The 56,511-nt window shown below is 71.8% G+C and carries 50 protein-coding genes and 3 pseudogenes (1 of these 53 only partly in view); 31 read left to right on the top strand and 22 right to left on the bottom strand.

Translation table 11 applies throughout. From position 1 onward, the window contains the following. Both ACZ6R6_RS42060 and ACZ6R6_RS42055 read right to left on the bottom strand, forming a co-directional pair. On the bottom strand, window positions 1-207 hold the 5' portion of the coding sequence (locus tag ACZ6R6_RS42060) for a hypothetical protein (RefSeq protein ID WP_470102523.1). The gene continues 468 nt to the left of window position 1, outside the view; the window shows 207 of its 675 coding nt (coding positions 1-207); it begins with the start codon at window positions 205-207; its stop codon lies beyond the left edge, outside the window. 241 nt (window positions 208-448) lie between these two features. Further along, entirely contained in the window at window positions 449-895 is a 447-nt protein-coding gene (locus tag ACZ6R6_RS42055) for a PIN domain-containing protein (RefSeq protein ID WP_470102522.1), read from the bottom strand. Window positions 896-1,023: 128 nt separating this feature from the next. On the opposite strand from ACZ6R6_RS42055, the gene ACZ6R6_RS42050 reads away from it, so the two are divergent. The 4 genes from ACZ6R6_RS42050 (at window position 1,024) to ACZ6R6_RS42035 (ending at window position 6,073) form a co-directional block, all read left to right on the top strand. Continuing rightward, window positions 1,024-1,821 carry a hypothetical protein gene (locus ACZ6R6_RS42050; protein ID WP_470102521.1) on the top strand — a complete coding sequence of 266 codons (798 nt, stop codon included), beginning with the start codon at window positions 1,024-1,026 and terminating at the stop codon, window positions 1,819-1,821. Between the two features lie 133 nt (window positions 1,822-1,954). Beyond that, complete coding sequence (locus ACZ6R6_RS42045) at window positions 1,955-3,055, top strand: hypothetical protein (RefSeq protein ID WP_470102520.1); 1,101 nt, start codon at window positions 1,955-1,957, stop codon at window positions 3,053-3,055. A gap of 233 nt (window positions 3,056-3,288) precedes the next feature. Next, window positions 3,289-4,758, top strand: a complete 1,470-nt coding sequence (locus tag ACZ6R6_RS42040; RefSeq protein WP_470102519.1) for a hypothetical protein — start codon at window positions 3,289-3,291, stop codon at window positions 4,756-4,758. Window positions 4,759-4,780: 22 nt separating this feature from the next. Beyond that, window positions 4,781-6,073 carry an AAA family ATPase gene (locus ACZ6R6_RS42035; RefSeq protein WP_470102518.1) on the top strand — a complete coding sequence of 431 codons (1,293 nt, stop codon included), beginning with the start codon at window positions 4,781-4,783 and terminating at the stop codon, window positions 6,071-6,073. Window positions 6,074-6,260: 187 nt separating this feature from the next. Here ACZ6R6_RS42035 and ACZ6R6_RS42030 read toward each other — a convergent pair whose 3' ends face one another. Beyond that, a complete protein-coding gene (locus tag ACZ6R6_RS42030; protein WP_470102517.1) occupies window positions 6,261-7,121 on the bottom strand; it encodes a helix-turn-helix transcriptional regulator in 861 nt (286 codons plus the stop codon). 108 nt (window positions 7,122-7,229) lie between these two features. Between ACZ6R6_RS42030 and ACZ6R6_RS42025 the strand changes: the two genes are divergently transcribed. Continuing rightward, window positions 7,230-8,591, top strand: coding sequence for an MFS transporter (locus tag ACZ6R6_RS42025; RefSeq protein ID WP_470102516.1), 1,362 nt, complete (start codon window positions 7,230-7,232; stop codon window positions 8,589-8,591). Window positions 8,592-8,628: 37 nt separating this feature from the next. Here the strand turns inward: ACZ6R6_RS42025 and ACZ6R6_RS42020 are convergent, their stop codons facing one another. Continuing rightward, window positions 8,629-9,582, bottom strand: a complete 954-nt coding sequence (locus tag ACZ6R6_RS42020) for a GNAT family N-acetyltransferase (protein ID WP_470102515.1) — start codon at window positions 9,580-9,582, stop codon at window positions 8,629-8,631. A gap of 64 nt (window positions 9,583-9,646) precedes the next feature. Further along, complete coding sequence (locus ACZ6R6_RS42015) at window positions 9,647-11,185, bottom strand: MDR family MFS transporter (protein WP_470102514.1); 1,539 nt, start codon at window positions 11,183-11,185, stop codon at window positions 9,647-9,649. A gap of 162 nt (window positions 11,186-11,347) precedes the next feature. Here ACZ6R6_RS42015 and ACZ6R6_RS42010 point away from each other — a divergent pair, with 162 nt between their 5' ends. The 3 genes from ACZ6R6_RS42010 to ACZ6R6_RS42000 all read left to right on the top strand — a co-directional run bounded on the left by ACZ6R6_RS42010 (window position 11,348) and on the right by ACZ6R6_RS42000 (window position 12,816). Further along, on the top strand, window positions 11,348-11,896 hold the full coding sequence (locus ACZ6R6_RS42010; RefSeq protein ID WP_470102513.1) for a TetR/AcrR family transcriptional regulator: 549 nt from the start codon (window positions 11,348-11,350) through the stop codon (window positions 11,894-11,896). Continuing rightward, window positions 11,893-12,159 (top strand): DUF4031 domain-containing protein, encoded by a 267-nt coding sequence (locus ACZ6R6_RS42005; protein WP_470102512.1) that lies wholly within the window; start codon window positions 11,893-11,895, stop codon window positions 12,157-12,159. The genes ACZ6R6_RS42010 and ACZ6R6_RS42005 overlap by 4 nt, the downstream gene beginning before the upstream one ends. Before the next feature lie 111 nt (window positions 12,160-12,270). Further along, window positions 12,271-12,816, top strand: a complete 546-nt coding sequence (locus tag ACZ6R6_RS42000) for a type 1 glutamine amidotransferase domain-containing protein (RefSeq protein ID WP_470102511.1) — start codon at window positions 12,271-12,273, stop codon at window positions 12,814-12,816. On the opposite strand, the gene ACZ6R6_RS41995 is transcribed toward ACZ6R6_RS42000, so the two are convergent. Further along, window positions 12,813-13,454, bottom strand: a complete 642-nt coding sequence (locus tag ACZ6R6_RS41995; protein ID WP_470102530.1) for a LysR family transcriptional regulator — start codon at window positions 13,452-13,454, stop codon at window positions 12,813-12,815. The genes ACZ6R6_RS42000 and ACZ6R6_RS41995 overlap by 4 nt on opposite strands. Before the next feature lie 510 nt (window positions 13,455-13,964). Between ACZ6R6_RS41995 and ACZ6R6_RS41990 the strand changes: the two are divergent. Together ACZ6R6_RS41990 and ACZ6R6_RS41985 are read left to right on the top strand one after the other, a co-directional pair. Beyond that, window positions 13,965-14,105 (top strand): annotated as a pseudogene (locus ACZ6R6_RS41990) (DUF4267 domain-containing protein); the annotation flags it as partial. 13 nt (window positions 14,106-14,118) lie between these two features. Next, window positions 14,119-14,472 (top strand): DUF2871 domain-containing protein, encoded by a 354-nt coding sequence (locus tag ACZ6R6_RS41985; protein ID WP_470102529.1) that lies wholly within the window; start codon window positions 14,119-14,121, stop codon window positions 14,470-14,472. A 254-nt stretch (window positions 14,473-14,726) separates the two neighbouring features. Here the strand turns inward: ACZ6R6_RS41985 and ACZ6R6_RS41980 are convergent. Beyond that, a pseudogene (locus ACZ6R6_RS41980) lies at window positions 14,727-14,888 on the bottom strand (IS3 family transposase); the annotation flags it as partial. Window positions 14,889-14,910: 22 nt separating this feature from the next. Further along, window positions 14,911-15,060, bottom strand: a pseudogene (locus tag ACZ6R6_RS41975) (transposase); the annotation flags it as partial. Between the two features lie 195 nt (window positions 15,061-15,255). Between ACZ6R6_RS41975 and ACZ6R6_RS41970 the strand changes: the two are divergent. The 7 genes from ACZ6R6_RS41970 to ACZ6R6_RS41940 all read left to right on the top strand — a co-directional run bounded on the left by ACZ6R6_RS41970 (window position 15,256) and on the right by ACZ6R6_RS41940 (window position 25,166). Beyond that, the gene (locus ACZ6R6_RS41970; protein ID WP_470102510.1) at window positions 15,256-16,803 is read left to right on the top strand and encodes a serine hydrolase domain-containing protein; all 1,548 of its coding nucleotides are present in this window, start codon (window positions 15,256-15,258) and stop codon (window positions 16,801-16,803) included. Window positions 16,804-16,876: 73 nt separating this feature from the next. Further along, a complete protein-coding gene (locus tag ACZ6R6_RS41965) occupies window positions 16,877-18,448 on the top strand; it encodes an ABC transporter substrate-binding protein (RefSeq protein WP_470102509.1) in 1,572 nt (523 codons plus the stop codon). 20 nt (window positions 18,449-18,468) lie between these two features. Further along, window positions 18,469-19,419: an ABC transporter permease gene (locus ACZ6R6_RS41960; protein WP_470102508.1), complete on the top strand. Its 951-nt coding sequence runs from the start codon at window positions 18,469-18,471 to the stop codon at window positions 19,417-19,419. Beyond that, window positions 19,416-20,270 carry an ABC transporter permease gene (locus ACZ6R6_RS41955; protein WP_470102507.1) on the top strand — a complete coding sequence of 285 codons (855 nt, stop codon included), beginning with the start codon at window positions 19,416-19,418 and terminating at the stop codon, window positions 20,268-20,270. Before ACZ6R6_RS41960 ends, ACZ6R6_RS41955 begins: the two co-directional genes overlap by 4 nt. Then, window positions 20,267-22,030 carry a dipeptide ABC transporter ATP-binding protein gene (locus tag ACZ6R6_RS41950; RefSeq protein WP_470102506.1) on the top strand — a complete coding sequence of 588 codons (1,764 nt, stop codon included), beginning with the start codon at window positions 20,267-20,269 and terminating at the stop codon, window positions 22,028-22,030. Before ACZ6R6_RS41955 ends, ACZ6R6_RS41950 begins: the two co-directional genes overlap by 4 nt. Beyond that, entirely contained in the window at window positions 22,027-23,574 is a 1,548-nt protein-coding gene (locus ACZ6R6_RS41945; protein ID WP_470102505.1) for an N-acyl-D-amino-acid deacylase family protein, read from the top strand. The genes ACZ6R6_RS41950 and ACZ6R6_RS41945 overlap by 4 nt, the downstream gene beginning before the upstream one ends. Continuing rightward, complete coding sequence (locus ACZ6R6_RS41940; protein ID WP_470102504.1) at window positions 23,571-25,166, top strand: PucR family transcriptional regulator; 1,596 nt, start codon at window positions 23,571-23,573, stop codon at window positions 25,164-25,166. Before ACZ6R6_RS41945 ends, ACZ6R6_RS41940 begins: the two co-directional genes overlap by 4 nt. 350 nt (window positions 25,167-25,516) lie before the next feature. Here ACZ6R6_RS41940 and ACZ6R6_RS41935 read toward each other — a convergent pair whose 3' ends face one another. Beyond that, window positions 25,517-26,431, bottom strand: coding sequence for a LysR family transcriptional regulator (locus ACZ6R6_RS41935; protein ID WP_470102503.1), 915 nt, complete (start codon window positions 26,429-26,431; stop codon window positions 25,517-25,519). Window positions 26,432-26,502: 71 nt separating this feature from the next. On the opposite strand from ACZ6R6_RS41935, the gene ACZ6R6_RS41930 reads away from it, so the two are divergent. Both ACZ6R6_RS41930 and ACZ6R6_RS41925 read left to right on the top strand, forming a co-directional pair. Beyond that, window positions 26,503-27,093 (top strand): short chain dehydrogenase, encoded by a 591-nt coding sequence (locus tag ACZ6R6_RS41930; protein WP_470102502.1) that lies wholly within the window; start codon window positions 26,503-26,505, stop codon window positions 27,091-27,093. A 323-nt stretch (window positions 27,094-27,416) separates the two neighbouring features. Beyond that, window positions 27,417-27,947, top strand: a complete 531-nt coding sequence (locus tag ACZ6R6_RS41925; protein ID WP_470102501.1) for an ATP-binding protein — start codon at window positions 27,417-27,419, stop codon at window positions 27,945-27,947. On the opposite strand, the gene ACZ6R6_RS41920 is transcribed toward ACZ6R6_RS41925, so the two are convergent. Genes ACZ6R6_RS41920 through ACZ6R6_RS41910 form a run of 3 tightly spaced genes read right to left on the bottom strand, consistent with a single transcriptional unit; the run spans window position 27,831 to window position 30,527 of the window. After that, window positions 27,831-29,270 (bottom strand): WS/DGAT/MGAT family O-acyltransferase, encoded by a 1,440-nt coding sequence (locus ACZ6R6_RS41920; RefSeq protein WP_470102500.1) that lies wholly within the window; start codon window positions 29,268-29,270, stop codon window positions 27,831-27,833. The genes ACZ6R6_RS41925 and ACZ6R6_RS41920 overlap by 117 nt on opposite strands. A 19-nt stretch (window positions 29,271-29,289) precedes the next feature. Further along, window positions 29,290-29,433 (bottom strand): hypothetical protein, encoded by a 144-nt coding sequence (locus ACZ6R6_RS41915; RefSeq protein WP_470102499.1) that lies wholly within the window; start codon window positions 29,431-29,433, stop codon window positions 29,290-29,292. A 29-nt stretch (window positions 29,434-29,462) separates the two neighbouring features. Further along, the gene (locus tag ACZ6R6_RS41910) at window positions 29,463-30,527 is read right to left on the bottom strand and encodes a PucR family transcriptional regulator (RefSeq protein ID WP_470102498.1); all 1,065 of its coding nucleotides are present in this window, start codon (window positions 30,525-30,527) and stop codon (window positions 29,463-29,465) included. Between the two features lie 104 nt (window positions 30,528-30,631). On the opposite strand from ACZ6R6_RS41910, the gene ACZ6R6_RS41905 reads away from it, so the two are divergent. After that, window positions 30,632-31,942, top strand: coding sequence for an aminotransferase class I/II-fold pyridoxal phosphate-dependent enzyme (locus tag ACZ6R6_RS41905; protein ID WP_470102497.1), 1,311 nt, complete (start codon window positions 30,632-30,634; stop codon window positions 31,940-31,942). A gap of 88 nt (window positions 31,943-32,030) precedes the next feature. Here the strand turns inward: ACZ6R6_RS41905 and ACZ6R6_RS41900 are convergent, their stop codons facing one another. Then, a complete protein-coding gene (locus tag ACZ6R6_RS41900) occupies window positions 32,031-33,404 on the bottom strand; it encodes an NADP-dependent succinic semialdehyde dehydrogenase (protein ID WP_470102496.1) in 1,374 nt (457 codons plus the stop codon). A gap of 159 nt (window positions 33,405-33,563) precedes the next feature. Between ACZ6R6_RS41900 and ACZ6R6_RS41895 the strand changes: the two genes are divergently transcribed. After that, window positions 33,564-33,980, top strand: a complete 417-nt coding sequence (locus ACZ6R6_RS41895; protein WP_470102495.1) for a DUF2795 domain-containing protein — start codon at window positions 33,564-33,566, stop codon at window positions 33,978-33,980. Between the two features lie 135 nt (window positions 33,981-34,115). Here the strand turns inward: ACZ6R6_RS41895 and ACZ6R6_RS41890 are convergent, their stop codons facing one another. Beyond that, window positions 34,116-35,450: an MATE family efflux transporter gene (locus tag ACZ6R6_RS41890; RefSeq protein WP_470102494.1), complete on the bottom strand. Its 1,335-nt coding sequence runs from the start codon at window positions 35,448-35,450 to the stop codon at window positions 34,116-34,118. 81 nt (window positions 35,451-35,531) lie between these two features. On the opposite strand from ACZ6R6_RS41890, the gene ACZ6R6_RS41885 reads away from it, so the two are divergent. The 4 genes from ACZ6R6_RS41885 (at window position 35,532) to ACZ6R6_RS41870 (ending at window position 40,499) form a co-directional block, all read left to right on the top strand. Further along, the gene (locus tag ACZ6R6_RS41885; RefSeq protein ID WP_470102493.1) at window positions 35,532-37,106 is read left to right on the top strand and encodes an ABC transporter substrate-binding protein; all 1,575 of its coding nucleotides are present in this window, start codon (window positions 35,532-35,534) and stop codon (window positions 37,104-37,106) included. After that, entirely contained in the window at window positions 37,091-38,032 is a 942-nt protein-coding gene (locus ACZ6R6_RS41880; protein WP_470102492.1) for an ABC transporter permease, read from the top strand. The genes ACZ6R6_RS41885 and ACZ6R6_RS41880 overlap by 16 nt, the downstream gene beginning before the upstream one ends. An 83-nt stretch (window positions 38,033-38,115) precedes the next feature. Then, window positions 38,116-38,976, top strand: a complete 861-nt coding sequence (locus tag ACZ6R6_RS41875; protein ID WP_470102491.1) for an ABC transporter permease — start codon at window positions 38,116-38,118, stop codon at window positions 38,974-38,976. Continuing rightward, window positions 38,973-40,499: an ABC transporter ATP-binding protein gene (locus ACZ6R6_RS41870; protein ID WP_470102490.1), complete on the top strand. Its 1,527-nt coding sequence runs from the start codon at window positions 38,973-38,975 to the stop codon at window positions 40,497-40,499. Before ACZ6R6_RS41875 ends, ACZ6R6_RS41870 begins: the two co-directional genes overlap by 4 nt. Before the next feature lie 61 nt (window positions 40,500-40,560). On the opposite strand, the gene ACZ6R6_RS41865 is transcribed toward ACZ6R6_RS41870, so the two are convergent. The 5 genes from ACZ6R6_RS41865 to ACZ6R6_RS41845 all read right to left on the bottom strand — a co-directional run bounded on the left by ACZ6R6_RS41865 (window position 40,561) and on the right by ACZ6R6_RS41845 (window position 47,585). Further along, window positions 40,561-40,731: a hypothetical protein gene (locus ACZ6R6_RS41865; protein WP_470102489.1), complete on the bottom strand. Its 171-nt coding sequence runs from the start codon at window positions 40,729-40,731 to the stop codon at window positions 40,561-40,563. A 109-nt stretch (window positions 40,732-40,840) separates the two neighbouring features. Next, window positions 40,841-42,796, bottom strand: a complete 1,956-nt coding sequence (locus tag ACZ6R6_RS41860; RefSeq protein WP_470102488.1) for a Xaa-Pro dipeptidyl-peptidase — start codon at window positions 42,794-42,796, stop codon at window positions 40,841-40,843. A 102-nt stretch (window positions 42,797-42,898) separates the two neighbouring features. Continuing rightward, entirely contained in the window at window positions 42,899-43,864 is a 966-nt protein-coding gene (locus ACZ6R6_RS41855) for a glycoside hydrolase family 6 protein (RefSeq protein ID WP_470102487.1), read from the bottom strand. Beyond that, window positions 43,861-45,876, bottom strand: coding sequence for a radical copper oxidase GlxA (gene glxA / locus ACZ6R6_RS41850; RefSeq protein WP_470102486.1), 2,016 nt, complete (start codon window positions 45,874-45,876; stop codon window positions 43,861-43,863). The genes ACZ6R6_RS41855 and glxA overlap by 4 nt, the downstream gene beginning before the upstream one ends. Beyond that, window positions 45,873-47,585, bottom strand: a complete 1,713-nt coding sequence (locus ACZ6R6_RS41845) for a glycosyltransferase family 2 protein (RefSeq protein WP_470102485.1) — start codon at window positions 47,583-47,585, stop codon at window positions 45,873-45,875. The genes glxA and ACZ6R6_RS41845 overlap by 4 nt, the downstream gene beginning before the upstream one ends. Before the next feature lie 315 nt (window positions 47,586-47,900). On the opposite strand from ACZ6R6_RS41845, the gene ACZ6R6_RS41840 reads away from it, so the two are divergent. After that, on the top strand, window positions 47,901-48,551 hold the full coding sequence (locus tag ACZ6R6_RS41840; RefSeq protein ID WP_470102484.1) for a nucleotidyltransferase domain-containing protein: 651 nt from the start codon (window positions 47,901-47,903) through the stop codon (window positions 48,549-48,551). 119 nt (window positions 48,552-48,670) lie between these two features. Here ACZ6R6_RS41840 and ACZ6R6_RS41835 read toward each other — a convergent pair whose 3' ends face one another. The 3 genes from ACZ6R6_RS41835 to ACZ6R6_RS41825 form a co-directional block, all read right to left on the bottom strand. Beyond that, complete coding sequence (locus ACZ6R6_RS41835; protein WP_470102483.1) at window positions 48,671-49,789, bottom strand: MBL fold metallo-hydrolase; 1,119 nt, start codon at window positions 49,787-49,789, stop codon at window positions 48,671-48,673. A gap of 121 nt (window positions 49,790-49,910) precedes the next feature. Then, window positions 49,911-50,210, bottom strand: coding sequence for an MTH1187 family thiamine-binding protein (locus ACZ6R6_RS41830; RefSeq protein WP_470102482.1), 300 nt, complete (start codon window positions 50,208-50,210; stop codon window positions 49,911-49,913). Window positions 50,211-50,350: 140 nt separating this feature from the next. Beyond that, window positions 50,351-51,076, bottom strand: coding sequence for an MOSC domain-containing protein (locus tag ACZ6R6_RS41825; protein WP_470102481.1), 726 nt, complete (start codon window positions 51,074-51,076; stop codon window positions 50,351-50,353). A 26-nt stretch (window positions 51,077-51,102) separates the two neighbouring features. Between ACZ6R6_RS41825 and ACZ6R6_RS41820 the strand changes: the two genes are divergently transcribed. The 5 genes from ACZ6R6_RS41820 to ACZ6R6_RS41800 form a co-directional block, all read left to right on the top strand. Next, window positions 51,103-51,774: an endonuclease V gene (locus ACZ6R6_RS41820; protein ID WP_306874807.1), complete on the top strand. Its 672-nt coding sequence runs from the start codon at window positions 51,103-51,105 to the stop codon at window positions 51,772-51,774. Between the two features lie 29 nt (window positions 51,775-51,803). Continuing rightward, a complete protein-coding gene (locus ACZ6R6_RS41815; RefSeq protein WP_470102480.1) occupies window positions 51,804-52,793 on the top strand; it encodes an ankyrin repeat domain-containing protein in 990 nt (329 codons plus the stop codon). 12 nt (window positions 52,794-52,805) lie between these two features. Beyond that, window positions 52,806-53,354, top strand: coding sequence for a hypothetical protein (locus tag ACZ6R6_RS41810; protein WP_470102479.1), 549 nt, complete (start codon window positions 52,806-52,808; stop codon window positions 53,352-53,354). A gap of 57 nt (window positions 53,355-53,411) precedes the next feature. After that, window positions 53,412-54,374, top strand: coding sequence for a LysR family transcriptional regulator (locus ACZ6R6_RS41805; protein WP_470102478.1), 963 nt, complete (start codon window positions 53,412-53,414; stop codon window positions 54,372-54,374). 138 nt (window positions 54,375-54,512) lie between these two features. Continuing rightward, the coding region (locus ACZ6R6_RS41800; RefSeq protein WP_470102477.1) for a M4 family metallopeptidase at window positions 54,513-56,511 on the top strand (1,999 nt) is incomplete at its 3' end.

Here is a 56,511-nt window from a genome sequence, read left to right as displayed (position 1 = left end):
GCCGGGACCGCTGTTGACTCCGGTGTTGCCTATCGGCAGGTCGAGCGGCCCGTAGTGCGGGTCGTCCCCACCGCCTGCCGTCTTTTCCTCCTGCGCCTGACCTTGCCCGCCGTCATCCGGGGAACCGTCCAGCACGCTGTTGCCGCAACCGCCCACCAGCGTCAGGGTGACGAAGACGGGGAGCAGTCTCCTGAGGCCGAGATTCACCGTTCTCTCCGTTCCAGAGAAGTGATGGCCACAGCATGACAAACAAGGATCTCGCTGGGAACACGTTGAGTAGGGGGCTACTCACATCACCCGGCCGGAGCGGTGTGCCGGTGTCGAGGAAGACCGGCGCGAAGAAGATCGCGACGGCGTGTCCGGCGGAGGCCGACGGGTGGGCCTGCCGCTGGGCCGCCGGGACCGGCCGGTTCCGCCCGGCGGCGTGCTCGCCGGGCACCACCGGCGGTCAGGCGGCCAGGTCCAGCGGGATGACCTGGCCCGCCGTACGGCGCAGGCGGCGGTTGAGGGCTCCCGGGCGGGAGACCACGACGACCAGGACGCCCCGGCCGGACAGCCAGCCGGCGGACTCGGCGAAGACGCCGTCGCCGGAGCCGATGACCACGCGCTCGAACCGGTCGGCGAGGTGGTCGAGGCGGATCACCTCGCCCAGCGCCGCGTCGGCCCCGTCCGGGCCGGAGCGGACCAGGAGTTGGATCCCGGCCAGGGCCAGGCCGACGGGGAGCATGGCGCCGTGGTTGACCGCGACGACGTATTGGTCCATCCCGCCGATGGGGACGCGTTCGCGGTAGCGGTCCATCATGGCCTGGACGTCTCTGGTGGCGGGGCGCGCGTTTCCCACGAGGTTCTCCACGTCCAGCAGGTGGACGGCCCGACCTTCCGATAGGTTGCGCACTAAATGCCCCTTTCGGCCCAGCATTACTGCGCCATGGCCTGCACTTTAATACTGGAATTCGCTGGAACTCAAGGGAGATTCGCTGGAATTCCAGGGAGACTGGTGGAACTCCTGTTACGCTCCGGGCCGTGAGTGAATCACTGGACGCGCTGGAACGGCGGATAGCCGAGCTCCGCGCCGAGGTGCGGCGGGCGGTCAAGGCGAAGGAGAACTCGCTCGCCCGGTCGCTGCGCGGCGACCTCCGCCGGGCCGAGCAGGCGTGGGACGCGGCGGTCGGCGCCGAGGAGCCCGTGCCGCCGCCCCCCGAGCCCGAGACCTCGCTGCTGCCGATCCGGGAGCAGGTGCACCAGGCGCTGGCCCTGCTCGGCGTGCCCACCGCGGCCAAGCTGATCGTGGCGGTGAACGACGCGTTCTTCTCCGGCGCGCTGCGCGGCCCCCAGCTGACCAGCCTGCGCAGGGACGAGGAGCGCTCCTTCCGCAGCGACCCCTACGCCCGGCCCTACTACCTGTGCGCCGCGCTGACCGACCGTCTCTCCCCAGCGCGGGGGCTGCTCGCCGACAGCACCTGGGCGCCCGAGCTGCGGGTGCTGGGGCCGCTGAGCCCCCGCGTCGACTTCCTCACCTCGACCATGCGCATCGCCGAGCACCTCGCCCGGCTGGCCGAGCCGCCGCCGGGGGCGCTGCGGCTGCTGTCGCGGATGGCGCACAACATCCCCGGTGCCGTCGAGGGCCCCGTCCAGGCCGACCCCGTGACCGCGCTCCGCGCGGCCCGGGCCGAGCTGGAGGTGCACCGGGCGGCCGACGCCGCGCACCGGGCCGAGGTGGCGGCGCGGGCGAGCAGGCAACTACCGGACGTGGAGCGCCTGTTCGGCGCCGCCGCGATGAACAACTTGAGCGCGATGAGCAACTTGAGAGGGGCCTGTTGATGGACAGGCGGAACACGGCGTGGACGGCCGGTCCACCGGAGACGCCCGCCGGCCGGACGGGGCGCGCCACGTGCCCCGGCCGGCTGATCGGCGGCCGGGACACGGCACGCGCCGGCGGCACCGGGGGTGGCCGGTGAACCGGCTCGACGAGCTGCGCGGGCCGGTGCCGCCCCGCGCCCACGACGCCCGGGCCATCGCGGCCCTGGCCGCCAACCCGGGCTGTGCCCGCCGGGCGCTGATGGACGCCGCCGGGGTGGACAAGGACCGCACGGCCCGGCACCTCGGCTTCCCGGCCCCCTTCGGCCAGTCCCAGTTCGCGATCACCCGCGGGAACGTGTTCGAGTCGCTGGTGAAGGAGAACGGCTGCGCCGAGCTGCTGCGGCTCCTGCGCGAGCTGCTCGGACTGCCCGTCGCCCAGGTCGGTTACCAGGACGTGGAGAGCGTCGGCTCCCACCTGCGCCACTCCCACACCCGGACACTGGTCGACCGGGCGGCGCGCGAGCACGACGGCACGGCGGTCTTCTACGACCATCCGCTGTTCAGTCTGGAGATCGCCGGACACACCTCCTACCTGGAGCCCGACGTGGTGGCCTTCCAGGTCGGCGGGCGCTTCCACATCGTGGAGATCAAGTCCTTCAGCGTGATCGACGGCCAGGCCGAGCCCGAGAAGGTCGCGGCGGCGGCCAGGCAGGCCGCGGTCTACGTGCTGGCGATGCGCACGCTCCTGGCCGACCTCGGGCACGACCCCGAGCGCGTCTCCCACGACGTGGTGCTCGTCTGCCCGGAGAACTTCGCCAACCGGCCGACCGCGACGCTGGTGGACGTGCGCAAGCAGCTCGCCGTCCTCAAACGGCAGCTCGCCCGGATGACCAGGGTCGACCGCCTGCTCGAAGGGCTCCCCGAGGGGGTCACCTTCGACCTGGCCCCCGACGGGGACGGCGTGCCCACCCGCTCGGCGGAGGAACTGGCCCAGGCACTGGCCAGGGTGCCCGCCCGCTACGCGCCCGACTGCCTGTCCACCTGCGACATGTGCATGTTCTGCCGCGACGAGGCCCGCGGCAGCGGCTCCACCGACCTGCTCGGCCGGCAGATCCGCGACCAGCTCGGCGGAGTCTGCGGCATGACGGAGGCACTGGGCCTGGCCGAGGGCACCGTCGAGCCCGCCGAGGGCCAGGAGGAGATCGCCCGCCTGCTCCGCCTGGCGGAGCGCCTGCGCGAGGAGTGCCTGCGATGAGCCGGCGGAGCGAGCGGCCCGGCGGGCACGGCGCCCGCCGGACCGGCGGAGCGAGCGGCCCGGCGGGCACGGCGCCCGCCGGACCGGCGGAGGAGGCGGCGTGAGCGAGCGAGCCGACAAACACAGCAGCGCAGCGCTCACGGAGCCGACGGAGGAGGTGACGTGAGCGCGCGGAGCGAGCGAGCCGACAAACACAGCAGCGCAGCGCTCACGGAGCCGACGGAGGAGGTGACGTGAGCGCGCTGACGGCGCTGGCGCGGCTGCGCGCCATCCGGGACGGGGCCGCCCAGCCGATCACCACGGTCCGGCACTGCCACATCGCCCCGCACCCGATGGTGTTCATCCCGCTCAAGCTCGCCGGCGAGGCCGCCGCGCCGCTGGCCGCCATGGTGGGCACCGATCCGGACCACCCCCGGCTGCTGGTGGTCCCCCAGCCCCGCAACCGGGACCTGCGCTTCGCCTTCACCGCAGAGCTGGCCGAGGTGCTCCTGCCGTACGTCGAGGGGTTCGAGAAGACCACCGAGACGGTCGAGAGGAAGGGCGGGGAGCCGTACGAGCGGTGCCTGGACGCGCCGCAGCTCCTGGTGCCCAACCGGCCGGCGGCCGCCTTCACCGGGCTGTTGGGCCGCTCCACCCGCTTCCGCAGAGCCGACGGGCCCTATCCGGTGCACCCGTCGGTGCCACTGCTGGGGCGGTGGCTGACCTACTTCGCCGACCGGTCGCGGCAGCCGGGCTCCTGCCTGCTGCTGGTGGCCACCGAGGCGCTGAGCATGCACTGGGCGACCGGGCAGAGCGGCCTGGAGGACGCCAACCTGGCGGCGCTGCTGGGGTGGATCGCCCCTCCCCCGGGGATGAGCGGCCGGCGGGCCGCCGAGGAGGCCGAGGACCCGCTGCTCTGGCCACCGGCCGGCCCCGCCACCGACCCGGGCTTCGACAACGAGGTGCTCGGCCCCGCCGTACGGGCCTACGAGGAGGCCCCGACCGACCATGCCGTGGAGCGCCTGACCCAGGCGCTGCGGACCCAGCTCGAACCGACCTGGCGGCTGATGTGGCAGGCGGCCGGCCTGCTGCGCGCGCTGCCCGAGGGCGGGCGGGTGAAGGACCGCTGGGACGCCGACCGCGGCTCGTTCACCAGGTTCGTCGAGCGGCTGGCCGAAGGCGGGCCGCCGCAGGCGCGCAGGGACGGCGCGGTCGGCGCCGCGGCACGGCTGGCGGGGCTGGAGCGGGCCCGGGCGAGCTACGACGTGCAGCGGGCCTACGACGACCCGTTGATCATGGCCGAATACCGGCTGACCGGTGAGGCGTTCGCCGGGACGGTGACGGGCGCGGACCCCGAGCACACCGAGGGCGAGGGCCGCTCGCGCAAGCTGCGGCCGCTGATCACGGTCCGGACCGACGACCCGGTACGGCTGGCCCCCGGCGCCACGGTCGGCAGCCCCGACCGGCGCGGCCACGCCGCCGAGATCGTCGAGATCGCCGGCGACGAGATCACTCTGAAGGTCACCAAGGGGATGGGCCGGGGCAGGACGCCCGCCCCCGGCGCGGTGCCCGAGCCGGGTGAGCGGGTCTCCTACACCTCGCTGACCGACGACTTCCAGACTTCGGCGGCGCTCCCCGACCCCGAGCGGACGCCGTGGACCCACGGCGGCCCGCCGGAGGAGTACGTGCCCAGCGACGACGACGCGCAGGAGGAATGGTCGTGAACGGTCAGCAGGCGGGCGCGGCATGACGCCCCAGCAGGAGGCGGCGGCCGTCGTCGAGGCGGTCCTGGCGGATCTGCCCCGCAACCGGGGTGTGGTGGTCGACTCCCCTCCCGGGGCGGGCAAGTCCACCCTGGTGGTCAGGGCCGCCGGGCACATCGCCGAGACCGGCGAGCCGCTGATGATCGTCGCCCAGACCAACGAGCAGGTCGACGACCTGGTGGAACGGCTCGCCACCGAGCACCCCGACCTCACGATCGGCCGCCTGTCGGCCGGCGGCTACGTCACCCCGGGCCGCGTCCTCGCCCACGCCAACGTCTCGGTCGCCGGCAAGCTGCCCGACCTGGGCGACCCGGCCGTGGTGGTCGCCACCGCCGACAAGTGGGCCTGGATCGGCGACCGGACCTGGCCCTGGGCGATCGTGGACGAGGCGTACCAGATGCGCTCGGACAAGCTGCTGCGCATCGCCTCGCTGTTCGAGCGGTCGCTGTTCGTGGGCGACCCGGGCCAGCTCGACCCGTTCTCGATCGTCGACGGCGACCGCTGGGCGGGCCTGTCGTGGGATCCGGTGCAGAGCGCGGTCTCGGTGCTGCTGCGGCACAATCCCGACCTGCCGGTGCACCGGCTGCCCGTCTCCTGGCGGCTGCCCGCCTCGGCGGCCCCGGTGGTCTCCGAGGCGTTCTACCCGTTCACCGGGTTCCGGGCCGGGACCGGGCACGCCGACCGGTCGCTGGAGCTCACCGTCAACGGCATGCGCACCTCCTACGACCGCGCGCTGGAGGAGGCGGCGGCCTCGGGCTGGGCGCTTTACGAGCTGCCGAGCCGTCACACCGTGCGCACCGACGCCGAGGCGGTGCAGGCGGTGGCGGTGCTGGCCGTACGGCTGCTGCAGCGGGCGCCGGTCGCCCACTCCGAGCGCGGCAGCCACCGTGTCACGGCCGACCGGATCGCCATCGGCGCCGCCCACCGCGACCAGGTCGCCGCGATCCGCGCGGCCGGGGTGCCGGAGGAGATCACGGTGGACACCGCCAACCGTCTCCAGGGGCGCGAGTACGACGTGACGATCGTGCTCCACCCCCTCTCCGGCCGCCGCGACGCCACGGCCTTCCATCTGGAGTCGGGGCGGCTGTGCGTGCTCACCTCCCGCCACCGGCACGCCTGCGTCGTGGTCGCCAGGGCGGGCATCCCCGAGCTGCTGGACGCCCACCCGTCGGCCGAGCCGGTCCAGCTCGGCGTGCCGGTGAAGTTTCCCGACGGCTGGGAGGCCAACCAGGCCGTGCTGGCCCATCTCGCCAAGCACCGGGTGGCCGCCCACTGAGCCGCCCCGCCGGAGATCGGTGCGGGCGGGCGCCGTCCGGAGCCCCGGACACGCCGCCCGCCGGGTGCGCGCGGGCGACCGCCGGACCTCCGGGCGTGCCGTTCGAACGGGCACCCTGCGAGCCGGGCACCCTGCGGGACGGGCGCGCCGTTCGGTGGGCGCGGGCCGGCACCGGCCCGATCCCCGGTCAGTGGGAGTGGGCCGGCACCGGCCCGATCTCCGGGTGCGCGGTGATCCAGACCATGCGCTCGCGGCTCTCCTCGTCCATCGGCGTGTAGACCACCATCCGCGTCTCCGGCGGCGACGGCAGCGCCAGGCTCGTCGAGACCGTGCGCACCAGCCCGACCGCGGAGTGCTGGAAGATCTTCATCCGGTTCCCCGGCCTGGCCACGTCGTGGGTGGCCCACATGGCCGCGAACTCCGGGCTGGCGGCCGACAGCCGCCGGACGAAGCCGGTCCAGGCGGGCTCCCGCAGGTGCCGGCCGAAGCCCGCGCGGAGCGTGGCGACCATCTGCGGCAGTTCCTCCTCCCGGTTGACCACCGAGGTGCAGCACTGCCTGGTGACGAAGAGCTGCCAGAGCGCGTTGCGGGTGGCGGGAGGCTGCACCGTCATGGACGGCAACAGCGCGGCGTAGGCGCGGTTCCAGGCCAGCAGGTCGTAGCGGCCGTTGTAGACGGCGGCGGGCATCGGGGCGAGCCGGTCGAGGATGATCTGGGTCTCGGGTTCCAGGACGGCGCCGGCGTCGGAGACGGACACGCTCGGCACGTCGGCGAGCCGGTAGAGGTGCTCGCGCTCGGCGTCGTCCAGCCGGAGCGTCCGGGAGATCGCGTCGAGCACCTGCACGCTGGCGTTGATCGGCCGCCCCTGCTCCAGCCAGGTGTACCAGGTGACGCCCACCCCGGCGAGCAGGGCGACCTCCTCACGCCGCAGGCCCGGGGTGCGGCGGCGCAGCCCCGGTGGCAGCCCCACCTCGGCCGGGGTGAGGCGGTCACGGCGGCTGCGCAGGAAGGAGGCCAGCTCGGCACGGCGGGCACGCGGGTGGGTCATGGTCACTCCCCCATGCTGGCCGACGGGCGGACCGGCTGCCAGGTACCGGCAGTACCAGGATCAGCAGGCTCCCGTTACCGGTATCGGCGCGCTCCCACACTCGTCCCCATGACCGCGATATCCACCAGGGCCCCGGCTCTGCGCACCCGTTGGCTGCTGACGGTGATCCTCACCGGGCAGTTCATGGCGATCCTGGACGTCTCCATCGTCAACGTCGCCTCTCCCGTGATCCGTTCCGACCTCGGCGCGTCCGGCTCGGGACTCCAGATGGTCATCTCGGGCTACACCATCGCCTACGCCATGCTGCTGATCACCGGTGCCCGGCTGGGCGGCCGGTACGGCGGGCGCCGGCTGTTCCTGTACGGCCTGGCGGGGTTCACCGCCGCCTCCCTCGCCTGCGGTCTGGCCGTCTCGACCGGGCAGCTCGTCGCCTTCCGGCTGCTTCAGGGCGCGGGGGCGGCCCTGATGATGCCCCAGGTGCTGAGCATGATCCAGGTGAACTTCGAGGGGGCCGCGCGGGCCCGCGCGCTCAGCCTCTACGCGACGGTGATCTCGGGGGCCGCCGTGGTGGGCCAGGTGCTGGGCGGCGTGCTGGTCTCCGCCGACCTGTACGGCACGGCGTGGCGGCCGGTCTTCCTGGTGAACGTGCCGATCGGGATCGGGCTGCTCGCCGTGGGCGCGAGGCTGCTGCCGGCCGACGGCCCGCTGCGCCACCGTGCCCTGGACCTGCCCGGCCTGGTCACCCTCTCGCTGGCGGTCAGCCTCCTGGTGGTGCCGCTGGTGCTGGGCCACGAGCAGGACTGGCCGTTGTGGGGCTGGGCCGCGATGGCGGCGAGCGTGGCGGCCGCGGGGCTCTTCGTGCTGGTGGAGCGGCGGGCCCCCGCGCCGCTGGTGCCCGCGCGGGTGCTGCGGGCCCCCGGGGTGGCCGTCTCCGCGCTGGCCGTCTTCGGGGCGATGGCGACCTACGGCGGGTTCCTGTTCGCCCTCGCCCTGCACCTGCAGGGAGCCCTGGGCGACAGCCCGCTCCGGGCCGGCCTGACGTTCGTCCCCGGCGCGGCGGCCTTCGCCGTGGTCAGCCTCAACTGGCGGCGGGTCCCCGAGCGGCTGCACCGCCGTATGATCATCGTCTCCTTCGGCGTGGCGGCGCTGGGCTATCTGGGGCTGTCCCTGGCGCTGAGCGGCGGCGGCCACGGCGAGCCGCTCCTGTGGGCGGCCCTGGCGGTGGTCGGGGCCGGGCTGGGCGGGGCGTTCAGCCCGGTGCTCGCGCTCGCGCTGTCCCGCGTCGCCCCCGGGGACGCCCCCGACGCCAGCGGGCTGTTCGTCATGGTGACCCAGCTCGGCCAGGTCGTGGGCGTGGCCACGTTCGGCACGCTGTACCTGAGCCTGGGCTCGGCGCCGGGCACCGGCGTGGCGCTGGCGGTCACGGCGCTGGTCACCGGGGTGTGCGCGCTGCCGCTGCTGCGGCGCTGAACCCCGGGTACGGCCCGCGCAGCCGTACCCGGACCGGTCAGACCGTCCGCCGCCAGACGTCGATGGCCAGCACCTGGCGCATGCCCACCGACAGGTACAGCTCCAGCGCGGGCGTGCTGTTGTTGGCGTCCACGTGGAGATAGGTGCCCACCCGGCCGCGCCGGGCGTCGTCCGCGAAGGCCCTGCGGAGCATGAACCGGCCGAGCCCGCGGCCCCGGAAGGCCGGCAGCACGGCCAGTTGGCGCACGTAGCCGCAGTTCTCGTCGCCGGCGAAGGCGTTGGTGCCCAGCAGCATCGCCACCGGCTCGCCGTCGATCCGGGCGACCGTCAGCTGCGACCAGTCGCCGCTGGCCGAGGAGTCCAGCTCCTCGTGCCACTTGTCGTAGTCCTTGGGGGTGAACCCGAAGTGCTCGGCGAAGCCGGCCTGCTGGACGGCGTGTCCCTGGCGGCGGACCTCGTCGGTGATCCCCTGGTGGACCGAGAGGCCGGGCGGGAGGGCGGGGTCGGGGACCGAGGTCCCGTGGTCGACCAGCAGCCGGATGAAGCTGGTCGCCGCGCTGAACCCGCGGGCGGCGGCGATGGCCCGCTTGCCGCTGTCCTCCCGGTACAGGCCGATGTCCAGCACGGCCCTGTCGTGACCGAGCCCGGCCGTGATCTGCCCGGCCCGCTCGGTCACGGTGTCCCAGAGCCCGCCGGTCAGCCCGGGGGCGTCGGGATGTACGGCCACGTCGATGTCGACGTTGTCGCTTGTGCCCTTGCGGCAGGCCCAGGCCCAGGCGACCAGGCGCCCGGCCCCGTCGTGGACGACCCAGCCGTCGGTCTCCCTGTCGAAGGAAGGATCGTTCAACTGGTCGACGACGTCGTCGAAGGTCATGTCCGCCTTGCCGATCACCTGCGTGTCGCACAGGGAGATCAGCTCGTGGATGTCGTGCGCGTCTTCGGCCCGAGGCCGCCGGGTGACGTACCCGGCGGCGGTGGCGGTTGTCTCCATGAGCACAACCTGCCCGGGGTGACTTGGGGCCGGCTGGGTCATGGCTTGGCCTCGGCGCCCGGCGTCAGTCGAGGACCGGGGCCGGGACCGGGGCCTCGGCGTCGGCGCCCTGCTCGGGGGCCCCGCGCAGCGGGATCTCCTTGATGAAGGCGGCCAGCAGCGGCACCACGACGGCGAACAGGATCGCCCACCAGAACACGCTGGAGATGGAGCCGGCCAGCGACTCCAGGAAGCCGGCCCGGACGTTGGCGGGCAGCTCGTGCAGGGCGGCGGGGTTGAACTGGCCGCCGCTGGAGGCGAGCTTGTCGCCGACGGGGCCCAGCTTGCTCTCCAGGTTGGAGGTGAGCTGGTTGTTGAAGACCGCGCCGAACAGCGAGACGCCGAACGAGCCGCCGATGGAGCGGAAGAAGGTGGAGGCGCTGCTGGAGACGCCCAGGTCCTTCTGCTCCACGCTGTTCTGCGCGATCAGCATGGTGGTCTGCATCAGGAAGCCCATGCCGAGGCCGAGCACCGCGATGAACACGCCGGTCTGCCAGGCGGGCGTGTTGACGTCCATCAGCGACAGCAGCCACATGGCGACCGCCATGATGACGCCGCCGAGGACCGGGTAGACCTTGTACTTGCCGGTCTTGGTGATGGCCTGGCCGACGAAGAGCGAGACCACCATGGCCGAGCCCATCATCGGCAGCAGCAGCAGGCCCGAGTTGGTGGCCGAGGCGCCCTGGACCGTCTGCTGGAACAGCGGCAGGAAGTTGATGGCGCCGAACATCGCGAAACCGAGCAGGAAGCCGACCAGGGAGATCAGCGTGAAGTTGCGGTTGCGGAACAGGTTGAGCGGCATGATCGGCTCGGCGGCGCGGCGCTCCACCGGGATGAACAGCGCCAGCGTGACCACGGCGAGCGCGGCCAGGCCGAGGATCTGCGGCGAGCCCCACTCGTAGTCGTTGCCGCCCCAGGTGGTGATGAGGACCAGCGCGGTGATGCCGATGGACAGCAGGGCCGCGCCGAGCCAGTCGATGCGGTGCTCGGTGCGGTATTTGGGGAGCTTCAGCTTGGCCGCCAGCAGCGCCAGCGCGATGAACCCGACGGGCAGGTTCACGTAGAAGGCCCAGCGCCAGTCGAGATGGTCGGTGATGAACCCGCCGACGAGCGGACCGGCGATCATCGCCAGTGACATCACGCCGGCCATGATCCCCTGGTACTGGCCGCGCTCGCGGGGCGGGACGAGGTCACCGATGATCGCCATCGCGTTGACCATCAGGCCGCCGGCGCCGAGGCCCTGGAGCGCGCGGAAGGCGATGAGCTGGGCCATGCCGTCGCCGGGACCGCCCAGCATCTCGGATCCGGCCATGCCGCAGAGCACGGAACCGATCATGAAGATGACGATCGAGGCGAGGAAGATGTTCTTCCTGCCGTACAGGTCGCCGATCTTCCCCCAGATGGGGGTGGAAACGGTGGTGCCGAGCACATAGGCCGTCACCACCCAGGACAGGTGGGTCAGCCCACCCAGCTCACCGACGATCCGGGGCATGGCGGTGCCGACGATCATGTTGTCGAGCATGGCCAGGACCATCGCGAGCATCAGGCCCGGTAGCACTACCATGACCTCACGCCGCCGCACTGGTGCGGCTGCGGTCTCCTTCACCTCTTGTCGCCCCCTAAGGCAATGATCTTACTTACTTGCCGACCGGCTAGTGTCGGATATGCTGGGAATGTAGGCCGATCACTTACCGGCCGTCAAGTTGATTTCGCTGCAAAGGGAACCATGAGGGAAAACGCCGATACGCGCACCCGGATCCAGGAGACCGCCCTGAAGCTCTTCGTCGAGCAGGGTTACGAGGCGACCTCGCTCCGCGAGATAGCGGAGGCCCTCGGCGTGACCAAGGCCGCCCTCTACTACCACTTCAAGAGCAAGGACGAGATCGTCACCAGCCTGGCGGAGAACCGGCTGCACGCGGTCGAGGAGCTGGCCGCCTGGGCCGCCTCCCAGCCCCGCACCGACGAGACCCGCCGGGAACTGGTCCGCCGCTACTCCGAGGACCTGCACCGGGGCCGGCACCACGAGATCATGCGCTTCTTCGAGCGCAACCAGACCGCGCTGAAACATCATCCGGTGATGGAGAAGACCCGCGGCCGGATGTTCGAGCTGTTCGCCTTCCTGGCCGACCCCGCCGATCCGACGGCCGTCCGGCTGAAGAACTCGATGGCCCTGTTCGCCCTGCACGCGGCCTGGTTCATCCTCAAGGACGACGTCTCCGACGACGAACGCAGGGCCGCCGCCCTGGAGGTCGCGCTCGAACTCCTCCAGCGGTGAGCGTGCTCATCGACCCGCCGGACTGGCCGGGTCCGCACGGCATGCTCTGGTCGCATCTGGTCAGCGACAGCTCGACCGAGGAACTGCACGCCTTCGCCGCCCTGCTGGGCGTGCCGCCCCGGGCGTTCGACCGCGACCACTACGACGTCCCCGAGACCGTCTACGACAGGGCGCTCGAACTGGGGGCGGAGGCCGTGTCATCGCGCGAGCTGCTCACCCGGCTCGTCGCCTCAGGTCTGCGCCGACGCAAGACACGTCCCTGAATCGACGACCCGCACGCATCCCGTCCCCGATGCGCGAGATTCCGCATGGATCTCGACGTGCCGGGCATGACCGCCCTCTGAAAGGCATCGTCGCACGTCAAAGGGGAAACCATGCTCAACGACAAGACGATCGCGTTCCTCGTGGCCCCGGAGGGGATCGAGCAGGTCGAGCTCACCGAGCCGTGGCAGGCCGTCAAGCAGGCGGGGGCGACACCCCGGCTGATCTCCACGCGACCGGGCGAGGTCCAGGCGTTCAACCACCTCGACAAGGCCGACCGGTTCCCGGTGGACGAGACGGTCGACGAGGTGCTGGTGGCCGACTTCGAGGGACTGGTGCTGCCCGGCGGCGTCGCCAACCCCGACTTCCTGCGGACCGTGCCGAGCGCCGTCCAGTTCGTCAAGGACTTCTTCGACACGGGCAGGCCGGTGGCGGCCATCTGCCACGCGCCCTGGACCCTGATCGAGGCCGACGTGGTGCGGGGCCGCAAGCTCACCTCCTGGCCCAGCCTCCGGACCGACCTGCGCAACGCCGGGGCGGACTGGGAGGACCGCGAGGTCGTGATCTGCACGGCGGGCCCGAACACCCTGGTGACCAGCCGCAAGCCCGACGACCTCAAGGCCTTCTGCCAGGCCGCCGTGGACGCGTTCGCGGGCTAGAGGAGTGAGTCCTGAGTCGTTTGGGCCGCGGGAACAGCCAAGCGCGTCGACGGTCGGGGGGAAAGGGTGGGGTGGTCGCCGAAGTCCTCCATCGAGGCCGCCTTCTTGACGGCCATCGGATGGTCGGCCGCGATCGCGAGCACGCGGCCCTCGGTCAGTGTGACAGGCCCGACGCTCATGTCGGGTTCACGGATGGGCGACCACATCAGTTGCATGTCAACGGCATTCTCGCGCAGCAGGGTGAAGGCGTCGGTGAAGTGGAACTCCTGGAGTTGGACGTCGCAGTCGAGGTAGTGGGCGCGGAACGCCTCGATCACCGGGCGCAGTCCGTTTCCCAGCGCGCCCATGACACCCAGCCGGAGAGTCCCGCTCGCTCCGAGTCCTGCGGCGGTCGCGCGGGCGAGGCCGGCCTGGATCAGGTCGTATCCCCGCCGGAGGTCATCGCGTAGCCGGCAGCCGATCGCGGTCAGGGCCACCGTACGGCTGGTGCGGTCGAACAGGGCGGCGCCAACGCGTCGCTCCTGTCTTTTGATCGACTGGCTGACCCGCGCCGAGGATACGTGCAACCGCTCGGCGGTCCGTCCGAAGTGCAGTTCCTCGGCCAGAGTCAGGAAGATCTCGATATCCCGCAGCTCCATGAACACCCATGTTTCGTTAAGTGTCAGGTTGCGGAACGCTACCCGATCCGGCGTTGATCCCGGTCAGGGTGGTGCCCGAGGCTGGGGGCTGCCTGAAAGCACCCTTTCGGCTTGTTTCGTAAGGGAACCAGTGAACATCACCACCACCGTCTCGCTGACCGTCGATGACGTGACCGCCTCGGGCGAGTTCTTCACCACCCACCTGGGGTTTGGGGAAGCTGCCGCGGCCCGGGGACCGTTTCCCTCGTCCGTACCGACCCCGACGGCATCGTGGTCCAGCCGGTCGAACGGGTCGCTCCGACCGAGGCATGACAGGTCGCCCTCGATCTTCAACGGCAACCCACCGGAAGCGGAACCACCATGTCCTTGAAGACCGTCAATACCGTTCTCGCCGCTCTTGGAGCCTTGTTCATCTTGTACGTCGGCGTGAGTTACGCGCTCATCCCGGAATCGACGGCCCCGAACTTCGGCCTGTCGAGCTGGCCGTAGGGGGACGGTGACGGCTTCCTCGTTCTCAAGGGGATCCGCGACGTCGTCTCCGGCCTGATCCTCCTCGTGCTGCTCGTGACGCGCCACCGGCGCGCCCTCGGCTGGGTGCTCCTGGTCGAGGCCTGCACCCCGATCGGGGACATGATGACCATCTTGGCGCACGAGGGTCAGCGGCCTGTCCTACCGCGAGATCACCAAGCTGAACGACTTCACCGGCGACACCCAGCTCGGGGTGGTGCACACGCACCTGCTCGCGCTCGGGATGATGTTCTTCCTCATCGTGCTGATACTGGAGAAGACCTTCACCCTGACCGCCGGCAAACTCTTCGACTGGTTCTTCTGGGTCTACAACGCGGGTCTGGCGCTGACCGTGCTCATGATGACCGTTCACGGCACCCAGACCGTACTCGGCGCTCGGACGAGTCCGGTGATCCCCGCTATCGCCGGACTCGGCCACATCCTGCTGACCATCGGCCTGATCCTGCTGTTCACCAACCTCGGCAAGCGACTCCCGGCCAAGATCGGCTGACCGGGATCCATGAGGCCTGCCGGCGGTCCTGGCCGGCCGGCTCGCGTGGACGGCACCCGGGTGATCATCGCTTCCAGCACACGGCGACAAGGACTTGCCGATGATCGACTCGCTGAGTTGATCTCTTCCGGGAAGGCGCCAGCGCTGAGGGCGTAGGCGGTGAGGTCTGCTGCCGAGTAGAGCCGCTTCGGGGTGGACGCGATGGTGTGGCCGGCCTGGTCGAGCAGGGGGGTGCCACGGACCTTCTTCCGCAGGCGCACCCCGGCGGTGCCGTGGGCACGCATCACCCGCTCCACCCGCTTGTGGTTCACCCGTGCCCCGCCCTCGCGCAGCTCGACGGTGATACGCGGGCTGCCGTAGGTGCCGTCGAACTCCGCGTGGATCTTCCTGGTCCGGGCGTCCGAGCGCTTCGGCACCGGCCGCGGCCTTCTCCGGTGCGGTGCCCGCCGGCTGAGCCTGACGCGCCCACAACCGCAGCGTCTCACGGCTGATGCCCAGGTCCCGGGCCACCGGGGCGACCGTCCGGGCCGGATCCGCCAGGTACAGCGCGACGGCATCGGCGTTGAACTCAGGCGGGTGGACCTGCATGGCCACCAGGAACTCCTTGGTCTCCAGATCTCCGTGATCGGGCACTCAAGGTGTCCACATCTCGGGGGAGGCCCGTCCACACGTCGGCAACGGTCGGCCGAGCGCGGCATTTGGTCGCGCAGGCCAATGTCCAGGCCATTTACTTTGGGTGTTCCGACAAACTCGGGCGCTTCACCCCCTGCCACCATGTCGGGCATGGATGTCACAGAGAGGTTGTCTGACCTGGTGCACTCGTCGGTGCGGCCAGGGGGTCCCGGGCTCGCGATCGGGGTCTACTCCGACGGAAGGCTGATCCAGCACGCAGCTGCCGGAATGGCCAGCGTGGAGTTCGAGGTGCCGATCGACACCGGGACGCGGTTCGACATCGCGTCGATGAGCAAGCAGTTCACGGCCACGGCAGCCCTGCTGCTGTGCCGCGACGGGCGGCTCTCGCTGGACGACGACATCCGCAAGCACCTGCCGGAGCTCAAGCTGTCCGTGCCGGTGACCGTGGCCCAGTGCCTGCGTCACACCGGTGGCCTGCGGGAGTGGCTGTCGCTGTCCATGCTGGCCGGCCGGTCGCTGACCCGGATAACACAGGCGCAGGCGCTGGCCTTCGTCGCCGGGCTGACCGAGGTCAACTTCGAGCCGGGCACCGACTTCTCCTACTCCAACACCGGCTACATCCTCGTGACGTCCGCCATCGAACGGATCACCGGGCAGTCGTTGCGCGCGTTCACGACCGAGCGCATGTTCGCCCCGCTGGGCATGACCGACACCCACTTCCGTGACGACAGCCAGGAGCCGCTGGCGAGGTACGCCTACGGTTATGACGTCTCGGAGCAGGGGGTGCGCCGCGCGGACACCGAGGAGTGCGCCGTCGGCGACGGCATGATCGTGACCAGCGTCGCCGACCTGGGGCCGTGGTTCGGCTTCCTCCACGACGGCCGGGTCCTCGGCGCCGACGTACGCGACGCGCTGCTCGAGCGGGACGCCACGGATGCTCCGTATGCCCTCGGCATCTACCACACGACGGTCAGCGGGCAGCCCGCGTTCGGCCATGCGGGCGGAGCGCCCGGCTACCGCTCTCAGCTGCTCCTGCTGCCCGAGCAGGGCATCGGCATCGCGGCGCTGACCAACAACACCTCGATCGACCCCGGCAGGGTCGGCTACCAGGCGCTGCGCCTGGCCGCCGGACTGCCCGACGAGGCCCGGCCCGCCCTCGTCGCGGACCAGGCGGCGGCCGAGGCACTGAGCGGGTTCTGGCACGACTCGGGCACCGAGACGACATTCCAGGTCGAGCCGGCGGACGACGGCAGGATCGCGCTGACCGGCGGCGGCCACCTCTCAGGCACGTTCGCGCTCACGAGCGACGGGACCTGGCACGGTGGGGACAACCGGCTGCAGGTGATCGACGGCGAGATCCTGGCGGGGTCGATCTACGCCCCGGGACGGGCCCGCGCCTTCCTGCCCTGTGCGGCGCCGGTCGAAGGCGCCATGCTGCCGGCGGCCGTCTACCTCAGCCCCGAGGTCGGAACCCTGGCCACGATCACCGATGAAGGTGTTCTGGAGCTCGGGCTGAGCCTGGTGGCGCCGATCGAGCCGGCCCCCGGCGGCTGCTTCTCCGCCGGCATGGTCACCCTCCGCCCGGACGGCGACGACCTCCTGATCAGTATCCCCGGCACATACCGGCTGCGGTTCGTCCGCCAGCCCGACGGCACCCGCCCGGTCGGTGTGCCGCCCGGGCTCAACCTCACGGCCTGAGCACGTACGGACTGACGCCACGGGGGCCGAAATAGCACCACTTCAGATCCCAACCCATATGAGGCGGTATTCGATGTCTGCCAAGCTCCGCACCCTTCTGGCCGGCGTGATGTGCGGCGCCCTGCTACTGTCCGGCTGCGCCACCAACGGTGGTGGTGGCGGCAAGGCGAACGCCGACACGCTCACCCTGGCCACCGCGGCCCCCCCGAACGTGCTCGACATCGCCCACGGCTTCAACGACGCGTCCACCCTGGTGCAGTTCGCCATCCTGGACACCGTGGTGACGCTCGGCGAGGACGGCTCGATCCAGCCGTCGCTGGCCGAGTCCTGGACCGAGCCGAAGCCCGGCACCTACGTCTTCAAGCTCCGCTCCGGCGTGGTGTTCTCCGACGGTTCCCCGATGACCGCCGACGACGTCGCCTACTCTCTGCGACGCCACACCGACCCCAAGGTCGCCTCCCAGGCGGCCAGCACGGTGATCTTGGTGAAGAAGGTCGAGGCCACCGGCGAGCACGAGGTGACGGTCGAACTGAAGAGCCCGAGCCCGACCTTCCTTCCCAACGCGGCGCTCGTCTGGCAGGTGGTGCCCAGGAAGCTGGCCGAGGCCCACCTCGCCGACCTCGGTACGCCGGAGGCTCCCACGCTGGGCACCGGCCCGTACAAGGTGGCCTCCTTCAGCGTCGACGGGCTCACCCTCGAACGCAACGACAAGTGGTGGCGCGGCCGAGCTCCCATGGCCAAGGTCAAGATCATCGGTATCAGCGAGCCTGAGGCTTTGCGGCTGGCGATCGCGTCGGGCTCGGTGGACGGCACCACGGATGTCCCGCCGCAGGACGCCCGCAAGTGGGAGGGCATGAAGCAGGTCAAGGTCCGCTTCTACCCCGGCATGTCGATCGCCTTCCTGGCGCTCAACGTCAAGGACAAGTACCTGTCCGACGTCCACGTCAGGCGGGCCATCGCGCACGCGGTAGACCGCGAGGCCGTCCAGCGGACCGCCGTCGGCGACAAGGCGTCGGCGGCCTCGACCATCCTGCCGCTGCCGCAGCTCCAGGCCCTGTACGGTCAGGCGTACGAGCAGGTGATCGCCTCGCTGCCCGCCTACCCGCACGATCTGGCGGCGGCCAAGGCCGAGATGGCGCGGTCGGCCTACCCCGACGGCTTCACGATCAAGGTCACCCACGCCACCGACGATCAGCGCGTCGACGCGCTCCAGTCGGTCGCGGCCGACCTCGCCAAGATCGGCATCCGGGTGGAGCTCAAGGCGATGCCGCGCGATGCCGAGCGGGCCAAGCGTTTCCGCCACGAGGGCCTCACCATGAGCCTGTCGCAGCTCGGCTACGGCACCCCCGACCCCGGCGAGACGCTACCCGACCTGCTCGGCAGCACCGCGGCCAAGCCGCAGGGCTTCAACTTCGCCCAGTACGCCAGCCCCGAGCTGGATGCCAGGATGGACCGGATGCTGGCCCTGAAGGGCGAGGAGCGCGAGCGGGCGGTGACGGAGATCCTCACCGAGACCGCGAAGCAGGTGCCCTATGTCCCGCTTTACTACGTTCACTATGGCATTGCGCTGAATGAGAAATTCACTGAGAAGACCGGCCCCTGGACGATCCAGCGAATCGCCTCCATCAAACCTGCCGGCAACTAGGCACAGAGCGGAGTAGGCAGATGGACTTCGCCAGAGTGGCGGCCAAGCGGCTGGGCGCGGTGGTGGTGCTGTTGCTGGCGCTGTCCGTGCTCACCTACGCGCTGCTCGCCCTCGCGCCGGGCGGGCCCGAGGAGGCGCTGCTGGGTGATCGGGCCTCCACGCCCGAGACGAGGGCGGCGATCCGCGCGCTGTATCACCTGGACGAGCCCTTCCCCGTGCGTTACTGGGAGTGGCTGACCGGGGCGCTGTCGGGAGACTTCGGCAGCTCCATCTACTTCCGGCAGCCGGTGTTATCGGTGATCGGCGATCGGCTGCCGGTCACCACGACGCTGGCCGGATTCGCGATCTCGCTGACTCTGGCCGTCGGCATCCCGGCGGGGCTGGCAGCCGGCTTGCGCCGCGGCGGTGTCCTGGACCAGGGCATCACCTTCAGCACCCTGGTCGCGCTGGCCTTCCCGCCGTTCGGGATCGCGCTGGTCCTGCTGTACACCTTCGGGGTGGCGCTGCAGTGGGTGCCGATCTACGGTTCCGACCAGGTCAGCAACTACGTGCTGCCGGCGACCGCGCTCGCCCTCGGCCAGGCGGCTGTGGTGATCCGGCAGACCAGGGCCGCGGCCTTGGACGTCGGCGGCCAGGACTACGTCACCTTCGCCAGGGCCAGAGGGCTGTCGCGGCTGCGGATCTGGGGCAGCTACTCGCTGCGCAACGCCGCTCTGCCGGTGCTCACCGTCGCGGGGCTGCTGACCGCGGGGAACCTGACCGGCGCGGTCTTCGTGGAGCAGGCCTTCAGCCTGCCCGGCCTCGGCAGCCTGTTGGTCCAGGCCGTCAATCAGAAGGACATCCCCTTGGTACAGGCACTGGTCATGCTCGGCGGCACCGTCGTGATCGCGGTGAACCTACTCGTCGACATCGCCTACATGGTGGTCGACCCGCGCGTCAGGCACGGAGCCTCCACGAGGGCGGAGGCGTGAGCGCCGTGGCGGCGCCGGCCGCAGGAAGCAGGCTCGCGCCCCGCCGGGTGCTGGGCCTGATCTCCCTGGTCGTGCTGGTGGTCATCGCGCTGGCGACGCTGCTCGGCCCGTGGCTGGCGCCCTACGACCCCGGCGCCCAGAACGCCGCACTCGGCGCTGTGGGACCGGGTGCCGACCATCTGCTCGGCACCGACAACCTCGGCCGCGACGTGTTCTCGCGGCTGCTGGCCGGGGCGCGCACCGCGCTGATCGGCCCGATCTTCATCGCCGCCGGGACCACCGCGCTGGGCACCACGCTGGGCCTGCTCGCCGGGTTCCGGCGGGGCTGGCTGGATGCGATCATGATGCGGCTGACCGACCTGATGTTCGCGCTGCCGGGGCTGCTCATCCTCATCGTGGTGGTGGGGGTCGCGGGCGGGTCGTACGTCACGGCGGTGGTCGCGCTCATCGTGCTCGGCGCCCCCGTCGACATCAGGGTGATCCGCAGCCTCGCGCTCAGCCAGCGGGAACTGGCCTACGTCGACGCCGCGCGCACGATGGGCCTGTCCGACCGGCGGATCATGTTCCGCCACGTGCTGCCCAACCTGGCGCCGACGGTGACCTCCAACCTGCTGCTCAGCTTCGTCTTCGCGCTGATCGCCCTGTCGGGCCTGTCCTTCCTGGGGATCGGGCTGCCGGCCGGCACCCCGGACTGGGGGCTGATGATCCAGGAGAACCGGACGATCCTCGACCTCAACCCGTGGGCTGCGGTGGCGCCCACCCTGCTCATCACGGTCACGGCGGTGGCGGCCACGATCCTGGGCGACAAGATCTTCGAGCGCCTCAGCGCCGGGAAGGAGCTCACCGCATGAGCGACGAACTGCTCAGGGTCAGCGGGCTCACCGTCAGCCTCGCAGACCGCCGGATCGTCGACGACGTCGATCTGGCGGTCGGCTCCGGCGAGACCGTGGGCCTGGTCGGCGAGTCAGGCAGCGGGAAGTCGCTGACCGCGCGGGCGGTCGCCGGCCTCCTGCCGCCGACGCTGGCCGCAGGCGGTTCGGTACGGATCTCCGGGACCGAACTGATCGGCGCCTCGGAACGGGCGCTTCGCAAGGTCCGCGGCCGGCGGATCGGGCTGCTCATGCAGGACCCGTTCGCGATGCTCAACCCGCTGCTGACCGCCGGCGCCCATATCGCCGAGTCGTTGCCGCGCGGAGCCAGGCGCGACAGGCAGGAGGTCGTCCGCCGCCTCGCCGAGGTCGGCATCACCAACCCCGATGTGGCGCACCGTTACCCCTTTCAGCTTTCCGGCGGCATGCGGCAGCGGGTCGCCATCGCCGCCGCCCTCGCGGGAGATCCGGAGCTGCTCATCGCCGATGAGCCCACCACGGCGCTCGACGCGACCATCCAGCATGAGATCATGCAGCTCCTGGCCCGCATCCAGGAGTCCCGTGGCATGGCCGTCCTCCTGATCACCCACGACCTGCGGGTGGCCTTCCAGCTCTGCGACCGGGTGCAGGTCATGTACGCCGGTCGAGTCCTCGAATCAGGGGCGAGCAAAGCTCTGGCCACCGGTCCCGGACATCCCTACACCCTCGGCCTGATCAGCGCCCTGCCGGCCGTGGAACGCACCGCCGTCCGGTTGGAGGGCATTCCGGGCTCGGTCCCCAGGGCCGCCGACGTCGCCTGCCAGTGCGCCTTCGCCGACCGGTGCGGTCAACGGCAGGACGACTGCCTCACCGAACGGCCGCCGCTGCGACCGCTGGACTCCGGCCAGCTGACGGCCTGCAGGTACGACGTGGTCCCTGCCGGGTCGGTCCCCGCGCCCGCCCCCGCGACCGTGCCCTCCGCACGCGAGGCGTCCTCCGGCGGCCCGCTGCTGCTGGTCGAAGGCCTGCGCAAAAGGTACGGCCAGGCCGTCGCGCTGGACGGCGTGGATCTGCGGATCGAACCGGGAGAGCGTCTCGGGCTGGTCGGCGAGTCAGGCTCCGGCAAGACGACGCTGGCCCGCTGCCTGCTCGGCCTGGTCGACCCCAGCGGCGGCAGCATCCAGCTCGGCGGCATGGACACCACGCGGCTGCGACGCCTGCCCGCCGCGCGGCAGCGTGCGGTGCGGCCCCTGGTGCAGTGCGTCTTTCAGGACCCGTCCACCTCGCTCAACCCGGCCATGACGGTCGGCGCGGCCCTGGCAGAGGCAGCCGCCCTGGCCGAGGAGCAGGACCGGCGCCCGGTCGGCGAGATGCTGGAGCTGGTCGGCCTGCCGAGCGGTTACGCCAAGCTGCGGCCGCATCGGCTGTCGGGCGGGGAGAAGCAGCGGGTGGCCATCGCCCGAGCCCTCGCGGTCGGCCCGGCGCTGCTGATCTGCGACGAGCCGACCGCCTCGCTGGATGTGTCGGTGCAGGCCCACATCCTTGAGCTGCTGCGTACCGTCAACTCGGAACTGGGGACGGCGCTGCTGTTCGTCACACACGACCTGGCCGTTGTCCGGCAGGTCACTGACCGCATCATGGTGCTGCTGCACGGCAAGGTGGTCGAGACCGGTGTCACCGCGTCCGTTCTGGACTCGCCCGGCCATGATTACACCCGCCAGCTCGTCGCCTCGGTGCCGACCTTCACGAGGAGCGACGCATGAACGACCTGATCCTGACCGGCGGCCAGGTCCACGACGGATTCGGAAACCCGCCCATCACCGCCGACGTCGCCGTCTCGGCAGGCCGGGTGACCGCCGTCGGCACCGGGCTCGGGCCGGCCAGGCGGACGGTCGACGTGGACGGGCTGGTCGTGGCGCCCGGGTTCGTGGATCCGCACAGCCACTCCGACAGCGTGCCGTTCCTGCCGGACGCCCAGCCGTTCAAGCTGTTCCAGGGAGTGACCACGGAGATCGTCGGCAACTGCGGCTTCTCCATGGGGCCTGCCGACCCGGCCACGGCGGGGCTGGCCCCGGTCAGCCTCGGGGGGCAGACGTTCGCGACGTTCGCCGAGTATCTGGATGCCGCTGCGGCGGCGGGGCCGAGCAACCACCTCGCCGCGATGGTCGGGCACAACACGGTGCGGCTGATGGTCGCGGGCATGGATCGGGAGTTGCCACCTGGTGGGCTGGACACGATGCGCGCGCATGTGGAAGAGGCGTTCAGGGCGGGAGCCTGCGGGTTCTCCAGCGGACTGGAGTATGTGCCCGGCGCCTACGGCGACAGGGCGGAGCTGGTCGCCCTCGCGCTGGTCGCCCGCCGGTACGGCGGGGTCTACGCCACCCACAGCCGCAGTGAGAGCGAGGGCCTGGCCGACGCGCTCGACGAGGCGATCGAGGTGGCCAGGTCCGCCGGCATCAGGTTGCAGGTGTCGCATTGCAAGGCGTCCGGGCGTGCCGTACACGGGTCCGCAAAGATGATCCTGGACAAGCTCGCCCAGGCCAGGCGCCAAGGCGTGGACGTCCGCGGTGACCAGTACCCCTACCAGGCGTTCGGCACCGGCCTGGCCGCGATGCTGCCTCCCGAGGCCTGCGAGGGCGGGATCGACGCGATGCGCGCCAGGCTGGCCGACCCCGCCACCAGGGCCGCGCTGCTGGCCACGGCCGAGGGGCCGTCAGGGGCCGGCGTCGGGCTGTGGCGCGAGCTCCACCCCGAGGACCTGCAGATCCTGGAGCACACCGACCCGGCGGTGGCCGGCCGGACCCTGGCCCAGGTGCTGAACGGGCGCGAACCCTGGGACGCGCTGTGCGACCTGCTGATCGCCGACCCCCACGCGACCACCGTGTGCCATACCATGCACGAGGACGACGTGCTCGCGATCATGGCGGACCCGCTGGTGGCCATCGGATCGGACAGCGGCCTGCCGTTCGGGACGAACCACCCGCGCACCTTCGGCACCTTCCCCAGGTTCCTCGGCGACTACGTCCGCGACCAGGGCGTGGTGGGGCAGGCCGAGGCCATCCGCAAGGTCACCTCCGCCACCGCCACCCAGTTCGGCCTGACCGACCGGGGCTGGCTCGGGCCGGGCGCCGCGGCCGACCTGGTGGTCCTCGACGAGGCCGCGATCGGCCACGCCGGCACCTACGAGCAGCCGGACGTCCGTCCGACCGGGATGGTGCACGTCCTCCTCGAGGGCGAACCCGTGATCGTCGACGGCGAGTTCACCGGGGTGCGGCGTGGTCGGATGCTCCGGTCAGGGCGCCGATGAGCATCCCGGCAGGCATCACGCTGGGTGTGCTCCTGGACAGCCTGGGAACCGACCTGGTGCGCCCGCTGACGTTGCCGTGCGGCAGGAACGTGCCGATCGGTTCGCCCAGCATCCACGACCCGGATCAGGCAGGGGCGAGGCTGGTCGACGGGGTGTTGCTGGTCCCCGGCAGACCCACGGTCAAGCTGCTGGACTGGGCAGCCGAGCACCAGGTCGCGGCCGTGGTGCTGCGGGCGGGGACGGCCGATCCGGAGCCGCTGGTGGCGGCGGCCGCGCGCGCCGGCGTGGCCCTGCTGTGCTGTTCCGAAGAGGTCGGCTGGGGACAGTTGTACACCCTGATCAGCACCCTTCAGGCGATCACCGGCTCGGTGCCGGAGCCTGAGAGGCGGCACCCGGCCGACCTGTTCGCGCTGGCCAACGACATCGCCGTGCGTGCCGGTGGAGCGGTGGCCATCGAGGACCTGTCGATGCGGGTGCTCGCCTACTCCACCATCCCCGGGCAGGAGGTGGATGACATGCGGCGCGACGGGATTCTCGGCCGCCGGGTGCCTGACCATCCCACGCACGTGGAGGAGTACACCACCGTGCTCCGTTCAGAGACCGCGGTCTGGAGCTACGAGCCGCGTGAGTACCGGCCGAGGCTGGCCATCGCGGTGCGCGACCGCGGTGAGGCGCTCGGCAGCATCTGGGTGCTGCTGGGAGACCAGCCGCTCGCCCCGGACGCCGAGAAGGTGCTGACCGAGGGCGCCCGCCTGGCCGCGCCGCATCTGGCCCGCTTCAATCTGGCGACGAACAACGAGCGGCGGCTGCGGGCTGAACGGCTGAGCCGGCTGCTCAAGGGCGTGGGATCCACCAAGGAACTGGCCGACTCCCTCGGCCTGGTGGCCGACGCCCCCGCGACCGTGGTGGTGGTCGGCAGGGCGGGCGACTCACCCGCCGACCGGCCACGCGGGGCGTCGGCCGAGTCGGCCGCCGCGTACGTCGGCGACCTGCTGCGGGCAGGGCTGTCGGCCTACCGGTTACGGGCGGCAGCGGGTCCACAGGACGCGCACGCGGTGGCTGTGGTCGGCGCCGCAGGGGACACCCCGGTACTGGAGTCGATCATCGCGACCGTCCTGGCCCGTGCCGGCGAGCAGTTCGGTGGCGAGTGGCGTGCCGGGTTCAGCCGGCTCCTGCACGACCTGTCCGATGCGCCCGCCGGGCTGAACCAGGCGCGACAGGCCCTCGACGTGGTTTGCGGCCCCTTCGGGAAGGGGCTCATCGGCCGGCACGAGACGGTGGCCGCGCCCCTGTTCCTCCTCGACGTGTTCCGTGCCATGCGGTTCCTGCCGGCGCTGGAGGCGGAGCCGCTGTCGACGGTGCTCGACCACGATGCCAGATACGGCACCGACTACGTCAGAACGCTGCGCTGCTGGATAGCCGCCAACTACGACGTCCCGCGCGCCGCCGAAGCGCTGATGCTGCACTCCAACACCCTTCGCCACCGGCTGCGGCGGCTGGCGGAGGTAATCGACCTCGACGACTCCGACCTGCGGCTGGCGCTCGCCCTGCAGCTGCGGTTTCAGGAGATCAGCACAGAGTCGGCCGAGTGACTTGGGGGGCACGGCCAACGGGGAACGGGCTGGTCGGCGCGAGACTTCTCGGCATGATCGGGCGTTCGCCGGTGGAGATCCGGCTGCTGCGTACGGTACCCGAGCTGCAAGGAGCGGATGCGTTGTCGCGTACGGTCTGGGGAGCGAGCACGGCGATGCGCCGTTCTCTCCGGACATGATGCGCGCGCCGGCGCACACCGGCGGCTACGGGGCGGGGGCGTTCACCGGCGGACGCGCGTACGGCGGTTTCGGCACGACGATCCCCTGAAACCATCATCGCCCCGGGCCAGTAGGGATGTACGCCTTCATTCAGGGACATCGCACCAGGGGCCTGTACGGACTTCGGATCTTCAGTCGGACGCGCCGTCAGGGGCCGGCGGGCCGTCGAAAACGCCGCTGGAGAACCCCACGTGGAGAGCGGCGGCGATGACCGGATGGGATTCGGTCCCGGCGCGGATCACGACTTCGACCGTGCGGCCCTTGCCGGGCAGGGGGATCAGGGCGATGCCGGGCGGTGGGGTACGGCACAGCATCATCGGCAGGATCGTCACCCCCCGACCCACGGCCACCAGCGCCAGCGCGGAGCGCAGGTCACGGTAGCTGTGCTCGACGACCGGGGTGAATCCGGCGCTCTGGCAGGCGTGCATCATGACGTCGCGGCAGGCACTCGGCGCGGGCGTGGTGATCCACGAGTGGCGCCGGAGGTCGGCGAGCCCGTCGATCCCGCGCAGGTCCTCCGGCACGGCCAGGACGAGCGGGTCGTCGAACAGCTCGTGTGCGGTCAGACCGTCGGGTAGCGGCATACCGAGATGGGGATATCGGTATGTCAGGACCAGGTCGAGGTCCCGCTGTCTGAGCAGGGGCAGCGATTCCTCGGGCTCGGCCTCGATGATCCGGGGCCGCAGCCGCGGATGTCGGCGGACCAGCGCCGCGGCCAGCGGCGCGGCCAGCACCTCCAGGCCGCTCGGCAGGCAACCGATCATCAGCTCGCCGCCGACCTCGCCGTCGAGCGCGCGCACGGCGCTCTGCGCCCGTTCCAGGGCCGCCACCACCTGCTCGCACTGGGCGGCGAGCGCGGACCCGGCGGCGGTGAGCCGTACCGTACGTCCCTCCCTGCGCAGCAGAACGGCACCGGCCTCGGCTTCCAGGGCCCTGAGCTGCTGGGACACGGCGGACGGGGTGACACCATGGATCTCGGCGACGGCCGTGACGGTGCCGTAGTCGGCGAGGTCCCTGAGCAGCATGAGCCGTTTCACATCGAGCACAAGGACATCTTAAAAGATCCTGAAGCTTAGGTAGCTGGACTTCATCATTCATCTGGGGCCAAGCTTTTGCCATGAAGATTCTGCTGGTCGGAGCGTCCGGAACCCTTGGCCGGAGCGTCCGGGAAGTCCTGCGAGAGCGCAACCACGAAGTCGTCACGGCGTCCCGCAAGGACTCCGACGTCTCGGTCGACATCACCGATCCCGAATCGATCCGCGCGATGTATGAGCAGGTGGGCCAGGTGGACGCCGTCGCCTCGGCGGCGGGCAGTGTGCCGTGGCTGCCGTTCGGCGAACTCCGCCACCAGGACGTGCTGGACGGTGTCTTCGGCAAGGTGATCAGCCAGGTCGAGCTCGTCCGCCAGGGCGCCGCCTGCGTCACCGGATCGTTCACGCTGATCACCGGCGTCCTGGCCCGCGACACCCTGCGCACCGGCACCGTCGCGTCGCTCGCCAACGGCGCGATCGAGTCTTTCGTACGCGCCGCCGCGATCGAGCTGACACAGCGCGTCAACGCGGTGAGCCCTACCATCTTCACCGAATCCATCGACGCGTACGGCGATCTCTTCGCCGGCTTCGAGCCCGTCCCGGTGCGCCGGGCCGCGAACGCCTACGTGCGCTCCATCGAGGGCCACCAGACCGGGCAGGTCTACGAGATCGGCTGACTCGCCGGACGGCTCACGCGGGCCGGCGGGTTTCACGGCGGATCACCATTACGGAGCCATTACGGAGCTCTGTGTCCGTGCCGTCTCGCTGAGGCTCACGCCTCCCCGCACGGGCCCCCTGTGAGTGGTGGGGGCCCGGCCGGACGCCTGTCCGGCCGGGGCGGTGACAGCAGGGGGTGGCGCAGGCAGGAGACGGAGCCCCTGCCGGAGCTCCGGGTGAGCCGGTGGCGGGAGCGGCCGGCGGCCGGACACGATCGCCGCCGTTCGATTAGGACGGGTCGGGCGGGGCAAGGCTCTAGAGGTCATCTGTTGAAGGAGGAACTGTGGAGGCCACGATTGCGTTGCGCCTACCGCGCGACGCCGCGAGTGTTCCCGTCATCAGGCAGCTGCTGGACGCCTCGCTCCGCGCCCTGGGCGTGGAGCCGCCCATCCGCGAGGACATCCAGCTCATGCTCTCGGAGGCGTGCTCCAATGTGATCCAGCACGCCGCGCCAAGCGACGACTACATGGTCAGCACCGAGCTTCACCGCGACCGTTGCGTGATCAAGGTGGTGGACGCGGGGAACGGTTTCGACTTCGCCGGAACGCATTCGGCGCCCCCTCCCACCTCCGAGCACGGCCGCGGCCTGCTCATCATGAAGGCCCTGGCCGACGACATCCGTTTCGTCAACCGGCCGGAGCGGGGCTCGGTCGTCTGCTTGGAGAAGAAGTTGCGCTTCGTCAAGGACGCTCCGGGGCTATCGCTCCTGCTCAACGAGGAGCTTGAGTTCGGACAGAGCGTCCCGGAGATAGTCCGTGACGACCCATACGTCGGGGACCATCTCCCGACAGGCGATCACGCCCACGTCAAGTGAGCCGTCGTAGGAGAAGGCGGTGATGTTGAGGCCGCCGCTGACGTCGGTGATCACTGAGACGGGGTGGTAGGAGAGCAGCCGGACGCCGCTCACATAGAGCGGGAACTGCGGGCCCGGGACGTTGGAGATCACCACGTTGATCGGCCCCGCGGTCCCGGCGAACAGGTTGAAGGCGGCACGGGCGGCCAGGCCGGTCAGCGCCGAGGGCATCATGTCGCTGACCTCCTGGATCCAGCGGGCCGGGGCCAGCGACGAGCGGTCCTTGATCAGGGCCATCGCGTCCCGTACGGCCAGCAGCCGCTCCACCGGGTCGGCGATCTGCGTGGCGAGCGTAGTGATCATTATGGTGACCTGGTTGCCCTCGCCCTCGTCGCCGGAGACGCGCAGCGAGAACGGCACCCCCGCGACGAGCGGCTGGTCCGGCAGGGCGTCGTGCTTGAGCAGCCACTGCCGCAGCGCCCCCGCGCACACGGTCATCACCACGTCGTTGACCGTGACGCCGAAGGCGTTCTTGACCTGCTTGACGTCCTCCAGCGGCAGCGCGGTGAAGGCGAAGCGGCGGTGGGCGGTGATCCGGCCGCTGAACGGCGTGCGGGGGACGGTCAGCCGGGGCAGCGCGGGCACCGGGGCCCCGCCGGTCAGGCGCTGGGCCACGTCCCGGGTGACCCGGGAGACCAGCCCGGCCCCGGGAAGCTGGGAGAGCACCGGGATCTCGTCCAGATGAGGGACCGCGTTGACCAGGAACTTCACCGTGTTCGCCGGGTTGAGGACGGCACCGGCGACACCTCTGATGATCATCTCGCCCGTGTCGATCCGTTCTTCGGGCGCCCGCTCGGGCGCCATCGCGATCTCGGCGGGTTCGGCAGAGGTGTCCAGCAGGGCGGCGAGGACGTCGGCGCCGGTGACACCGTCGATCGCGGCGTGGTGGACCTTCATGTAGAGGGCCGTTCTGGCACCGCTCAGGCCGTGGATCAGATACATCTCCCAGAGCGGGTGACGCCGGTCCAGGCGGCGGGCGTGCAGCCGCGCCACCTGCTCGCCGAGCTGCTCGTCGCCGCCCGGCGCGGGCAGCGCGATCTCCCGCACGTGGTAGTCGAGGTCGATCCTGCCCTCCTCCGTCCAGTAGGGGCGGTCCAGGCCGAAGGGCACGGGGGCGAGCCGGCGCCGGAACGGCGCGGCCAGGTGCAGCCTCCTGGCCAGCAGGGTGAGCAGGTCCCCGCGGGACAGCCCGCCGGACAGGATGGCCAGCCCGGCGATGTTGGCGACGTTCGTCGAGGTCTCGAAGTTCAGGAACTGGGTGTCCACCGCGCTGAGCTGCCGCATCGTCCGCCTTCCAGGAGTCTTAGGCTCCATCCTGCTCCCGGGAGGTCGACAGGGCCAACGCGGCCAGGGCGAGAAGGACGACCACGGAGACGACGAGCATCGCCAGCCAGGCGAGCACCAGCACGACCACGATGGTGACGAGCTCGCTGATCAACTGCAGCACCGCAGAGCTGTGCCCGGATTCATCCGCTTCTACACCGCATTCCAGCGGGCGAGCTTCAGCGCGAGATGGAGTTCTAACCTGTGGGATCCATCCTTCAGGCTCCGCCCGGTCAGCTCCTCGATCCTCGCCAGGCGGTAGTAGAGGCTGGTGCGGTGGAGGTGGAGCAGGCGGGCCGTCTCCTGCGCGTCCCCTCCGTGGTCCAGATACGTCTCCAGCGTGACGGCGAGCGCCGGATGCTCGCGCAGCGGGCTGAGCGGGCCAGGCGGACCGGCCTCGGGTCCGGGCTCGGCGAGCAGCCGGTAGACGCCCAGCTCCGGCCAGCGGGCGACCGGACCGAGCGCCGGCTCGGCCGCCGCCGCCCTGGCCGCGGCGGCCGCCTCCCGGTGTGCCCGGCGGATCGATTCGAGCCCGGGGTGGAGCGCGCTCACCCCCGCGTGGCCGGCCGCCCTGGCGGCCAGCAGCTCCCCCAGCGCCCGCGCGTCCTCGCCGCCGCCGAGCAGCAGCACGGCGTGCCGGTCGAGGACCGTGAAGGCGGGGGGACGGCGCATCCGCGCGAGCTCGTCGCCGACCGCTTCGCCCAGACCCGCCTGATCGCCCCGTACGGCCAGCAGGCGCAGCGGCCCCTCGCCGAGCACCCCGGCCGCCCGCCCCGCGGTGATCTCCCCGCCGAGCAGCCGGCGCAGGGTGTGGGAGCTCCCGCCGTCGTCGAGCAGGGCGGCGATGGCCGCGGCGTCCCGGACGGTCCTGGCCTCCTGCTCCGAGGTCAGCGGCCCCTCCCCCTCGATGACCCACAGGGAGCCGACGCGCCTGTGGTGGTGGAGCAGCGGCACGCACAGCCGGGCGGCCATGCCCAGCGCCGGGTTGGCCGGGACCCTGACCGGCTCGCTGGTCGTGGCCACCCCGTGGGCCTCCTGCCAGGCCCCGACCTCGGCGGGGACGGATCTGGACAGGATGGCCTGGGCCCGCACCTGGTCGACCTCGCCGTGGTGGACGCTGTGCGCGACGACCCTGCCCTCGGGGTCGTCCACGGCCATGCCCCGCCCCACTGCCATGGCCAGGGAGTCGAGAAGATCCTGGACATCATCCGCGATCACCCGCGAATCCTACAGATGTAGGAACGATCTCCACCGGCCGGACGATGACTGCTTTCCGGCACGGGCCGTACCGTCGCATCAATCCCCTTCCGGAAGGAGCCGCCGTGGAAGCGCGCAGCCGAGTCGCCCCCTGGGCATCACCCCGGGCGCAGCGGCGCCTGGTGGAGCTGGAGTCGGAGCTGGACGGCCTGGGCCTTCACGACGTCAGCCGCCTGGTCGACGCGGTGCTGGCCGAGCATCGGGGCCGCCTCGACGAGGACGGGATCGTCCTGTACGCGGGCACTAACACGATGAGCGAGCGGGCCCGTGCCGCCCACGAGATCTCGCTGGGCAGCCGCCCGTCCATGGGCTGGCCCGGGGAGAAGTTCCAGACCGGCCTGGATGAGCTGGACGTGCTGGAGGTTCTCGCCCCGCTCCAGGTCGCGGCGCTGATGGGCGGCGAGTTCGCCGAGGTCAGGCTGCAGAGCGCGACGATGGCCAACCTCGCCTGCTACACCGCCTTCGCCCGGCCGGGCGACACGGTCGCGGTGCTGCCGGAGGCCGCCGGGGGTCATGCCAGCCACCACTCCCAGGGCGCGGCCGGGGTCCGGGGGCTGCGGGTGGTCGACCTGCCCTACGACGCCGGGCGCTTCGACATCGACTACGACGCGCTGCCGGCGTTCCTGCGGGAGCAGCGGCCGGCGCTGGTGGTGGTCGGCGCCAGCCTGATGCTCTTCCCGCACGACGTCGGACGGGTCCGGGCGGCCTGCGACGAGGTGGGCGCGGTCCTGGTCTACGACGCCTCGCACATGGCCGGCCTGATCGCGGGCCGGCGGTTCCAGCGGCCGCTTGACGAGGGCGCGCACGTGGTGACCATGTCGACCTACAAGTCCTTCGGCGGTCCGCCCGGCGCGGCCATCGTGACCCGCGAGGAGGAGCTCGCGCACCGGGTGTCCACGGCCGCCTACCCCGGCCTGACCGCGAACTACGACGCCTCCCGGCTGGCCCCGCTGGCCGTCGCCGCCGCCGAGCACGCCGTCGGCGGCCCCGCCTACGCCGACCGCTGCATCGCCAACGCCAAGGCGCTGGCCGCGGCGCTGGAGGGCGAGGGTTTCACCGTCGCGGCCTCCCACCTGGGCTGGACCGCCTCCCACCACGTGGCGGTGGACGCCGCCGCGTTCGGCGGCGGGGACGACGCGGCCCGGCTGCTGGCCGAGGGCGGCGTCTACCTCAGCGGCATCGGCCTGCCCGACCAGGTGCCCGGCGAGCCCATGCGGGGCCTGCGGATCGGCACCCAGGAGGTGACCCGCCGCGGCCTCGGCACGGAGACCATGCGCGAGATCGCGGCGCTGATGCGCCGCCTGCTGATCGACGGCCACGACCCGGTCAAGGTCCTCCAGGACACCGTCGCCCTGCGCCGCTCCACCGCCCCCTGATCTCGGACCGGCCCGCTTGACCCCCTGGGGCCCCGCCCCCTGGCGGGCCGGTCCGTAAAGCTCCGCCCTCCCCGGGCCGGTCGGCGGCTCAGCCGATCCAGACGGCCTTGAGGTTGCAGAACTCGCGGATGCCGTGCGCCGACAGCTCCCGGCCGTACCCGGAGTTCCCGACCCCGCCGAAGGGCAGCTCGGGGTAAGAGGTGACCATGCCGTTGACGAAGACCAGACCGGCCTCCAGCTCGGTGACGAAGCGCTCCTGCTCGACGGGGTCGGTGGTCCAGGCGTTGGCGCCGAGCCCGAAGGAGGTGGCGTTGGCCAGGGCGAGGGCCTCGTCGATGTCACCGGCCCGGTACAGCGAGGCCACCGGGCCGAACACCTCCTCGTCGAACAGCCTCATCTCCGGGGTGATGTCGGCGATCACGGTCGGCTGGTAGAACCAGCCGGGCAGATCCGGGCTCCACCCCCCGCACAGCACCCGCGCGCCGCGCCCGGCCGCGTCGGCCACGAGCTTCTCCACGTCGTCGCGTCCCTGCCGGGTGGCGAGCGGCCCCACATCGGTCGACTCGTCCATCGGGTCCCCCACCTGGAGCGCCTCCATCCGCGCCACGAACCGGGCGGTGAAGTCGTCGTACACCTCGGTGTGCACGATGAACCGCTTGGCGGCGATGCACGACTGGCCGTTGTTCTGCACCCGCGCGGTGACCGCGGTGGCGGCGGCGGCGTCGAGGTCGGCGGACGGCATCACGACGTAGGGGTCCGAGCCGCCCAGCTCCAGGACGGTCTTCTTGACCTCGCTCCCCGCGATCGAGGCCACCGACCGGCCGGCCGGCTCGGAGCCGGTCAGCGTGGCCGCCACCACTCTGCGGTCCCGCAGCACCGCCTCGACCTGCCCGGACCCGATCAGCAGGGTCTGGAAGCAGCCCGGGGGGAAGCCCGCCCTGGTGAACAGCCCGCCCAGGTAGAGCGCGGTCTGCGGCACGTTCGAGGCGTGTTTGAGCAGCCCCACGTTGCCGGCCATCAGCGCCGGCGCGGCGAACCGGACCGCCTGCCACAGGGGGAAGTTCCACGGCATCACCGCGAGCACCGGCCCCAGCGGCTGGTAGCGCGCGTACGCCCGCCGCGCGGACACGGCGGGCGCGTCCACCGGCTCGTCGGCCAGGAACTCCTCGGCGTGCTCGGCGTAGTAGCGCATCCCCTTCACGCACTTGGCCACCTCGCTCCGGGCCGCGGTCAGCGTCTTGCCCATCTCGGTGGTCATCAGCCGGGCCACTTCCTCCTGCTCCGACTCCAGCAGGCCGGCGGCGCTCTGCATCCACGCCGCCCGCTGTTTGAAGTCGGTGGCCCGGTAGGTCCGGAACTCCGCGGCGGCGAGTGCGAGCCGCTCGTCCACCTCGTGCTCGCTCAGCGGTTCGAAGGTCTTCAGCGTCTCCCCTGTGGCGGGGTTGACCGTTGCGATCGCCATCGATACCTCCTCGGCAACCCTTTACCGGCCACGTGCCCCCTTCCGGGTGGTTTACACGGCCGCCCGGGAGGGTGGGGGCCGGCCGGAGCGCAGGGGATGTTGGGGACGCCGGTAATGGGTACGGGACACCTGACGACCCTGTTTCGGGAGGTCAAGGTAATGATTGCTGAACGTGGCAGCGCCAAGCACGGCCCGCGCATCGACGAGGAGCAGAAGCACGAGACCGAGGGTGTCGTCCGCGGCACCGGCCCCACCCACGCCGAGGAGTGGGCCGACCCCGGAGGGATGGTCGACCCCGAGGAGGAGGCGGCCCCCAGGAGGTATCCACCGGGACACGACCCCGGCACCCCCGAGGGGATCACCCCGACGGCCGTCGAGCGCCGCAGCGCCCTCGCGAAGTGGCTGAGCGACGCCCACTGGCCGTCGGACCGTGACGAGCTCCTGGCCCACGCCGAGACGAAGCTGGCACCCGACGCCATCGTCGAGAGCCTGCGCGACCTGCCCGACGGCGAGTTCCACAACATCGGCGAGGTGGCCAGGGCCCTCGGGCTCGGCGCGGAACGCCGCCGCTGGTAAGGCGCCCCACTCCGGCCGGACCCGGCTCCGCCGCGCCCGGCACGGGCCGGGCTGTGCCCGGCGGCCGGCGCCGTGAGGCCCCGCGGCCCCCGGAGGGCGGGGGACCGGCGGGTCAGGGCCGCCTCGGGCGAGGGGTCAGCGGGCCGCGCCGTGCACGGCCGCGCCACCGCGTCCGCCGAGGGCGCGGCGGAAACGGGTCAGGAGCAGGAGCGCGGTGACGGCCAGCCCGGCCAGCAGGCCCACCCAGGCGCCGACCGGTCCGAGTCCGGCGGCGCGGCCGAGCAGCCAGGCGGCCGGCAGACCGACGGCCCAGTAGCCGATCAGGGTCATCCGGAAGCCCGACGTGGTGTCGTCGAGGCCGCGCAGCAGGCCGACGCCGATGTTCTGGGCGCTGTCGAAATACTGCAGCACGGCGGCCACCACGAGGAGGTCGGCGGCCACGGCGAGCGCCGCGGGGTCGCCGTCCAGGAAGGGGCGCAGGACGGCGCCGGGCAGGAACAGGTAGACGGCGGCGGCCACGGTCACGGTCAGGGCCCCGTGGACGAGCGCGGTCCGGCCGACCCGCGCGGCGGAGCCGTACTCGCCGACCGCGACCTGTCCGCTGACGCTGATCGAGGCGGCGTGCGACAGCCCGACGCTCACCTGGAAGACGATGTAGACGAGCTGGTTCACGGCCGTGTGGGCGGCGAGCGCGGCGGCGCCGAAACTGCCCATGAGCAGCGCGACCACCGAGAAGAAGCCGGCCTCGGAGCCGTAGGTCGCCGCGATCGGCACGCCGAGCCGGGTCAGCCCGCGCAGGCGTTCGGGGCGGACCCGCCAGGCGTCCAGGGCCAGCATCGGGGCGAGCACCGGATCCCGCCGGGTGATCGCGTAGAGCGCCAGGAAGGACAGCAGATAGACCAGCGCGGTCGCCAGCCCCACTCCGGCGAGGCCGGTCAGCTGGATGAGCGTCCAGTTGAGGCCGGCGTTCACGGCGATGGACGCCACCGTGATCCACACCAGTGCCTTGGGCCGTCGCATGCCGACGGTGAACTGGCGGATCACCTGGAACCACAGGCACGGCACCAGGCCTGGCGCGAGGGCCAGCAGCATCGGCCGGGCGAGCTCGATCACCCGGGGGTCCTGGCCGAGCCAGGCGAGCAGGTGCCCCAGACCCACCATGAGCAGCGCGCCCGCCACCCCGGCGAGCGTGGCCAGCGCCATGCCCGCCCGTAGGAGGTCACGCAGCTCCGACCGCCGGCCGCCGCGCGCGGCCGCCGCGGCCACCTGGTTGCCCAGACCCGTCACCAGCCCCACGCCCATGGTCCTGAGCTGGTTGAACAGCACGATCGCCAGGCCGCCGGCGGCGAGCGCCTCGGTGCCGAGCAGGCCCATCATCACCGTGTCGGTGGTCGTCAGCGCAACTTGGGCGAGCTGGGTGAGGGCCAGGGGCAGCGCAAGCGCGGCAAGCTTCCGGCTCTCGTGAAACACCTTTACTCCCCATTTGCCATGACTTTAGCTTTAGGATAGGCATACCTTACCTTGAATTGCGGACACGGAAGTGGGATGGTCGTGAGTTTGACGAGGCGGCAGCTGTTCGGGACCGGCGCGGGAGTGGGAGCCGGCCTGTTCCTGGCCGCGTGCGGGTCCGCCCCGTCGGGCGCCCCCGCCCCCGCCTCCTCCACCCCCGTGCCCTCGGGCTCCGGCTCCGCGGCGGCGGGACCCGTGCGCGGCGGGGTCCTGCGGGTGGGCGCGCTCGGCAAGGCGTCCTCGATCACCCGCGACCCGCACGGCGTCCAGGCCAACGAGAGCGACTACCTCATCCTCGCCCTGGTCCACGACGCGCTGACCGTCCCCGGCACCTCTCCCAACGTGGCCCCGCGCCTGGCCAGCGCCTGGGAGCCCAGCGACGACCTGAAGCGGTGGCGCTTCACGATCGCCGAGGGCGCGACCTTCCACGACGGCTCGCCGGTCACCGCCGAGGACGTCGTCTGGTCGCTGCGCAGGCTGCGCGGGACCCCCTCCGGCACGGCCCGCCTGCCCGGCGTCGAGGCCGGCGGGATCAGGGCCGACGGCCGCAACGCCGTGACGCTCACCAGCGCCTACCCCAACAGCGAGCTGCCGCTGCTGCTCCGGCTGACCACCTTCGTCCTGAAGAAGGACACCAAGGACGTGGCCAAGGCGCCGGGCACCGGCCCGTTCCGCCTGGAGTCCTTCCGGAACGGCAGCGCCCGCCTGGTCCGCAACGACTCCTGGCACGGCGGCGAGGTCCCGCTGGACGCCATCGAGGTCCAGATGTTCGAGTCGCCGCAGGCCATGGCCAACGCCATGCTGACCGGCCAGATCGACCTGGCCTCCAACGTGGGCGCGGTCGCCGCCCGCACCGCCGAGGGACGCGACGACGTCCGCATCGTGCGCCGCCCTGACGACATGGCCATGCCGATCGTGATGCGCACCGCCGACGGCCCCTTCGCCGACGAGCGCGTACGGCTGGCGCTGCGCCTGGCCGTCGACCGAGAGGCCATGGTCAGGCAGGTGCTGTCCGGCTACGGCGCGGTCGCCAACGACGTCCTCGGCACCGGCGACCCGGCCTACGCCAAGGACATCCCGCAGCGCGCCCGCGACCTCGCACAGGCCCAGCGGCTCCTCGGCCAGGCGGGCCTGGACCTGTCCCAGACCTACGAGCTGTTCACCACCGAGGACGTCCCCGGCCTGGCCGAGTCGGCGACCCTGTTCGCCACCCAGGTCCGCGAGGCCGGGCTGAACGTCAGGGTCGTCAAGCAGGACCCGGGCGTCTTCTGGGAGAGGACCTGGCTCAAGGCCCCCCTCTACACCACCTACTGGGGCACCAACGACTCGGTGGTCTTCTTCGCCGGCAAGACCCTCAGCTCCGACGCCGCCCAGAACGAGGCCGGCTGGAAGGACCCGGCCTTCGACGCGGCCTACCGCAAGGCCGTCGGCACCGTCGACACCGCCGAGCGCGCGCCGTTCCTCCAGGAGATGCAGAGGATCGAGCACGAACGCTCCGGCTACCTGCTGTGGGGCATGGCCGACGGACTGGACCTGGCCTCCCCCAAGGTCCACGACCTGCCCACCCTCCCCGGCTACGGCCGCGTCCAGCTCGAGCGCGCGTGGCTGGCCACCTGAGGCGCCTCGCCGCGTTCCTGGCCGGGCGGGTGGCGCTGCTGGCGGTGCTGCTCGCCCTGGTCTTCGCGACGGTGGAGTTCCTGCCGGGCGACGCGGCCAGGTCCACGGTCGACCGGGGCGCCTCGGCGGCTGACGTCGCGGCGCGGCGGGCCGAGCTCGGGCTCGACCGGCCGCTCTGGAGCCGTTTCACGGACTGGATGACCGCGCTGCCCACCGGCGACCTGGGCGTGACAGCACGCGGGGAACAGGTCTCCGAGGTCATCGGCCGCCACTTCCCCAACACGATGCTGCTCGGCGGCCTCGCCCTGGTCCTGACCATGGCCGTGGCGCTCGTCCTGGGCGGCGGCGCCGCGCTGCGGCCCCTGTCGTGGCTCGACCGGGCGGTCTCCGGGACCTCGACGATCGTCATGGCGCTGCCGGAGTTCGTGGTCGCGAGCGTCCTGGTGCTGGTCCTCGCCCTCTGGACCGGCCTGCTCCCGGCGGTCACGCTGACCGGCACGACGGGCCGCCCGGCCACCTGGAGCATGCTCGTCCTGCCCGTCCTGGCGCTGGCCGTGCCGCAGATCGGGTGGAACACCCGCATCGTCCGCGCCGCGCTGGCCGACGAGGCGGCCGCCCCGCACGTCGAGGCCGCGACCCTGGACGGGCTCCCGCCGGCACGGGTGCTCCTGTGGCACGTGCTCCCCGGCGCCCTGCCCGCCATCGCCGCGGGCGCCGCCACCTCGGCCGGCATGCTGCTGGGCGGCGCGGTGGTGGTGGAGACGATCTTCAACTACCCGGGACTGGGCACGGTCCTCGCCGGAGCCGTGCGGGACCGCGACACCCCTCTGGTCGCGGGGGTCGTGGCGGTCACCGGAACGGTGATCCTCGCCGTGCTGGTCGCCTCGGACCTGATCCGGGACCGGACCTCGGTGCGGCGGCCATGAGTCCCGGAGGGCCCGCCCCGGCGGCGGAGGACCCGGCACCGGGCGGATCCGGCCGGAGCGGACCGGCCACGGGCGGAACCCCGGTGGACAGAACCGCGGCGGACGGGACCCCGGCGGGCCGGACGGGGCCCGTGCGGCGCCGCGTCCGGGCGGCGGTGTCGGCCGTCCCCTCGATCGTGGTCATCGGGCTGGCACTCGCCGGGCCGCTGCTCGCGCCTCACCCCATCGACACCCCGGTCGCCATCCCCTACGCCTCTCCCGCCCCCGGCGTCCCCCTGGGCGGTGACCAGCTCGGCCGGGACGTGCTGAGCCGCCTGCTGGCCGGGGGCGGCGAGCTGCTGGTCACCTCCGCCCTCGTCGCCTGTCTCGTCACGCTGCTCGCCGCGGCGCTCGGCACCGTCGCGGCGCTGCGCCCGGCCGTCGGGCGGGCCGTCGAGTGGGCCTGCGACGTGATGATCCTGCTGCCGGCCGTGCTCGCCGTGCTGCTGGTGGTCCTCTCCTGGGACGGCGGCGGCCGGCTCGCGCTGGTCACCGCGGCCACCGCGGTCGGCCTGCCGTACGCCGTCCGGGTCGTGGCGGGGGCCGCCGCCCCGATCGCCGGGTCTGGCTATGTGGAGGCGGCGACGGCGGGGGGCGAACGGCTGCCCCGGCTGGTCTGGCGCGAGGTGCTGCCCAACCTGCGCTCGACCCTGCTGACCCTGCTGGGCCTGCGCTTCGTGGCGGCGGTCTACGTGGTGTCCACGGCGGCGTTCCTGGAGGTCGGCCCGGAGCCGCCGGCCGCCGACTGGGCTCTGATGATCCGGGAGAACGGCCCGGGCGTCATGCTCAACCCGTGGGCGGTGATCGCGCCCAGCCTGGCCATCGGCCTGCTGGCCGGCGCGGTGCAGGTGACGGCCTCGGCGCTCGCGCCGCGGCCCGGACGACAGGTGGTGGATCGGCGATGAGCATCCCGGACCCGGGCGCCCCGGCGACGAAGGTCGTGGAACCCGGCGGCCCGCTCCCGGACCCGCCGGGGCCGGCCGGGGCGGTCCCGGGCAGCCCCGGGTCCCGGGGCCCGGCCTCCCCGGACGGCCGGGCCGGCGCGACCGTCGCCGAGCTCGACGCCCTGGTGCTGGCCGACCACGAGGGCACGGCCGTGGTGACGGGGCCCGCCGTCACCGCCGTCCGGGGACGGGTCGTGGCGCTCGTCGGGCCGTCCGGGGCGGGCAAGAGCACGTTGCTGCGCGCCTTCCTCGGCGCCCTGCCCGGCGGCCTGGTCCTGCGCTCCGGGCGGGCGCGGGTGCTCGGCCACGACATGTTCGGGCTGGATCCGGTGCGGCTGCGCGCGGTCCGCCGTGACCACATCGGCTACGTGGACCAGGATCCGGCCGCACGCCTCAATCCCCGGATGCGGGTGCGGCGGCTGCTCGGCGAGCTCTCTCCCGCGCGTCCGTCGCCGGACGCCCTGCGGCGGCTCCTCACCGAGGTCCGGCTGCCCGGCACCGGCGAGATGCTCGCCCGCCGCCCGCACCAGCTGTCCGGCGGGCAGCAGCGGCGCCTGGCCATCGCCCGCGCCCTGTCCCGCCGCCCCGGCCTGCTGCTGCTGGACGAGCCGACGGCCGGGCTGGACGCGGCGCTGTGCGCGGAGGTCGGCGAGCTGATCCGGGAGCTGGCCGACCGGCGCGGCATGGCCGTGGTGCTGGCCTCCCACGATCCGGATCTGGTGGCCAGGATCGCCGACGAGGTGGTGGAGTTCGGCGCGCCCCGGCGGCCCCGCGCCATGCCCTCCCCGCGCCGCGGGACGTCCCCGGAGGGGCCGCCGCTGCTCACCGTGCGGGGTCTGTCGGCGTGGGCGGGGTCACGGACGATCCTGTCCGGGGTGGACCTCGACCTGCGCCCGGGCGCCGCACTGGCGGTGAGCGGGATCTCCGGCTCGGGCAAGACCACCCTGGCCCGGGTCCTCAGCGGGCTGCACTCCCAGGCGGAGGGCGCCGTCGAGCTCGACGGCCGCCCGCTCCCGCTGCGGGCCGCCCGGCGTGACCGCGAGCAGTGCCGCCGGATCCAGCTCGTCCCGCAGGACCAGCTGGGCACCCTCAACCCGGTCCGCACGGTCGGCGAGGCGATCGCCCGCCCCCTGCGGCTCCACCGGCGCCCCGAGAGCGGCGCCGCGCGGGTCGGCCGGCTGCTGGAGGACGTCGGCCTGCCGGCCGGGGCCGCCCGGCGCCTGCCGCACGAGCTCTCCGGCGGCCAGCGCCAGCGGGTGGCCATCGCCCGCGCGCTCGCCGCCGACCCGGACGTGCTGATCTGCGACGAGGTGACGTCCGCGCTCGACCCGGCGACCGCGGAGTCGATCATGGAGTTGCTGGACGGGCTGCGCCGCGGACGCGGTCTCGCCCTTGTCGTCATCAGCCATGACGTGACCCTGGCCGCACGGCACTGCGAGCTCTCGTGCGTGGTCGCCGGGGGGCGGGTGAGCAGGCCCTGCTGAGGCGGCCGGGCGGGCCCGGACGGCGCGGGTCCACGAGGATCTCGCGGACCCGGGCCGGCGGTCAGTCGCGGACGCGGGAGGAGCGGAACATCTTGGCCACGAACATGGCCACCACCGCGACCACGCCGATGATCAGAGCCCACTTGAGCAGCGTGAAGACGATGCCCAGGAGCCAGCCGAACAGGATGAAGGCGAGCACCACGGCCGCCACGATCAACAGAATTCGTCCCATGTGTCCAACGCTATTCGCCGGCGCCGCCCGGCGGCAGGGCCGGGCGGCGAAGTCAGGGACAAGCCAGGGTCATCCCTCAGGGACGCCCCGGTGAGGTGGCGGGCACCGCTCAGCCGAGGGCCGAGCGGCCGCCGACGAGGGGGAGCTCGACCGAGCTGGCGCCGGGCTGGACCGAGACGGTGGTCCCGGCGGGCAGGCGGAGGGTGAAGTCGCGGTCGGTGGAGATGAGCACGACCCCGATCCGGTGACCGGCCTTGATGACGTAGTCGCTGGGCTGGAGGTCGACGTCGAAGTCGTAGAAGCGGCCCTCACGGAGCAGGTCGGTCCGGGAGGCGGAGTGGCGGTTGCGGACGTCGAGCCAGCCCCTGGTGATGATCTTGTAGGGGGCGGTCACCGTGACGTGCTGGGCCAGGCGGGTACAGCCGGTGTCGCCCGGCACGCCCTGGCCGTAGCAGACCTGGTCGGGGCCGTAGCTGACGCCGCCGTAGGCGCGGGTGTCGGTGCCGTAGTCGACCAGCAGGGCCGTCAGGTACGGCGAGCGCCCGCCTTCGAAGGCCGCCTTGACCGAGACGCTCGGGGTGCCGGAGAGCCTGGCGTCCTTGGCCAGCGGGGACGACAGGTAGGCCAGCCGGTTCGGGTCGGTGGCCACGACGTTCTCGGCGAGCTGCTCGGCGGTGCGGGTGTTCTGGTCGGTGAAGGACTCCACCGCGCGGCCGCCGGAGCGCTCCCGGCTCAGCGTGCCGTTGCGCCCGTCCGCCCCGGCGGCCAGGCGCAGCCGTACGTCGGCGGTGCCGGGCAGCGGCCACGAGGCGTGCTGGGCCCACTGGCCCGGACCCGACTCCACATCCGCCTGCGGCTCGTCCATGATGCCGTTGCGCAGGCCGTACAGGTGGAAGTCGAACCAGTGGTGGAGCTGGCGCAGCCACTCGGCGTTGCGCTGGGCGAAGGAGAAGGGGTTGAAGTGGGCGCCCTGGTGGAGCCAGATCTTGCGCGGCACGCCGCGCTCGGCGAGCGCGTCCCACCACTGGACGGCCTGCTTGGTCTTGACGTTCCAGTCGTTGAGGCCGTGGACCAGGAAGACGCTGGCGCGGACCTTGTTCACATCGTTGAGGTAGTTGCGCCCGTCCCAGAACGCGGAGTAGTCGCCGGTGACGCGGTCCTGGTCACGCTCGATCTGGTCCACCAGCGCGCCGCAGGCCTGCTCGGCGTTCTCGCGGGTGAGGACGTAGCGGGCGAGCACGTCGGCGTCCTCGCCCTGGTAGCCGCCGGGGGCGAGCACCGCGCCGTTGGCCCGGTAGTAGTCGTACCAGGAGGAGATGGCCGCGATCGGCACGATCGTCTTGAGCCCCCTGACCCCGGTGGCGGCGACGGCGTTGGGGAGCGTCCCGTTGTAGGAGACGCCGGTCATGCCGACGTTCCCGGTCGACCAGTCGGCCCGGACCTCGTTGCCGGAGGCGTCGAAGCCGCGGGCCCGGCCGTTGAGCCAGTCGATGGCGGCCTTGGGCCCGGCGGTCTCGTTGTCCAGGCCGGTCGTCGGGCAGCCGGTCGCCCGGCCGGAGCCGAGGTTCTCCACCAGCGCGATCGCGTAGCCGCGCGGGACGAAGTAGTTGTCGTAGTAGCCGCGGAAGGGCGGCGCGACCGCGCGGGAGGTGGGCCCGCTCTCGTCGAGGCCGAACATCTCATCACGCAGGTCGTCGAACTTGTTGCGCCGGTACTCCATGCCCGCCGGGTCGGAGCCGTCGAGGTCCACGACGTGGTTGGGCACGTCGTTGCCGCCCGCGTAGTAGGGGCTGGCCTCCATGATGACGGGGACCTTCAGCCCGGACGCGGTCTCCTTGGGCCGCATGATGTCGACGGCCACCCGGTCCGGGCGGCCGTCGCGGTCGCTGTCGACCCCGGCGACCTCGACGAACACGGTCTCGGTCAGGGCGTCGGCGCGCGAGTAGACGGGCTGGGTCTCGTTGTTCTCGATCAGCGCGGGCGCGGGTTGCGCGGCCGCGGCGGGCAGGGCGCCGGAGGGTACGGCCACTGCCACGGCGATGAGGACTGTCTTCCATCTGTTCATCGAGGGGGACTCCGAGAGGGTCGATGAAAATCTGACTGCTCCGGTCAATCTCCTGCGTGGCAATCTTCACATGCAAGATCCAGGATGTAACGAATCAAGCGGTCACCCGGCGTTTCGGACGAGCTCCAGCGCGTAGTGGGAGAACCACTCACCCGGCCGGGGCTCGCCACGGTGGCAGTCGCCGTCGGACTCCCCCGGCCGCTTGATCCACAGGAAGGCGTCCACCCGCTCGTGCCCGGTCCGGGTGGTCGGCTCCGCGCCCAGCGCCCGCCCCTTGGGGTTGCACCAGGTGTCGTCGCCCTGGGCCCCGTGGAGCGGGCCGTTGCCGTTGCGCGAGGTGTCGATCACGTAGTGGGCCCCGCCGAGCACGTCCGACAGGCGCTGGGCGGCGGCGACGCTCTCCTCGGTGGTGAAGAAGTTGCTGACGTTGAAGGCGAAGCCGTCGGCCTCGGTCGCCCCGGCCTGCCGCATCGGCTCGGCCCAGGCCCCGGCGTCGGCGATCCAGCCGGCGTTCCCGGCGTCCAGGTAGACCTTGGTGTTGGGCTGCTTCTTCAGCGCCCGCACCGCGTCGCGGAGCAGGCCGAGGCGTTCGGCCGCCCTGCCGCCCTGGGTGCAGCTGTCGAGGATGTGGGCCATCGCGTCGGGTTCGACGACGACCCAGGCGGGCCGGTCGCCGATGCCCTCGGCGAAGCGGCCGATCCAGGAGCGGTATTCGTCGGCGCTCGCGGCGCCGCCCGCCGAGAACCGGCCGCAGTCGCGGTCGGGGATGTGGTAGGCCACCAGGACCGGCACCTGGCCGGCCTCCTGCGCCTTGGCGGTGATGTCGGCGACCCTGGCGTACGGCTCCTGGTCGCCGATCCAGATCGCGTTCGGCCTGTCGGCGATCCTGCGGATCAGCGCCGCGTCCTCGGTCTTCCCCTCCGCCTCCAGCCTGCGGACCTCGTTGACCGCGGTGCCCTCGGGGTCGACGTAGAAGCCGGTCGCGCCGGGAGCGGCCGGGGCCTCCCCGCAGGCCGCCGTCACGAGGGCGAGGGCGAGTGCGGCGGCGGCGCGGCCGTAGCTGTTCATCGAGCTCCTTCGATGTGGACCCAGCGGGCCGGGGACGGGGTCCCCTTCTCGGTGACCCCGAACATCATGTACCAGCCGGGCGGCACCAGCGCGGGGTTGGTCGGGACCGTCACGACGATGCCGGTGGGCACCCGGGTGAAGTCGACCTTGATCGAGCGCTGCTCCACGTCCGTGACGTGGGTGACGGCGCTCGGCCGCATCAGCCGGACCTCCTTGATGCGCTCGGCGTCGGGGGTCTTGAACCCCGCGCGGGAGCCCAGGGTCAGCATCCGCCGCCCGTCGGTGATCATCGGCCGCTTCTCGCCGTTGTGCAGGTAGGTCGGGGTGTAGATCTCGATCCGCTGGTCGAAGGTGCCGGGCACCGTGCCCGCCTCGTCGGCGAAGAGCGGGTCGGAGCCCATGCTGAGCACCCGGCCGTCGGGCAGCAGCAGCCCCTCGGCGTGGTAGTTGCGGCCCACCGCGGGCGCCGCGGCCTCGTGGAAGCTGTTGCTCTGCGGGCGGTAGACCTCGGCCCGCAGGACGTCGCTGTCGCCCCGGCCGCGGTAGTCGCTGGAACCGTTGAAGGAGAACACGGTGTCGTCGGGGAGCAGCACCGCCGACGGGTAGCGCACCGGGTCGGACAGGTTCGGACCCCGGACGTAGCGGGGCGCGGGCTGCTTGAGGTCGATGATGGCGGTCCGGGCGGTGGCGTTCGGCAGGCCCGGCTGGCGCTCCCCGACCGGGCCGCCGCCCATCACCATGATCCGCTGGTCCTGGGCGGGGGGCAGCAGCACCGAGGCGCCGGTCTCGTTGAGCTCGGGCTCGGGCAGCCCGGGGACCGGGGTGAAGGCCTCCATCTCGTCCGGCGCCACGCCGCCGACGCCGCCGGGGGACTTCACCAGGCGGTCGGTGTCGTGGCGGTAGTCCCAGATGCCCGGGGGGCGGAGCGCGAGCTGGCCCGGACCGTATCCGGCGCTCATGCCGGAGAAGAAGAGGGTGTCGTCGTCCAGCAGGAACAGCGCCGGGTAGCTGGGGAAGAAACGCTTGGGCCCGGGGATCCAGGTCCGGGTGGCGGGGTCGTAGAACTCGTTGTCCCTGGTGATCTGCCCCACGGTGTCCAGGCCGGAGACCGTCATCACCTTGCCGTCGGGCAGCGCGGTCATCGTCGGGTACCAGCGGCCCTCGGCCATGTCCTGGACCTTGATGTAGCGCTCGGCGATCGGATCGAACTCGTAGGCGTCCTTGATGCCTTGGAAGTCCTGCTTCTCCAGCGTCATGTTCGCGCCCATGGCGTACAGGTTGCGCTTGTCCCGGCCGGTCAGCCCCTGGATCTCGTATTTGACGTAGCCGCCCGGCGAGGTGAAGACGCCGGGCGCGCCCTCGACCACGGACTCGGCGAAGACCTTGGTCTCGCTGGGCTTGATCCGGACCTTGCCCGGTACGCCGCTCTCGACCTTCTCGGCGGGCGGCACCGTGATGTGCGCGGTGGTCCGGTAGAGCCGCCCGTTGGGGGCCGCGATCAGGGTGCCGGGGTGCAGCTGCCGCCGGATGTGCGGGCTCTCGTTCTTCACCACCAGGGCCCCTCCGGCCCGCTTCACCTTGCTCTTGAGCACCTCGAAGCGGAGCGTGCCGCCGGCGATGAGGAGGTTGCCGTTGGGCAGCAGCACGTGGCCGGCGCAGAAGAAGTCGACCGGGGTGTCGATCATCTTGAACTCGCCGGCCTGTCCCGGCTTGGTGGGGTCCCAGAGCACGGTCTTGAAGGTGCCCTTGGCGAAGTTGGCGGCGTTGTTGCCGGATCCGGCGACGATGAGCACCTTGCCGGTGCGCAGCAGGGCCGCGTGGATGGCGTTGACCTTGAACTCGTTGGGGACGTTCAGGAAGCTCCAGTGGCCGTAGCGCGCCTTGTAGTCGTCCCGGTTGATCTGGTAGTCGTGCCACTTGCGGGAGGCGAACCCGGCGACGGCCGGCAGGTTGACCCCGACGATCACGGCGATCACGGCGGCGGCGATCAGGTTCTTGCGTAGACGGCTCAACGGTTACCTCGGCTGGTCCACGCCCAGGTCGCCAGGGGCCCCAGGCAGATCACGAGGGCGAGAATCACCCACAGGGTCATGACCAGGTGCACATGCCCGGTCCAGAAAAGGGTGAGCAGCAGCCCACCACCGAAGATCACGGCCCACCACAGGTGGATGCGGAAGGTGGCGAGCTGGTCGGGGCTGGCCGAGTCTCCCTTGGGGGTGACCACGAACTTGCTCGGCCGTCGCAGCGCGGCCCCGATCAGCGAGGCCACGTAGATGGGCGCCGACAGCGCCGACATGACCATCCCGGCCACCCCGGAGGAGCCCTCCGGCTCGTGCGGGCTGACGTTGTGCCGCCGGTTCCAGGTGTAGAGCATGACCTGCAGCAGCGCCGCGTCGCCGTAGAGCATCAGCCACACGTCCATGGGCACGGTCACGCCGGAGCCGCCCACCGCCATGAAGAGGGTCGCGCTCAGCCCGGCCAGCAGCCAGTTGAACGCGGACATCGGATAGAACGTCACCATCAGGCTGTAGTTGAACAGCCGTCCGGGCGACAGCCGGAACGCCGCCTTCCAGAACTGGGTGAGCAGCGTCTCGTAGGTGCCCCTGCTCCAGCGGAGCTGCTGGCTGAAGAAGTCGGTCCACGACGACGGTCCCTCGCCCACGGCGAGCACGTCCGGTGTGTAGACCGACATCCAGCGCTCCCCCGTCCGCGGGTCGCGGGAGCGGTGGAACTCGATGCCGGTGGCCATGTCCTCGGTGATCGAGTCGTACAGGCCGCCGATCTGCTTGAGCGCCCGGATCCGCACGGCGTTGTTGGTGCCGACGAACATCGGCGCCCCGTACAGGTTGCCGGCGCGCTGGATCAGGGAGTGGAAGAGGAACTGCTGGCTCTCGGCGGCCTTGGTGACCCCGGCGGTGTAGTTGCCGTAGACCTGGGGGCCGACCACGAAGGCCACCCGCGGGTCGCGGAAGTATCCGAGCATGCGCTCACAGAACTCCGGCAGCGGCACGTGGTCGGTGTCGACGGAGACGAAGAAGTCGTAGTCGTCGCCGTGGGCCGACAGCCAGCTGTTGTAGTTGCCGTGCTTGGTCTTGGCCCGGAAGGCGCCCTTGGGCTGGTTCCACTCGGGCACGCCCTTGCGGCTGAAGTGGCGGGCGCCCAGCCAGTCGCAGAGCTCGCGGATGTCGGGGTCGTCGCCCTCGTCCAGCAGCCACACGTCGAGCACGCCGTCATGGCGGATCTGCAGGGCGGCCGACAGGGTCTCCCGGACCATCTCCAGCGGTTCCTTGCCGGGCACGCAGGTGGTGATGAAGGCCACCCGGCTGCCGCGCTCGGGCGGGACCGGGACCGGGTCCCTGGCCGCCAGCATGGCGTGCACGTTGGAGACCACGCTGACCAGGCGGAAGATCTCGATCAGCGCGATCGCCACGAGCATGACCTTGTCGGCGACCGGGATGTACCACGGGAGCATGCCGTAGGGGTCGACCCGCACCGTCCAGTGGTCGGGCAGCAGCAGCCAGGCCATCATGGTGAACTCCACGACGAGCGCGGCGACCATCAGCAGCACCGCCCGCACGCGGTGCGGCTCGCTGGCGAGCATGGAACGGTACTGGACGCGGTAGGGCCGGCCCGGCTCCGGTTCGGTCATGGGCCCGGCGAGCTGGCTGAACCGTTCGTAGTCGTAGAGGGTGATCTTCGTGCTGTCGGCTGGTGAACTCATGGGCCCGGTGACCTCACAACACGCACGACGAAGACCAGCACTGTCCCCCCAGGTGGATCACCCCGGCCACCCCGCGCAAAGATACGGTCAAGGCCGGCTCGTAGATCGGTAAACCGTGAAACATCATATTGGGAGCAGTGCGCCGGATCTCACCCACTTCCACAGCCTGGGACCACTTCGTGAGGACTTGGTTTAGCTTTCAACCAAATCATCCCAGTACAAATATGGACAAGCCCTAATCAACCGAACTATCGCCCTAAACCGGGCACCTGAAAATCCGTGTCCGGGGCGGGGCCGGACTGGCACGCTTGATGGATGGAAGTACGGTTCGTCCCCGATCACCTGGTCCTGTCGGTCGTGGTCGGCTCCCGCGCCTACGGGCTGGAGACCGAGGACTCCGACGTCGACCGGCGCGGGGTCTTCGTGGCGCCGACCCCGCTGTTCTGGCGGCTGGCCAAGCCGCCCACGCACGTCGAGGGGCCGCTGCCGGAGCAGTTCTCCTGGGAGGTCGAGCGGTTCTGCGGCCTCGCGCTGGAGGCCAACCCGACGGTCCTGGAGTGCCTGTGGTCACCGATCGTCGAGCACGTCTCCCCCGCCGGGGCGGACCTGCTCGCGCTCCGGCGCGCCTTCGTGTCCAGGCGCGCCCGCCAGAGCTTCGCCGGGTACGCCGAGGCCCAGTTCCGCCGCCTGGACCCCGAGCGCCCCAGGTGGAAGCAGGCCATGCACATGATCCGGCTGCTGATCAGCAGCCTGCACCTGGCCCGCCACGGCGAGCCGCTGGTCCGGATGGACGAGCACCGCGACCGGCTGCTGGCCGTACGGCGGGGCGAGGTCTCCTGGGCCGAGGTCCAGAGATGGCGCACGGAACTGGCCGCGAGCCTGGAGGACGCCGACGCGCTGCCGGCCGAACCGGACCGGCGGCGCGTCGACGACTATCTGGCGGCCACGAGAAAGGCGGCCCTCTGACCCTCACCCCGCCCGCCTGGCGGGCGGGGTGAGCCCCGCGGCCTCATCCCCGGGAGGCGTCGCGCGGCCGGGACAGGCCGGTCGGGGATGAGGCCGCGCGATCGCTCACGGGCGCCCGCTCACGGGGCGCCGAACAGCTCCCACCAGCTGTCCACCAAGGGCACGTCGTCGACGTCGACCCGGTCTCCCGGCCGGGGGACCGCGAGGCGGACGTCGCGGGCCTTCGCCTCGCGCCACAGGCGGTCGACGGGCTCGGCCCACGGGTGGGGGGCGAGGGTGAAGGTCCCCCAGTGGACCGGCAGGAACAGCCGGCCGCCCAGGTCGAGGTGGGCGTTGACCGCCTCCTCCGGGTCCATGTGGATGTCGGGCCAGGCGGGGCTGTATGCGCCGATCGGCATGAGGGTGAGGTCGAAGGGGCCGTGGGCGGCGCCGATGCCCGCGTATCCGTCGAAGTAGCCGGAGTCTCCCGCGTAGAAGACCCGCTTGGCCCGCCCGGCGACCACCCAGGAGCCCCAGAGGGTGACGTTGCGGGTGAAGGCGCGTCCGGAGAAGTGCCGGGCGGCGGTGGCGACGAACCGCAGGCCCGCGACGCTCGCCTCCTCCTCCCAGTCGAGCTCGACGATCCGCGAGGCGGGCACGCCCCAGCGCTCCAGATGGGCGCCGATGCCCAGGGGGACCAGGAAGGGCGCGCCCTGCAGGGCGGTGAGCGCGCGGACCGTGGCCCGGTCGAGGTGGTCGTAGTGGTCGTGGGAGATCACGATCGCGTCGAGCGCCGGGAGGTCGGCCAGCGGGACCGGCAGCGGGTGCAGCCGCCGCGGGCCGACCAGCCGCGAGGGCGAGGCGCGCCCGCTCCACACGGGGTCGAACAGCACGCGCCGCCCCTCGATCTCCACCAGCGTGGTGGCGTGGCCGTACCAGACGACGCTCAGCCCGGCCGCCGACGGCGGGGTGACCGGGGAGGTCACCAGCGGGACCGGCCCGACGGGCCGGCGGCCGTCGCGGTTGAGGATCATCTCCCGGAGCGTCTCCGGGAGGCTGCCCACCGGCGGTGTGTACGAGCCGGGCACGGTGTTGTGGAAGACGCCGTCACGGAATCGGGGGGAGCGCCGCATCCGGGCCAGCCGCTCCCCCGCGGCCCGGCCGCCCAGCTCCGCCGGGATCTCCCGCACCGCCCATCCCAGTGCGGCCAGCGCCAGCCCGCCCGCGAGAAGACGTCCCGCCGATCTTTTACCCGCCATCCCGCAATACTCCTTCAAAGTCGGATGATCCGCGCAGATTAATCACGATCCGCCGGCCTCCTCCGCCCGTGGACCGCCGGGCTTCCGGGGCCACGCGCCGGAGCGGGCTCCCCCACGGCGGCTACGCCAGATGCCGCTCGACGGTGGCCACCTTGGACTCCAGCCGGCCGCCCTGACCGGCGCGCAGGTCGGCCTTCAACACGAGGCTGACCCGCCCGCACCGCGCCTCGACCGCCGCCACCGCGTCCTTGACGACGCTCATCACCTGATCCCAGTCGTCTCCCTCGACCGTGGTGAACATCGCATCCGTACGGTTCGGCAGCCCCGAGGCACGCACCACCCGCACCGCCTCGGCGACGAGCTCGCCGACGTCCTCCCCCACTCCGACGGGGGTCACGCTGAACGCCACGAGAACCGACATGTCCGGCCCCTTTCTCCGAATCTCCGAAGCTCTCCGCTCACCGCACCCTAGTTTCCCCGGAGCCCCGGCACGCGGGCGGGCGGCGGCGGGCCGGGTCAGCCGGGCCGGGCCGCTCGGCTCCCGCGCCGGACGGCCCCGGGTCAGGAGCCGGGCCGCGCGCTGACGGCCGCCGGGTCGCCGGGCCGGACGACCCCGGGCCGGGTCACCCGCATGATCATGCCGAACTTGTTCTCGTGCTCCCCGATCAACCATTTCTGCAGCCCGGGCCAGCGCTGCCGGCCGTCGGGATCCCAGCTGGGCACGGCGCAGCGGATGCACGGGCCCGTGTGGGCACCGGTCACCGCGAGCTCGGCCTCGCCCACGGTGATCGTGGTACCGGCCCCCCAGCTCTCCTCGGCGAAAGCGGGCGCGTCCAGTCCGAGGTGCAGGTTGGGGCGGAACCTGAGCAGGTCGACCGGGGCGTCGAGCTCCTTCTCCAGCGCCGCGAGGGAGGCCTCGAACGTGACCAGCACGGTCAGTCCCCGGTCCTGCTGCCCGTCCGCCGCGCGCAGGCGCAGCGGCGTCCCGAGCGAGCGGGCCAGCTCGCCGGCCGTCCCGGGATCGTGCCACCGCCAGACGGTCCCGTCCGGAGCGGTCAGTTCCGGTGCGTCGTCCGCCCCGTAGGCGGCGCGCCAGTGGAGCATCTCCGGGCGCTGCCGCACGGTCAGGACCTTGCCGTCGTGGTTGTCCCGCCCGTCGATCAGCGCGTAGGCCCGGTCGCCGGCCACCCCCCGGTGGTCCAGCAGCGCCTCCTTGAGCTCCTCGCCCCGCAGCGACTTCACCGGCCACCTCAGCAAACGCCGCAAACTCCCGCTATGTGTCGTCATACTCTAAAAATAGCGATCATGTGTATATGAAGGCACAAACTCCCCGCACCATCCAGGAAGCCGAGGCGATCCAGGACGAGCTCCGGCCACTGCTCGACCTGACAGGACCGGGCCCCCGCCGGCCGGCCAGGGTGGCGGGGGTGGACGTGGCCTACGACGGGCAACGGCTCGCGGCGGCGGTGGCCGTACTGGACGGGGCCACGCTGGAGGTCGTCGAGCAGGTGACCGTCGGCGGAAGGGTGGCCTTCGACTACGTCCCCGGCCTGCTGGCCTTCCGGGAGGTCCCCGCCCTCCTCGAAGCCCTCGGACGCCTGACCGCCGCCCCCGACCTGATCGTCTGCGACGGGTACGGCCTGGCCCATCCCCGCCGCTTCGGCCTGGCCTGCCATCTGGGCGTGCTGACCGGCCTGCCCACGATCGGCGTGGGCAAGACCGCCTTCGTCGGCTCCTATCCCGACCCCGCGCCCGAGCGGGGCTCGTGGACCGATCTGACCCTGGACGGCGACGTCGTCGGCCGTGTGCTCCGCACCCGGCACGGCGTCAAACCGGTCTTCGTCTCCGTCGGCCACCGCGTCGACCTCGACACGGCCTGCCACAACGTCCTCGCCCTGACCCCTCACTACCGCCTCCCGGAGACGACTCGTGTCTCCGACCGGCTGTCACGTATGGCTTTGATCGAAAATGTCACCTTCGACTGATTTGATCCACTCAGCACAACAAGATTGGGATGACTGTGAGCGACAACGAGTGGGTCGGCGGCACGGGCGCCTGGAGTGACACCAACCTGGCGGAGATCCGGGAACGGCTTGCCGACGGGTTCGACCCCGGCCAGCGGCTGTTCTGGCTCCGCTCGACGCCCCTGCACCAGGCCGCCCAGGAGGGGGCGGTCAAGGTGATCGAGCTGCTCCTGGCCTCGGGTGCCGAGGTGGATCCCGCCGACAGCTACGGCGCCACCCCGCTGTGGGAGGCCGTGCGCCACGGCCAGGACGAGGCCGTCCGGCTCCTGCTCGCCGCGGGCGCCGACCCCTGGCGGCCGTGTATCGCCGGGCGCTCCGCCGGTCTCCAGGCTCTCTTCACCGACCTCGCGGACCTGTTCGTCCCCCTCCCGGGAGCCCCCCGCGTCAGCCCGCGGCTCCGCGAGCTCCAGGACACCGTCGACGAGATGATGTTCTCCTACGAGGACTACAGCGAGGGGTTCTGCATCGCCTTCGTCGGCGGGGTGGAGGAGGACGAGGTCATCCGCCGCCTGGGGGCCGACCCCGGGCGCTGCCCGCCGGTGGCGGCCGGCGCGCTCCGGGAGGCCGAGCACGCCTCGCCCGTCGAGCTCCTGCGGGTCGCCACCCCGCCCGGGGGCGGGGTGGCGCTCATCCAGACCGAGGGCGTCCTGCCGGTCCACGACGGCGTCGCCCGGCTGGCCACCACCGGCGGCGGGGTCCTGGCCGGCGCCTTCCCGCTCGCCGGCACCTCGGTCGACATCTGGCGGGACGGCTTCTGCGTCGCCCGCCCCTCGGTCTACGACCAGCTGAGCGAGGACAGCCTGTTCGAGCTGTGGATGTGCCGTTTCGGCGACTGCGGCGCGCACCCCTCGACCTCCATGGAGCGCATCCTGGCCCTGATGACACTCCTGACCGCCACCTACGTCACCGAGGAGTGGCTGTGGAGCGCTCCGATGCGGCTGGTCCCGGTCGAACTGCGCGGCGGCGGCCAGGATGGATAGAGTCGCACAACCATGAGAAAGCACACGATCACCGCGCTGTGGGAAGAGATCCCCGACGACGCCGACGATCTCACCCTGGTCCGCGGCGGATTCCGTCTCTACCTGTGCCTGTGCGGCAAGCATCTGGCCGACCGGGAGGCCGCGGAGTCGCACGCGGCGGAGACCAACCAGTGCACCACGTGCCTGGGCTCGACCACCGAGGAGATCGTGCCGGGCTTCTCCCAGGAGTGCACGGCCTGCGCCGGGACCGGCCGCCGCAAGGCACAGCTCACCTGGGAGCTCGCCTACGTCGAGGCCGAGGCCATGATCACCGTCGACCTCGTCCGCACACTGATCGCCCCCTTCACCGAGCCGTTCCAGCTCTCCCGGGTCGCCGACACGGTCCGCGCCGCCCTCGGACTGCCGGTCGGCCGCCTGCCCGTGGGCCCCCGCGTACGCGACGTCCTGCGCCAGCTCGAAGCCGCGGGCGAGCTGGTCCTGGTCTCCGCTCCGGACGAGCTGCTCCGCGGCACCACCGTCGTGCTCTACCGCGACCCCTACTGGCAGCACGCCACCGGGTGAGGGACGTCCGGAAACTTGGGTCTTACCGGAAAGATTCTTTACTATTAACCTTCCGGTGTGGACCTAGAAGTGCGTCATTTACGAGCAATCTGTGCGATCGCCGATTCGGGCAGCATTTCCAAGGCGGCAACCGCACTCAAGATGTCGCAGCCCGCACTCGCCACGCAGCTGCGCCGCATCGAGCGGATGTTCGGCGGGCCACTGTTCGAGCGGGGCCGGCAGGGGGCGCAGCCCACGCAGCTCGGCACATGGGTGCTGATCAGGGCTCGGTCACTGCTGCCCGCCTTCGACGAGCTGCGGCGGGACGGCATGCGCTATGCCGAGCAGACCGCGGAGAAACTCCGGATTCGGCTGGGCTGTATGTCCAGCCATCTAGCGATAAACGTTATTAAATGCCTTAACGAACTGCTGGCCGGCGCCGACATCACCGTCCGCACCGAAGAGGCAATGGACCTGCTGCCCGGCCTACTGGAGTCCGAGCGACTGGAACTCGCCACCCTCGGCGACTATCCGGGGCACGAGCTCTCGCCGCCCCCCGGCGTGGTCTACGCGGGCGTGGCCGTAGAGCCGATCTTCGTCGGGCTGGCCGTATCCCACCCGCTCGCCCAGCGGGAGGAGATCGAACTGCGGGACCTCGCCGACGAGGACTGGAGCCTGCACGCGCTGGCCGAGTCCGGGCACCGCGAGCACTTCTGGGCCGCCTGCGCCCGGCAGGGCTTCGCCCCGAAGATCGCCTACTCCGCCGACCTCAGTCTCGCCATCGACCTCATCTCCTCCGCCCGGTGCGTGGGCATGTTCCAGGCGACCAGCAAGGGTTACCCGGGGATCGTCATCCGGCCGCTCGCCGGGACCCCACTGCGCTTCCGCCACATGATCGGGTGGACCGAGCACGGGCCGGTCGCCCGGCACGGTCCCGACCTGGTCCAGGCGGTCACCAAGTCCTACTGGGCCGAGGTACGGCGGGCCCCCGTCTACGCGTCATGGCTGAGGCGCCATCTACCGCTCTCACCACCTGTGTAGCCGCCTATATCGCGAAGTTATGCAATTTCGTGGGGTACTCGCCCCGCAGTCACGGTGTCAGCTTTAGTCCAGCCCAAACCGTCAGGGCTCCTTGCATCCCTCTAACCCCCCAAGGGACACCGAGAGGAGTCACCCCGCGTGAATCCCAAGGTCAGACTGGGCGCCGTCGCCGCACTGGCTGCCGTCGCCATGACCGCGACCTCGGTGGTGAGCGCCGCCGGCGCCGCCACAGCCCCCGCGGGCACCGCCGCCCGCACCATATCCCTGGATCCACCGGCGTTCGCGCCGCCAGATCCCGAATCACGCAAGCGCGCGATCTCCAGCGCCGACGGCGCCCTCGCCGCCAGGTCCGAGGCCCTGTTCAAGGGAGCTCAGGACGAGTTCACGCTGACGAACACCGTCGCGGGGACCCGCGGCCTGCAGTACCTGACCTACTCGCGGACCCACCGCGGGCTGCCCGTCTACGGCGGTGACGTGGTCGTCACCACCGACAGGACGGGCCAGGAGGTCGGCTCCGTGGCCTCGGGCCAGCGCGCCGAGATCAAGGTGGGCGTCAAGAGCAAGATCGACGCCGCCGCGGCGGCCGTCACCGCCCGCGGCAGGCTGGCGACCGTGGAGAGCGTGAGCACCCCCCGGCTGGTCGTGCACGCGGCCGGCAAGCAGGCCAAGCTCGCCTGGGAGGTGGTCGTCACCGGCGCCACCGCGCAGGCGCCGAGCGTGCTGCACGTCTTCGTGGACGCCCTCGACGGGTCGGTCGTGGACTCCTACGACGACGTCCGCGCCGGCACCGGCAACAGCTTCTACAACGGCAACCCGGTGACCATCCAGACCTCCGGCTCCGGCGGCTCCTACTCGATGACCGACACCACCCGGCCGGGGCTGCGCTGCGGCGGCCAGAACGGCTCGGCCTACACCGGCACCGACGACTCCTGGGGCAACGGCCAGGGCACCAACCTGGAGACCGCCTGCGTGGACGCGCTGTACGCCGCCCAGCAGGAGTGGAACATGCTGCGCGACTGGCTGGGCCGCAACGGCTTCAACGGCTCCGGCGGCGCCTTCCCCGCCCGCGTCGGCCTGACCGACGTCAACGCCTACTGGAACGGCTCCTACACCAACTTCGGCCGCAACCAGGCCAACACCCAGCAGGCCACCCCGATGGACGTGGTCGGCCACGAGTACGGCCACGCGATCTTCCAGTTCTCCGGCTCCGGCGGCGCGGGCAGCGGCAACGAGGCCGGCGGCCTGAACGAGTCGACCGGCGACATCTTCGGCGCGCTGACCGAGCACTTCGCGGCCAACGCCTCCGACCCGCCGGACTACCAGGTCGGCGAGGAGGTCAACCTGGTCGGCCAGGGGCCGATCCGCTACATGTACAACCCCTCCACCAACGGCGACCCGAACTGCTACAGCTCCTCCATCCCCAACACCGAGGTGCACGCGGCGGCCGGCCCGCAGAACCACTGGTTCTACCTGCTGGCCGAGGGCACCAACCCGGGCGGCGGCAAGCCCTCCAGCCCGGTCTGCTCCGGCCCGTCCAGCCTGACCGGCATCGGCATCCAGAAGGCCGGCCAGATCTTCATGTCCGGCCTGAACAGCAAGACCACCCCGTGGACGCACGCCAAGGCCCGCTCGACCACCGTGGCCGCGGCCAAGCAGCTCTTCCCCAACAGCTGCGTCGAGATCAACGCGACCAAGGCCGCCTGGACCGCCGTCAACGTCCCGGCGCAGAGCGGCGAGCCGACCTGCACGGTGAACCCGCCCGGCAACGACTTCTCGCTCTCGCTCAGCCCGACCTCGGGCAGCGCGCAGGCCGGCCAGTCCGTCACCACCACCGTGCGGACCGCGGTGACCGGCGGCAGCGCCCAGTCCATCGCGCTGCGGGCCTCCGGCCTGCCCGCGGGCGCGACCGCGTCCTTCAACCCGGCCACCATCACGGCCGGCCAGACGTCGACGCTGACGCTGGCCACCTCGGGGAGCACCCCGGCCGGCACCTCCTCGGTGACGGTCATCGCCGACGGCGCCGACGCGGACAAGACGGCGAGCTACTCGCTGACCGTCGGCACCGGCAACCCGCCGACCGGAGCACCGGACATCCCGGTGGCCAACGTGAGCGCACACCTGAACCAGCTGCAGTCGA

It is taken from the genome of Streptosporangium sp. NPDC048886, from assembly GCF_055586905.1.
This window is presented reverse-complemented; position numbering and strand designations above follow the sequence as displayed.

Bases quoted from the DNA above. Each gene is read 5' to 3' on its own strand.
- ACZ6R6_RS42035 (WP_470102518.1), top strand. From the start codon at position 4,781: ATGACGCCCCAGCAGGAGGCGGCGGCCGTCGTCGAGGCGGTCCTGGCG.
- ACZ6R6_RS42030 (WP_470102517.1), bottom strand. From the start codon at position 7,121: ATGACCCACCCGCGTGCCCGCCGTGCCGAGCTGGCCTCCTTCCTGCGC.
- ACZ6R6_RS42025 (WP_470102516.1), top strand. From the start codon at position 7,230: ATGACCGCGATATCCACCAGGGCCCCGGCTCTGCGCACCCGTTGGCTG.
- ACZ6R6_RS42020 (WP_470102515.1), bottom strand. From the start codon at position 9,582: ATGGAGACAACCGCCACCGCCGCCGGGTACGTCACCCGGCGGCCTCGG.
- ACZ6R6_RS42015 (WP_470102514.1), bottom strand. From the start codon at position 11,185: ATGGTAGTGCTACCGGGCCTGATGCTCGCGATGGTCCTGGCCATGCTC.
- ACZ6R6_RS42010 (WP_470102513.1), top strand. From the start codon at position 11,348: ATGAGGGAAAACGCCGATACGCGCACCCGGATCCAGGAGACCGCCCTG.
- ACZ6R6_RS42000 (WP_470102511.1), top strand. From the start codon at position 12,271: ATGCTCAACGACAAGACGATCGCGTTCCTCGTGGCCCCGGAGGGGATC.
- ACZ6R6_RS41995 (WP_470102530.1), bottom strand. From the start codon at position 13,454: ATGGAGCTGCGGGATATCGAGATCTTCCTGACTCTGGCCGAGGAACTG.
- ACZ6R6_RS41970 (WP_470102510.1), top strand. From the start codon at position 15,256: ATGGATGTCACAGAGAGGTTGTCTGACCTGGTGCACTCGTCGGTGCGG.
- ACZ6R6_RS41965 (WP_470102509.1), top strand. From the start codon at position 16,877: ATGTCTGCCAAGCTCCGCACCCTTCTGGCCGGCGTGATGTGCGGCGCC.
- ACZ6R6_RS41960 (WP_470102508.1), top strand. From the start codon at position 18,469: ATGGACTTCGCCAGAGTGGCGGCCAAGCGGCTGGGCGCGGTGGTGGTG.
- ACZ6R6_RS41950 (WP_470102506.1), top strand. From the start codon at position 20,267: ATGAGCGACGAACTGCTCAGGGTCAGCGGGCTCACCGTCAGCCTCGCA.
- ACZ6R6_RS41945 (WP_470102505.1), top strand. From the start codon at position 22,027: ATGAACGACCTGATCCTGACCGGCGGCCAGGTCCACGACGGATTCGGA.
- ACZ6R6_RS41940 (WP_470102504.1), top strand. From the start codon at position 23,571: ATGAGCATCCCGGCAGGCATCACGCTGGGTGTGCTCCTGGACAGCCTG.
- ACZ6R6_RS41930 (WP_470102502.1), top strand. From the start codon at position 26,503: ATGAAGATTCTGCTGGTCGGAGCGTCCGGAACCCTTGGCCGGAGCGTC.
- ACZ6R6_RS41920 (WP_470102500.1), bottom strand. From the start codon at position 29,270: ATGCGGCAGCTCAGCGCGGTGGACACCCAGTTCCTGAACTTCGAGACC.
- ACZ6R6_RS41900 (WP_470102496.1), bottom strand. From the start codon at position 33,404: ATGGCGATCGCAACGGTCAACCCCGCCACAGGGGAGACGCTGAAGACC.
- ACZ6R6_RS41895 (WP_470102495.1), top strand. From the start codon at position 33,564: ATGATTGCTGAACGTGGCAGCGCCAAGCACGGCCCGCGCATCGACGAG.
- ACZ6R6_RS41870 (WP_470102490.1), top strand. From the start codon at position 38,973: ATGAGCATCCCGGACCCGGGCGCCCCGGCGACGAAGGTCGTGGAACCC.
- ACZ6R6_RS41865 (WP_470102489.1), bottom strand. From the start codon at position 40,731: ATGGGACGAATTCTGTTGATCGTGGCGGCCGTGGTGCTCGCCTTCATC.
- ACZ6R6_RS41860 (WP_470102488.1), bottom strand. From the start codon at position 42,796: ATGAACAGATGGAAGACAGTCCTCATCGCCGTGGCAGTGGCCGTACCC.
- ACZ6R6_RS41855 (WP_470102487.1), bottom strand. From the start codon at position 43,864: ATGAACAGCTACGGCCGCGCCGCCGCCGCACTCGCCCTCGCCCTCGTG.
- ACZ6R6_RS41845 (WP_470102485.1), bottom strand. From the start codon at position 47,585: ATGAGTTCACCAGCCGACAGCACGAAGATCACCCTCTACGACTACGAA.
- ACZ6R6_RS41840 (WP_470102484.1), top strand. From the start codon at position 47,901: ATGGAAGTACGGTTCGTCCCCGATCACCTGGTCCTGTCGGTCGTGGTC.
- ACZ6R6_RS41835 (WP_470102483.1), bottom strand. From the start codon at position 49,789: ATGGCGGGTAAAAGATCGGCGGGACGTCTTCTCGCGGGCGGGCTGGCG.
- ACZ6R6_RS41830 (WP_470102482.1), bottom strand. From the start codon at position 50,210: ATGTCGGTTCTCGTGGCGTTCAGCGTGACCCCCGTCGGAGTGGGGGAG.
- ACZ6R6_RS41825 (WP_470102481.1), bottom strand. From the start codon at position 51,076: ATGACGACACATAGCGGGAGTTTGCGGCGTTTGCTGAGGTGGCCGGTG.
- ACZ6R6_RS41820 (WP_306874807.1), top strand. From the start codon at position 51,103: ATGAAGGCACAAACTCCCCGCACCATCCAGGAAGCCGAGGCGATCCAG.
- ACZ6R6_RS41815 (WP_470102480.1), top strand. From the start codon at position 51,804: ATGACTGTGAGCGACAACGAGTGGGTCGGCGGCACGGGCGCCTGGAGT.
- ACZ6R6_RS41810 (WP_470102479.1), top strand. From the start codon at position 52,806: ATGAGAAAGCACACGATCACCGCGCTGTGGGAAGAGATCCCCGACGAC.